Source organism: Alkalihalobacillus alcalophilus ATCC 27647 = CGMCC 1.3604, assembly GCF_000292245.2.
GTDB classification, from domain to species: Bacteria; Bacillota; Bacilli; order Bacillales; family Bacillaceae_D; genus Alkalihalobacillus; species Alkalihalobacillus alcalophilus.
The window spans coordinates 1-57,671 of record NZ_ALPT02000014.1; the positions used below are offsets into that span (position 1 = coordinate 1).

Below are 57,671 nucleotides of genomic sequence, written 5' to 3' on the forward strand. Positions count from 1 at the left end.
CAGGGTTTCTTGTTCTTTGCTTGGATAGAGACGGAATTTGTATGCTTTGTTGATGAGCATTGTTTTCACCTCAGATAGGAATGTATGTTCTTATTATATCCTAACAAGAATCTCTTTGGCTACCGCCAACCGCCATTCATCTCCCCCTTATCGTTGGGCTTCTCCCTTCACACGATTGAAGAGGGAGTCTTCTGTCGGGAAATGATAAAATAATTCGGAATACTCTATTGGCAGTCGATCCGCTGATCATTTATTCTTTTTCTTTTCGACAATTACGTACAACGAGTTGTAACCTCTCCTCAATTATTCATATGAGTTCTAACTTTAAAAAGTCTTTTTATCTACAGATCTCATCTAGCAAAGGCTTGGTCATCCTTATAATTATCACCAATCTCCCCGACAATTTCAGTTAAAATATCTTCCATTGTCACTAAGCCAATAATTGTTCCAACGTTATCGGTGACAAGTGCTATATGGGTTCGATTCTGCTGCATTTTTAAGAACACATCTTTTATAAAAGTACTTTCCTTAAAAGATGGAATTTCATGAATAAAGTCGTTTATCCTTCCCATTCTTCCAGCCGCAATACTCGTGAGCATTTCTTTTGTATTAATAAAACCAATAAAGTCTTCTTGATTCTGTTCACTTAATATAACAGGAAAACGAGTGTAATCATATTCATCAAGTACATTAATCATTTCTTCAAGACTCATATTTTTGTTAAGAGTGATCATTTCCACCCGTGGAATCATAATCTCTTGTAATATTCTTTCATCAAAGGCAAAAATGTTTTCTAAATAAGCAAGCTCTGTTCGGTTAATCTCGCCCCCTTGAAAACTTTGGGCAACTATCAGCTTTAATTCCTCCTCAGAGTGAACTGTTTCATGCCCTGCAGGCTCCACCCCAAATAAGCGTAGAAGCTTCTGAGCAGAACCATTTAATATACGAATAAATGGGCTCATTATTTTTCCGAACCAATAAAGCGGTGGGGCTAATAATAAGGTCATCTTTTCTGGAAACTGAATCGCTAAAGTCTTCGGTGCAAGCTCTCCAATTACAACATGTAAAAAAGATACAAGAGCAAGGGCAATTCCATAAGAAAGAAGAGTCGCTATAGCAGCTGGCACTTCAAACCTTTCAAATAGCGGTTGTAATATCCTCTGCACAGTCGGTTCACCTAACGCTCCTAAAACAAGAGCAGTGATAGTAATTCCTAGCTGACAGGCAGATAAATAATAATCAAGATCATGGGCAACTTTTTTTGCCATAATAGCTTTTTTATTACCTTCTAAAATCAATTGATCAATTCTTGACATCCTCACTTTTAAAATGGCAAACTCTCCACCAACAAAGAAGGCGGTAAGTAGTATAAAAACCACCACAAAAAATAAATTTATTAGTACAATTCCGTCCAATTAGTTCCCCCGTCTGAGGGATTCACCTCCAAGGTTATTACATGTGTTTATATGAAGATTAATTTTTTTTAACATGAGGATAAAAAGCAAGCTGTTTAATTTGATGGTTATCCATCTCAGTCACAACCCATAAATGTTCGCCCTGCTGAAATTCCTCACCTTGCTGAACGAGTTCAATCTTTTGCGATTGGATCCAACCACCAATTGTATCAATATCTTCACTATCACCAAACTCTAAAGCAAATCTGTCCTCAAGCTCTATTAAGAGCACACGCCCGTTTACTAAATACTTGCCGTCACTTTTCTCATAAATATCTGCGACTTCATCTTCATCAAACTCATCACGAATTTCACCAACAAGCTCCTCTAACACATCTTCCATTGTTAATATCCCTGATGTTCCACCATATTCATCCATGACAACAGCCATATGAACCTTTTCCTTCTGTAACCTTAAAAGTACGTCTTGAATTCTTGTTGTTTCTAAAATAAAAGGTAGATTTCGAACATATTCATTAAGATTACTCTCTCTACCTGTAACAATATGATTCAGCATTTTTTTAGCATTCACGCCACCAATAATTTTATCTTTGTCGCCATCTTCAATAACAGGATATCTCGTATAATTGTATTTATCTAATACCTCAATAACTTCTTCTTTCGTCATTTCTTTCTGAATAGCAATGAGGTCTGTTCTAGGCACCATAATATCCTTTGCCACACGCTCATCAAACGAGAACACGTTTTCCATATACTCTAATTCTATTTGGTTAATCGCTCCACCTTGAAAGCTTTGAACCATAATAATTTTCAGCTCTTCTTCTGTATACGCTTGATCATGTCCAATAGGTTTTACCCCAAAAGAACGTAACAAAACTCGCGATGCACCATTTAAAGCGAAAATAAATGGATACATTATTTTTCCAAACCAATAAAGTGGACCTGCAAGCAATAAAGTCATTCTTTCAGAAAACTGAATGGCCAATGTTTTAGGAGCCATCTCACCAACTACAACGTGTAGATACGTAACAAGAAAAAACGCAATCGCATAAGAGGCAATCGATGACGTGGTATCCGATACGTTCAAAAAGTTAAAGATTGGATACATTAAACTTTCCACAGCAGGCTTTCCTAATGCCCCTAAACCTAGGGCAGTAACCGTAATACCTAGCTGACACGCTGATAAATAATAATCAAGATCAGATGCTACGATTTTTGCTACTTGAGCTTTTTTATTCCCTTCATCAATTAACTGCTCAATTCTCGACATACGAATTTTCACAACCGCAAATTCTGAGCCAACAAAAAAAGCCGTTAATGCTAGTAACACAACAAGCATTATAAGGTTTATTAATGTAATGATGTCCAATTAGCTCCCTCTAATTGAGGGATTCACCTCCAAATATAATAAAAAGACATTTAAACAAGTGAGAATTTTCAAAAAAACATTTTTAAAAAATCACTTCCAAAGCATAACGTTTTAGTTTTCAAAAAAAACCTTTTTCCATCGAAAAACTAAAGAAATAATAGGGAAAATTCTTTAATTCTATCAAACTGTAACGTTATAGTTTTAAATATACAAAATTATAAATAGAAAAGCAAGCAACCTCTCAAGATTATTAAATTTTTACATAACAAAAAATCCTATTGATTTTTGTTCTCAATAGGTTTTGGTGTTATACACATATAAAAGAATATTCCGCTAATCTATCATCATGATAACCCTTACATTTTAAATTTTCTACTATTTTTAATTACACCCTCTATTATCGCAATATGTTTGAATATGGAAATAAAAACAACTAGTGGAATATAGAGGATTTAGATACTTTAAGTGAGCTCGCTGCCGCCACTTTTGGAGGGTTAGATATTTTCATCCAACATCTTAACCTAAAGAAACAGGCAAAGATGTTCGAAAGGTTTGCCACCTTATTTTTAAAAGGAGCTTCATAGATACGGATTTAAAATCAGGGAGCCGTAATAATGAATCAAAAAAAGACCAGTGTGCTCATATATAAGTGCACTGGTCCATTTTAACGGCAAACTACCTCAAATGAGTTTTCTCATATTAAAGGTAAGAAGATTTATTTCGTTTCTTTCTCTCCACCATCAAAGATTACGAGTAATAAAAAGAGGATAAAGGCAAAAACGAGGGCAATTCCGCCACCAATATAAAAGCCAAGAGTAAATCCTTGTGGGAGGTTAAATGGGTTTAACGTATATAGCCACATACCTGACGTTAAGCCGACGGAACCGATAATCGCCATAATCGTTTGCCAATTCGCTAAGCTTTTTCTTTTCGGTTGATAAACTTTGTAATAAATACTCCAAGAAAATAAAGTAAGCCAGCCTACTAATGAGACGTGTGCATGGATCGGTCTAAACGCATATGAGCCCGCACCTGACATATGGGCACCAAGGAATACCCCAATGATTCCAAAAATAGCTGAAAGTACTAATAAGATTTTTGCATGATTCATAAATTTGTTGCCTCCTTCAATTATTTAAGTGTCCGCGACAATCTTCTGCCTTCTTTTATCAAAACGCTTTAACACATAAAAGTAGATAGATTTAGTAAAAATGACAGGAGTAGTGACTTTTGAGCCCTCTTCATTCTTCTTACTAAGTATACTTTATAGAAGAAATATGAACGGAAGATGAATAAAGCGTTACAACTTTTTAAATTACAGCTGATTTTTTCAAATGATAGGCAGTATAACCGTAATGCTTGTCCCTTTTCCTTGTTTGGAATGAACCTTTAGTTCACCACTGTGTAAATCAACCACCTTTTTCACAATCGCTAATCCTAAACCGGCCCCTTCAATTTCCATCGTTCTTGAAGGATCAGCCCGATAAAAACGTTCAAACATTCTTTCCTTCTCGAGCTCAGTTAACCCGATCCCAGTGTCTTCAATGGTTAGCAATACATGATGCTCTTCCGCTTTTAACTCAATGCGAATTTCTCCTCCTTGATGGTTGTACTTAATCGCATTACTCATTAAATTATCCCAAACACTCATACACATCGCTCGGTCCCCAGTAAATTCAACTTCTGATAAATGATATTGAAGCAAAATCTCCTTCTCCGATAATTTCCATTGATACCCTTTTATAACCGATTTGACTTGCTCTGATAGTGAAAAATTTTCCTTATGTCGCGGTTGCTCCATTTGGTTTAACGATGATAATACGAGCAATTGACTGGTCAAACTTGATAATCTTTCCGTCTCAGAACGAATAACTTGCAAATGTTGACTCTTTTCTTCTGTCGAGAGTGCTTTATTTTCCAATAAGGAAGTATAGCCATTTATATTAGAAAGGGGAGATTGAATATCATGTGAAATAGAGGAGATAAACTCATTTCTCATATCCTCTGCCTCAGCTAATTGTTTGGTCATATCTTGAAAACTTGTGGCAAGCTCACCAATTTCATCCTGCCTTTTAAAATCTAACTTCACATCAAACTCACCTTTTTGTACTGCTTTAGTGGCCTGATTTAACTTTGAAAGCGGTCTAATTAAATAGTGAGCTAATGTCATTTCCAAAATCAAACTAAAGACAATCGTAAAACCTAATAGCCATGCAAATAAGTAATGCATTTCACTAAAATGTAATTTAATATCCGGTCTTAAAAATAAGGCATATTGCTCCCCTTCGTGTTCAACAGGCACCCCAATGCTATTTCTTAGTTCATTCGCAAAAAAACCAGTTACAAATGTTTCACTCGGAAAATGAGCAATCCCATGAAAAATCTCACCATTTAAAACAAGCTTTATTTTTGCTTCTTCCATTGTTTCATCACGAAATGGTTGCCCAAATTGCCAAGACTGCCCTTCAAGGTTAAATAAACGTAGCTGATAACCGGTCGCTGCCAAAAAATCTAGTGATTGGTGTAATTCGCTTTGCTCACTTAGATAATCGGCCACTTCTAAAGCAATTTCAGTGTATTTCTGATCATTTTGTTCCTTTAAAAAGTGCTGATAATAAACATTTGAAAGAAAAAATGCCAACAATCCACTAATAAGCATAATGACCAAAGTAAAAAAACAAAAGAAGAATATAAGGATCTCACTCTTCTATCACCTCAAGAGAATAGCCAACTCCACGGATCGTTTTTAAAGTTATTTCGGTAGTCATTTTTGTAAAACGCTCACGCAATCTTTTAATATGTACATCAATCGTCCGTTCGTTTCCACTGAAATCATGGCCCCATACTTTTTCAATCAGCTGATCACGTGTTAAGACACGATTTTTATTGGCAGCTAGAACATATAACAGTTCAAATTCTTTCAAAGGCAACATAAAAGTTTGACCATGAACCTCTACCTCATAGCTTACCTTATTGATTGTAACCGCACCGATTTGAATAATGAGTTCAGATTCCTGTCGGCTACGTCTAAGCAAGGCTTTTATTCTAAATAAGAGCTCCTTCAATTCAAATGGCTTTACCAAATAATCATCTGTACCTAGAGCAAAACCCTTTTCTTTATCATGAAGTTGGCTTTTGGCCGTTAGCATAATGACTGGTATGTTTTGATGATGTCGCAACTGTTTAACTAATTCATAACCATCCATTATCGGCATCATCACATCTATAACGACTAATTGATATGTTTTCTGTTCTAAAAGGTGCAAGGCAACTTCACCGTTTTCTGCCTGTCCAGTACGGTAACCATTCTCTTCTAAGTATTGGCTCACCATCTGGCGTAAATGCTTATCATCATCAACGATTAAAATTGATTGCATACAGTCACGTCCTTTCTATATTAGTTGTTATTGTAGCTGAAATTTTAATGAATAGACAGAGCACGCCGTTTGATTTTTTTGGGAGGCTTATGATTGCCGAAGATAACAATTCAGACCTGCTAAGGGAATCATTGACCTCCTATGATTCCCTTTGTCTTCACTTCACTCCCGCTAACGCAATCATTCAGCCCCTTTGATTCCAAAAGCCACCATTCCACTTCCACAAAAGCAATCATTCTAGCTTCCTGAAGACGATCCGCACCGAAAAACCCCCTCCAAACAATCTTAGAGGGGGCAAAATCTATTTTATTTTAATTTCCGCTAATTAAACAGCTGCAACTTTGCTTAATGCATCTTGTACTGTTACTAATTCGTAACCGAGGTCACGTGCTACGGCTGGGTATGTTACATCACCGTTTGCTACGTTGACACCTAATGCTAATGCTGGGTTTTCAGCAACCGCTTTTTCAACGCCTTTATTAGCAATTTGTAAAGCATAAGGAATTGTTACGTTTGTTAATCCTAATGTTGATGTACGTGGAACTGCTCCTGGCATGTTCGCAACTGCATAGTGAACAACGCCGTGCTTTTCATATGTTGGGTTATCGTGAGTTGTAATGCGATCAACTGTTTCGAAAATACCACCTTGGTCAATCGCAACGTCAACAACAACAGAACCAGCTGACATTGATTGAATCATTTCTTCTGTTACTAATTTAGGGGCTTTTGCTCCTGGAATTAATACCGCACCAATAACTAAATCAGATTCTTTGACAGCATCTGCAATGTTCATTGGGTTAGACATTAATGTTTTAATGCTATTACCGAATAGGTCATCTAATTGACGAAGACGATCCGCACTTAAGTCGATCATTGTTACATCTGCACCTAGACCTACTGCGATTTTCGCTGCGTTTGTACCTACTACACCGCCACCGATAACGGTTACTTTTCCGCGTTTTACTCCTGGGATTCCAGAAAGTAAGATTCCTTTTCCGCCTTCTGGTTTCTCAAGGAATTGAGCACCAATTTGAGCAGACATACGGCCAGCCACTTCACTCATTGGAGTTAATAATGGCAATGTACGGTTCAATTCAACTGTTTCATAAGCAATCGCAATTACGCCACTTTCAACTAAAGCTTTAGCTAGTTCTGGCTCAGCTGCAAGGTGTAAGTAAGTGAATAAAATAAGACCTTTACGGAAATATCCGTATTCAGAGCTTAATGGCTCTTTTACTTTCATAATCATTTCAGATTTTGTCCAAACATCTTTTGCTTCTGGGATGATTGTTGCTCCAGCTTCTAAATAAACGGCATCTTCAAAACCACTACCAAGTCCAGCGTTTTGTTCAACTAATACTTCGTGCCCAGCATTTTTCAGTGATACAACACCAGCTGGAGTAATTGCTACACGGTTTTCATTATTTTTAATCTCTTTTGGAATTCCAATAATCATATATGTCATCCTCCTAAAAAGGGCTTATTATTGTTACCCCCTCAGTATAGGATGATGATGTAAAAAATGCATTGTGTGAGATATTAAAAATGTAAGCGTTTATTTGTGAAATTTCACAAACGAATAATCGAACCCTTATTTTTGTTGAAGCATTTTTAAATCTAAATAAAGGCCATGTTTTTGCACGGAGTCTTTTAATGACACTTGCGTTATCTCTTGGATCCTTTTCAGTCGATAATTGAGGGTATTAACGTGGCAATGTAGCTCTTTTGCTGCCTCATTGACATTGCTGTCCTTATCCAAGGTCACTTCTAATGACTCTAATAAGTTGGTTTTATTTTCAGCATCATACTGTTTTAAACGTTCAATAATTGGATTAATAGGAATACGTTGAATCGCCTTTTGTTTTTTTAACAAATCGATGTACTTGAAAATGCCAAGCTCATGATAAAACTCAGCCTGCCCTAATTCTTCCTCATAAACTTGCTTTAATTGGACAACCTTTAATGCTTCTTCATAACTACTTTTGACAAATTGATAATCATCATAAGCGTATCCACAACCTGAAATGACATCACTAATTGCAAACCGTTCCTTCACCTGAGTCTTGAATGTTTGAATAAACTCCTTCACATCCTTTAAATCTTCATGACTGGAAGGAGAAATTAAGATAATAAGTTGGTTTTCATCAAAGGTTTGGATAAGTAAATTAATCTTTTGTGTTGTTTTGGCGACATAAATGAGCTTTTTGGTTAAATCTTGATTCATTTCTGTAAATGAAAAAACGAGTACAGTGAGAGGGTTGTTTGAATGAAAGCCAATTTTCATTAATTGTTCTTTAATCAACCGATGGTCATTCGCATCACCTGTAATCATTTGCCACAAAAGCTCTTGATGGTTTTTTTCCTTCTTTTTCTTTTGAATCTTAAGCTGAAGTAGTTGGCTCTTCGCTTTGCTTGCAGCTATTTTTAAATCAGATAAGTCTTCTTTTGTTAACGAGCGCCCCACCTCTAATACCCAAATATAACCTAAAACTTCCTTCTCTTTTCTAATCGATACAGCGACACGGTTGCCAAGGCCAATATCGTTAATTTGCGGAATAACAAGAGGCTCATCACTTTGATTTAGCTTAGGAATGACCCCCTCCTTCCAAAATTTATTAATCACTCTTTCAGGAACTCTACGTCCTATAATCGTTGAAATTCTTGCTTCATCTGTTCGATCATCGTGTGAACTATAGGCAAGAAGTTGATGGTTTGAATCCTCTAATGTAACAGGACATTTTAAACGTTCGCTAATGACATCGACAAAGTCTTCTAGTGAATCAAAAGGTCGGTTAAAAGGATGATGTTTATACTCACTCAATTTCGAATCCCCCTTTTTACGGAAATTTTTTGAATTATTTATTATAAATGTAAGTAAAAATCATTTTATTCTGATAATTAAATTATAAACGAAACACATGTTACCCTAATATAGCACAGTTGAAAAAACAGAGAACAGAAAACAGAATTAAAGATTCAAGGAGTGAGTATTGCATGAACATTTTAGATATACTGGATTCGATAAATGCAGTATTATGGGGTCCTCCGAGTTTAATTTTATTATTCGGAACTGGTCTATTTTTAACCTTCCTCTTGAAAGGAATTCAATTCAGCCGATTAAAATATGCGTTTAAATTAGCTTTTTCTAAAGAAGGAAATAATTCCGACTCTGGAGACGGAGACATTAGTAATTTCAAAGCCTTAATGACAACGCTTGCAGCAACGATCGGAATTGGTAATATTGCCGGCGTTGCAACCGCTGTCACACTAGGGGGACCAGGTGCGATCTTCTGGATGTGGGTCGTTGGTTTACTTGGAATGGCGACGAAATATGCCGAAGCCTTGCTGGCTATGAAGTATCGTGTCAAAAATAGTAATGGTGAATATTCTAGTGGTCCGATGTATTACATTGAAAAAGGTCTTGGACCAAAATTTAAGTTGCTTGCCATTGCCTTTGCTTTCTTTGGTGCCTTTGCTGCTCTTGGTATTGGGAATAGTGTTCAGTCCAATTCGGTAGCCGATGTAGCGAGTAGTAGTTTCGGAGTTCCACATTGGCTAACAGGTGTCATTTTAATTATCTTTGTATCTTATCTCATTTACGGTGGTATTCAACGTATTAGTACCGTATCAGGTGTATTTATTCCGATTATGGCAATCTTCTATATGCTCGGAGCGATTTTAATTATTGTTCTTAACTACAACTTAATCATTCCATCCTTCCAATTAATTTTCCATCATGCCTTTAATCCTGTTGCAGCAACAGGTGGATTTGCTGGAATAATTGTTGCTGAAGCGATTCGAAATGGTGTAGCTCGTGGTATATTCTCGAACGAAGCTGGTCTTGGTACCGCTGCTTTAATTGCAGGTAGTGCCAAAGCTGATCACCCTGTTAAACAAGCTCTTGTGGCGATGACAGGTACATTTATCGTAACGATTGTTGTATGTACATTAACTGGTTTGACTTTAATCATTACCGGCTATTGGGACCAAACAGGTGGTCTAATATCTGGAGTTATGCATGATCCGTCACTTGAAGCAGGTGCTTTAACAGCAGCAGCTTTCGGTTCTGCCTTAGGGGTTATTGGAGAATACATCGTCGCGCTCTCCATAATTTTGTTTGGCTCAACAACGATTGTTGGCTGGTATGTTTATGGTGAAAAATGTATCGAGTATTTAACAGGTCCAAAAGGGATCGCAGCGTATCGAATTATCTATATTGCAGCGTGTGGACTTGGTACTGTCGTCAGCCTACAAACCGTTTGGGCTTTTGCTGATATGGCCAATGCCCTAATGATGATTCCAAACCTGATTGCTCTTCTGTTATTATGGAAAGTCATTAGATCGGAAACGAATGATTTCTTTGACAACCATTATAAATCAGCGAAATCTTAAAAAAGAAACTATATTAAAATATTATCGACTGTGTCGTTTACACATCACTTCTCTTACGCAAAATAGATACACTAGCGTAAGAGAAGTGATTTTTTTTGTGATTAAATATCAACACTCCAAAATTTTCAGTCACTCTTTATATCTCCCCCTAGTTTTTGCTATCCCACCACTTTTTATGACCGTTAAAACGGCATTTGCTCCTAAATTCAAATAGCCCTTCCTCAGAGTTAAATCGATACCTAAAAAAAAGAAGCGATAAATATTATCGGCTGTTTCGCATAATCTTCAGTTCTCTTTCGCAAAATAGAACAAACAACGTCAGAGGAGTGATTTTTTGTTATTAGAGTTGTTAAACCGGATTAATTCCGTCTTATGGGGTCCACCGAGTTTAATTTTGTTATTTGGTACAGGGATATTTTTAACCTTTATCTTAAAAGGAATTCAATTTCGTCATCTCATCTACGCATTTAAGCTCGCTTTTAGTAAGGAAGGAAATAACGAAAATTCTGGTGAAGGTGATGTAAGTAATTTTAAAACCTTAATGACGACTTTATCAGCAACAATCGGAATCGGAAATATTGCCGGAGTTGCTACTGGGGTTACCCTTGGTGGTCCTGGTGCGATTTTTTGGATGTGGATCGTCGGTCTACTCGGGATGGCAACCAAATATGCGGAAGCCCTACTTGCGATGAAATACCGAATTAAAAACCGTAACGGTGAGTTTTCCAGTGGACCGATGTATTATATTGAAAAAGGGATTGGTCCAAAATGGAAATGGTTAGCCATAGCCTTTGCATTATTTGGAGCTTTCGCCGCCTTAGGGATTGGCAATAGCGTTCAATCAAACTCGGTCGCGGATGTCGCTAATAATAGCTTTAATGTTCCAAATTGGGTTACAGGGATTATCCTAATTATTTTTGTTAGTATGATCATTTATGGAGGAATCCAAAGGATCAGTGCTGTTTCAAGTTTTTTTGTTCCTCTAATGGCCGTTTTTTATATGCTTGGAGCCCTTTTAATTTTAATCTTAAACTATGACCAAATTATTCCGTCATTTGGATTAATATTCCATTATGCCTTTAATCCCGTTGCCGCAACAGGTGGTTTTATTGGGATAACGGTTGGACAAGCGATTCAAAATGGAGTAGCTCGCGGAATATTTTCTAATGAAGCAGGTCTTGGTACCGCCGCCTTGATTGCAGGTGTTGCAAAAGCCGATCACCCTGTTAAGCAAGCGTTAGTTTCCATGACCGGTACATTTATCGTTACCATTGTCGTTTGTACACTGACTGGCTTAACCTTAATCTTAACAGGGTTTTGGGATGCCTCAGGAGGATTAATATCTGGTATTACCCATGATCCCTCTTTAGAAGCAGGTGCCTTAACTAGTGCCGCCTTTGGTTCCGTACTTGGAATTGTTGGAGAATATATCGTCTCGATTTCAATTATACTCTTTGGGGCAACAACTATCGTCGGTTGGTATGTCTATGGGGAAAAGTGCTTTGAATATCTTGTAGGCACACGCGGAATTGAGGCCTATCGAATCGTCTATATCGCTGCTTGTGGGATCGGTACAATTGCTAATCTTGGAACCGTCTGGGCATTTGCTGATATGGCCAACGCCTTAATGATGATTCCAAACTTAATCGGTCTCCTCCTCCTGTGGAAAGTCATTCGCTCTGAAACGATTGATTTTTTTACAAACCACTTTAAATTAGCTGAAAAATAACGTTCAAAAGCAAGGGCAGATTTATTCACCCTTGTTTTTTTGTAAATGTAAGCGTCAAATAAGGAGCTGTCCCAAAGGTTATGAAAATGACCTTTGAGGGTTCAGCCCCTTTTTGAATATATAAAAGTGAGAGGGAAGACACCGCTCCCGAGATGGGAGGCACGTTTTCCGCAGGCGGGCGTCCTGTCTATCACCCTAAAATGATGACGAAGATTGTCCTATTTGGCTACACCCAAAAATGGTTTTCCTGTCGAGAGATCCCAAATATGAAAAGAAAAACCGCAAGTTTAACCAAAATAACGAACGAAACACAAAGATAAAAAAGGGTGCTGACTACTTGATTATGTAAAACACTCCTCATCTATTTCACCACTTTCCATACAAAAATCAGAAAAGCGGTCCAAGTTTAATTGACCTGAACCGTTTTTAATACTTTAATTAATTTAATTCTTTGACTGACTCAAAAAGCGTTTATAACCAGCCAACGCCACTGTCATCCCAATGATTGTATAAATAAATATCAACAGAAAGGTCATTCCTAAGCTCACTGAACTTGGCCCAACCGTAACCGCTGAGATCAACGACTGATGCGTCCAATATTGTGGGAGGAACTTTCCTACTGTTTGAACCGCTTCAGGTAGAATCTCAAACGGCATCCATAGACCACCAAGAATCGCTGCTGCAAATGCAATAATTTGCGTAATCACTAAACCCGTGTTTTCTGTTTTTGAAAAAACAGAAATGCCAATTCCCCACGAAGTCACCATAAAAGCGAGACAAAGAGCAATCAAAAAATATAGGAATGGCTGTGCAATCGTTAAACCGTATATAAAGATTCCTATAAGAGATAAGACAACCACTTGCAAAAAGACGATGACCACAAAAGGAAGCAACTTCCCTACAAAGTAACCTGGGACTGATAACGGTGTACTTGCAAGCCTTGCCACTAAGCCCTTTTCACGATCTTTTACAAAACTAATTACAATTGAAATAATGATAAAAATCGGAAAAAACACACTAAATCCCGTAATAATTTGATTTACGACCTGTTCTCGGTCTGGTGCATTATTTCCAAAAATAAACATAAATCCAACAATAAAAATAAACGGTAAAATCAACGTCCAAAATACCAATGACTTATCTTGGAATTGCTTTTTAGCCTCCATTTGTGCAACTGCCCACATAAAACCCTCTCCTTATGCCGATTTATCTCTTAATTCTGTCCCCGTTAATGAAAAAAAGACATCCTCTAGCCTTGGCTGCATTAATGATAATTGGTTTGGTTCTACACCTTCGATCTCACATTTTTTAGCTAAAAAAGCCAGCTTCTCTAACGGTTTCTCCGTCTTTATCACAAAGCCACCATCTTTTTGAAAGACCTCTTCGTTATCAAGGAAATCATCAGGCAGTTCTCCTTTTATAAAAACACCTGAGCCGGCATAACGAGTTAATAATTCTTCAATACTTCCTTGCTCCACAACCTTACCTCTATCAATAAAAGCAACATAATCACAAAGACCTTCGATTTCCTCCATATAATGACTTGCATAGATGATCGTTTTTCCTTCTTGTTTTAACTTTCTAATCAGCTCAAAAATATGACGACGTGACTGTGGGTCCACTCCAACCGTCGGTTCATCCATAATAACAATTTCTGGAGAATGAAGCAGGGCACACCCAATATTCAATCGCCTCTTCATTCCTCCCGAATAGGTCGTCACCTTTGATTTAGCCCGTTCCGAAAGCCCAATATCTTCAAAAATTAGCTGCTGACGTTCTTGCAACTCCTTCCCCTTTAAACCATAAACCCGACCAAAAAAGTTCATATTCGCTTGGGCCGATACGGTCTCTTCTAAACAAATATCTTGTGGTACATAACCAAGCGAGGGCTCTCCTTGATCATAAAGACTAACCTTTCCATCGAATTCTTTAAGAATCCCTGCTAAAATTTTCATCAAAGTCGATTTCCCTGCCCCATTCGGTCCTACTAACCCAAAGCAAATACCCGTTGGAATTGTTAAATCGACCTTATCCAAAGCGACTGTTTTATCATATTTTTTACTAAGTCCACTAATTTCGATCATTCTTTCACACCCCATCTTGATTGATTTTGTGAAGTTCATGATAGTCCTTTTCTTTTTCCAAAATCACCAATTTGATGATTTTGAGCAAATCTTTCAATTTCCAGCTCCATTCCTTGAGGCAAAAAGCGCATCAGACGCCAGGTGAAGCCATTTTCCCTTGTAATGAATACACCACTTTCTTTTATATGAATCATTTTTATTTCTTCTGGAGTTACCGCCGCACAATAAATCTTCAAACGATAAAGTCTAATCGTGAAAGTGATGGTGCCCTTTTTGATAAGTACTTCAAAACGTAAACATAAAAGGCTTAAGCAGAGTAAACTAAGAAACCCATATAACCAAATAAATGCAACATGTGTACTTGGCATTTCAATAAATTTGTAAAGTAAGCATTATAAGCGAAAGCAGTAATAACGCGTACCCTGGAATAGTTCGATAATGAGCTTTGTAAATCACAACCTTTCACCTCATTTTCATTTAATATCAAAACCGCCCCACCATCTCACCTTCACTCAGTACAAATTTCCAGCAAAGCAACCCTAAAACAATCACAATAACCATATTATATTACTTCGTCTATTTTAAACCCATTCCTTCCATTATTTTTCAAAATTAAAAAAGAGGCTGAGACAAAACCACTAAAAAAAGAGTTAGATGACTAGAAATGACGGTCATCTAACTTTTTTAATGGAAATTACTTATTTTATATTACAAAAGGAATGATAAGTTTTACCCTCTATCTTAGTGGACGAAAACATGCGGAGACTCCTGAGGGATCTAGTGGCAGAGCCGAAATCCACTAGTGAAACTAGTTAGTTCGGCGCCACCCACAGGACGCGGAGCATGATTTTCGGGAACGGTGAGTAGAACGCTTTTCAAATCAGTACAGAGTTTTGTCCCAGCCTCTTTCATTCAATATTCTTTTATTCCCTCAAAATGATTTAAAAAGTTCATCAATATCCAAAGACTCCCTACGATAAAAATCGTAAACATACTTACTGTATCAAATAACTGTGTACAGATAACTAACCCTATTATGACAATTAAAAATATCTTTTGCATTTTCCTTAACACATAAAAAGAACTCTTATAAGCAACATACCTTAATCCCTCATCATCCAAATCTGATTGATCATTCTCATTTGCTTCATTTAATCTTTTTTTGTTGTAATAGTACATAATATAAGAAATCACTATTAATAAAGCACCCAAGTTAAAATTATAAAATAATCGCTCATGAAGTTGTTCTAATAGATTTGCCCTAAATTGACTTATAGAAGCTGCACCATACATAACAGCTAAAACAAATTGAATAATCGTAATCGTATTTATTTGAAAAAGGATCCTCTCTCCCCTTAACCCTCTTTCATCTTCATTCAATATTTCTTTTTCATTTACCTTATGATACTGTTTCCACTTTTGAAAAAAAGTAATGAACAAATACGTATAAATAATAAGAGTAAGACCATACAAAATATCAAACGGAAATAAAATATACATTTGAAGCCCATCAATCCCGAGGTAAATCCAAGCTCCTCTTATAATTGAAGGAAGCATAGCAACTAAAATCCCCATAAAAAAATACTTTAATTTATTCTTTTTCATCCTCATCCTCCAATCGAAAAATACTTTCGACACTTTCCTCAAAAAAGTTTGCGAGTTTTAAAGCTAAAATAACAGATGGTGCATAATCGCCTCGTTCAATTAAACTGATCGTTTGTCTGGAGGCTCCGATTTTTTTGGCTAAATCCGTTTGATTTAAACCCTCTCTTGCTCGTAATTCCTTTAGACGATTTTTCAATTTCAATCATGATCACCCTTTATTTTCTAACTTTTCTAAATATACATGATATTAGTCACTTTGACAAATATTATTGTCAAAGTGACTAATATAACAGCATTTAAATATCAACAGAAGTTTTCAGTTCCTAACAAATCATTCATGAAAATGATACAAGCTTCGTATAGTTATAAAAAGAGAGCTTATCCGTCGAGAAAACATGATGATAAAAGGAGTTTTTACTAAATGGAAAATTGGATTATATCTGTCATGGAACAGTTAGGATATATCGGTATTATGGTTTTAATCGCTTTGGAAAATTTATTTCCACCAATACCATCTGAGGTTATTTTAACTTTTGGTGGATTTATGACCACACAATCAGATATGACATTAATCGCTGTGATCTTCTTTGCGACAGTTGGCTCAACGCTTGGGGCGATTATCCTTTATTCAATTGGCTCCTTGTTAGGTGTGCAAAGAATGGAAAAACTTGTCGATAAGTACGGTCACATTATTCGCCTCACCAAAATTGACCTTTACCGTTCTTATGATTGGTTTGAACGATATGGACCATGGGCCGTTTTTCTCTGCCGCCTTCTTCCTTTAATTAGAAGCTTAATTTCTATCCCCGCGGGTATGGCAAAAATGAACCTTAGCTTGTTTATTTTGTTGTCAGCATTTGGTTCGCTTATTTGGAATACAATCATTGTTAATATCGGAGCCCAAGTTGGAGAGTCTTGGGATTCTGTTCTCATATATATGAACGCATACTCCAAAATTGTCTACACCGTGCTCGCCTCACTCATTGTCTTCTCTCTTATTCTCTTTATCCGAAGAAGATTTCTCATCAGATAATTCATTTACGTTAAGCACTCTATAATTTATACAGTCCCGCTACCTCAAAAGCCCTTCTCAATGCTTTTGAGAGCCTTTTTTGTGATGATTAATTTTATTTCGACGACCAGTTATTGGTCACTTGATTTTCGTTTTTTGATTCCCTGTTATTCGTACCGTAATTTTGAATTCTACTAGTTTCATTACCTATTCTTCGTGATTCGCACGTTAATTTCTTAATCATACTAGTTTCATTACTTATTCCTTGTTATTCGCTCCCTAATTTCTCAACTCCATTAGTTTCATTACCTATTCACGGTTATTCGCTCCCTAATTTCTAAACTCCATTAGTTTCATTACCTATTCACGGTTATTCGCTCCCTAATTTCTAAATTCCACTAGTCTCATTACTTATCCAGCCTTATTCGCTCCCTAATTTCTAAACCACACTAGCTTCATTACCTATCCTCCGTTATTCGCACTCTAATTTCTCAACCCCACTAGTCTCATTACCTATTCACCTTTATTCACGCCATATCTCCTCAAAATAAAGCCTCTTCACGCAAGAGTTCACTAAGCTATTACAATATAAATATATGAAAGCGATTAAATATTTAATTGAAATACAGGTTAGTAGAAGCTATAATAAAAAAAGTGTTGTATAACTGATCATCTGATCACATGATGATCAGTCGGATGAGCGAAAGGGGATTATTTACATATGAGTTCTGGTTTATTAGCATTACTTGCTGTCATTCCAATTATTACTGTGTTTTTCTTTTTAGTTATTTTGCGTTGGCCTGCTAAACATGCTATGCCTATAGCGTTTTTTGTAACCGGCATCATTGCATTCTTTGTTTGGGAAACACCATTCAATGTGATTGCTGCTGCCAGTATGAAAGGGCTATCCACAGCGATTGAAGTCTTATTTATCGTTTTTGGTTCTGTGTTATTATTAAACACACTTAAACAAAGCGGTGCGATTAATACGATTCGTCAAGGATTTATTGATATTTCACCTGACCGCCGGATTCAAGCGGTTATTATCTGTTGGTTATTCGGTTCATTTTTAGAAGGAGCTGCTGGCTGGGGTGCACCTGCTGCAATCGTTGCTCCACTACTTGTTGCCATTGGTTTCCCTGCGCTTGCCGCTGTAATGGTTGCTCTTATTTTACAATCAACTCCTGTCTCTTATGGAGCAGTTGGAACACCGATTTTATCTGGTGTCCAAAGTGGTTTAGCAGGTGCTGAAAATGTGGCAGTTGAAGTCGCTTCATTAGGTATGACAATGGATGAATATGCTCGTATGATTGGTGGTCAAGTCGCCATTGTCCACGGAATTGTCGGAATATTAATTCCACTCTTTATGGTGACCATGTTAACTTTCTTTTTTGGAGAAAAGCGTAATTTGAGAGCTGGATTTGAGGTACTCCCATTTACACTATTTGCTGGTATCTCCTTTACAATCCCATCCATGCTCGTAGCCAATTTACTTGGACCTGAGTTCCCGTCTCTTTTAGGAGGATTAATCGGTCTTGCTATTGTCATTCCATTAGCGAAAAAAGGATTTTTAATGCCTAAATCAACTTGGAATTTTAAGAAGGAGTCTGAGTGGGATCCAGAATGGACAGGTACATTAAAAGCTGAGCCTTTGACAGCTCCTACTGTAAGCGGTTTTAAAGCTTGGTTACCTTATATTGTCATGGCTATTATCCTAGTGATAACCCGCATTAATGCCTTACCGTTTGGGAATTGGTTAAAAACATTAGAGATTTCCTTTACAGATGTATTCGGTTCAGAAATATCATTTGCAAGTACACCATTATTCTTACCAGGATTTATTATGGTGATCGCCTCATTATTCGCCTATGTTCTATATAGTATGAATAAAAATTCTTACGGCCGGGCTTTTAAAGAATCAAGTGGGATGATTGCTAAGGCAGCACCTGCACTATTGTTTGCTGTTCCTATGGTTCAAGTATTCATTAATTCAGGGGCTGGCAATGAGTTAGCCAGTATGCCAATTGTTCTAGCTGAATATGTTTCCAATTTAGCAGGTGGCACATGGCCATTATTTGCTCCTGTCGTAGGGGCGTTAGGTGCATTTGTAGCTGGGAGTAATACCGTTTCAAATATGATGTTCTCTCTATTCCAATTTAGTACAGCAGATAACATCGGTTTAAACCCAGCCTTTATTGTTGCCTTACAAGCAGTCGGTGGTGCAGCAGGTAACTTAATCTGTGTTCACAACGTTGTCTCCGCTTCAGCAACTGCCGGTATCGTCGGTAAAGAAGGTTTATTAATTAGAAGATTGTTAATTCCACTCGCTTATTATTTAGCATTTTCTGGGGCAATCGGATATGTTTACTTTTACGGATTTGGGTTTAACATCGGAACGATTATTATTGTCTTGATTATCGCCCTTCTCATCTTCTTAGCGGTAAAAAATCGTAAAGGGAAAGAATAACAACGAAACAGCCATGTTAACGTGGCTGTTTTTTGTTTCTGAGAATATAATTGACCTATTTAGGAATTTCTTTGTACTTGCTTCGTACTTCACCTTCCTGAAGTCTGAACCACCTTAACCGTGAGAGCCAAAAAACGTCTCAAAAGAGTAATGCTTTTTTGAGACGTTCCATTCTTTATACACTTTCTATCTGTTTAACTTTAAATCCTCTTATCCTATTTCTCCATCCAACCAGGCTTCCCAAAGCCTTTAAATTTCTCGTCAATAATTGCTTCAAACTCTTCGGATTCAATCACTTCTTTAATATCTTGAACAAATTGAGCATCTGCATCTGATGTGTTAACTGCAACGACATTACGGAATTGCTCAGGCATATCTTCTAGAATTAACGCTGCTGTTAAATCAAAATCGGCTGCCAAGGCAAAGTTTCCAGGTACGGCTGCTGCATCTTCATTTTCAACTAGGCGGGCTAATTGACCAGCTTCAACTTCTGGTAACTTGAGATTTTTTGGATTCGCTGTAATATCTTTAACAGATACACGTAATGGGTCAACATCACCATTCACTTCAATCAATCCTGCATCCGCTAAGACACCTAATGTACGAGCTAAGTTTGTTGGATCGTTGGCGATCGCAATCGTGCTTCCATCTTCAATGTCTTCAAGTGAGTCGAATTTATTTGAATATAGACCCATTGGTGCAGTTGGTACAGCAAGTAAATTAGTTAACTCTAAGTTATTCTCTTCTGCAAATGACTCTAAATAAACTGTATGTTGGAATAAATTCGCATCCAAATCGCCATTAGCAAGAGCATTATTTGGTTGGACATAATCGGTAAACTCACGATTTTCAACTTCATATCCTTTTTCCTCTAATAATGGTTTAATTGCTTCATTCACCATGTCACTATATGGACCTGTTGTTGCCCCAAACATGATTTTTGTTTTTTCACTGTCTCCATTTTCTGTATCTCCTGTAGTTGCTTCAGAGCTTCCACAAGCTACTAAAAAGGTGATACTCCCTATAATCAATGCTGATTTTAAATATCTTTTTAACATCGTTTTCTTCCCCTTCTCCACTCTATTTTTTATATTTAACGCTTATCTACTGATTTTGCGATAAAATCACCAAAATATTGAATAGCTTGAACCAAAACAATTAAAATAATAACAGTCGCAAACATGATGGTATCTTCATAACGGAAATAGCCATATCGAATCGCAAAGTCACCAATTCCCCCGCCACCAACCGTTCCAGCCATCGCTGAGTAACCAATTAAGCTAATCGCTGTAATCGTCAATCCACTAATTAAACCTGGTTTCGCTTCTGGCAAAATAATTTCTTTAATAATCAGCCACGGTGAAGCACCCACTGCAACAGCTGCTTCAATGACTCCTTTATCAATCTCACGTACAGACGCTTCCACAATCCGAGCGTAAAAAGGAATCGCGGCAACAGATAAGGCAACAGATGCAGCAAGTGGTCCAATCGTCGTTCCAACAATCATTCCAGTCACAGGCATTAAGAATACGATTAAAATTAAAAACGGCACCGATCGAACGAGGTTAATGATAATTCCCGAAGCCACCTTCACAAAGCGATTTTCTAAAAAGAGGCCTTTATCAGTTACATATAACAAAATTCCGAATGGCAATCCAACAATTAAACCAACTGAAAGTGAAATGCCGACCATAATCATCGTTTCAAGAAAGGCTTGATTAATCTCTGGCAATAATTCAATGATTCGATTAATGTCTAGCATCTTGAATCACCTCCACAAAAACACGCTCTTCTAAGTAAGCAATCGCTTTGTTTACTTCCTCTTCTTCCCCAACCAGTTCGAAAATAAAAATCCCTAGTGGTGCATCGCCAATGTATTCAACTTTTCCATGCAAAATATTCCCGCGAACAGAGAAAGCCTGGAGCATGTCCGAGACAACAGCGTCACTCGCAATCCCTCCACGGAACTGCAAGCGTAAAATCACACCTTCACATTCGGAAAGAAGCTTTTGTGGCAATTCAAAATCAAGGACCGTTTGGATAAATTTTTTCGTTAATTCATTTTCAGGTTCAGCAAACATGTCATATGTTTGTCCTTCTTCCACAATTTCTCCGTCCTGCATGACCGCGCAGCGATGGCAAATCTCTTTAACGACTTCCATCTCATGTGTAATTAAAACGATAGTAATGCCAAACTCACGGTTAATTCGTTTTAATAAAGCTAAAATCGACTTTGTTGTTGTCGGGTCAAGGGCAGATGTTGCTTCATCACATAATAAGACTTTTGGATTGTTGGCTAGTGCCCGAGCAATACTGACACGTTGACGTTGCCCACCACTTAACTGAGCCGGATATTCATTCGCTTTATCAGCTAATCCAACAAGGTCTAATAGTTCTGTGACACGTTCCTTCCTTTTATGCACACTTTTCACTCCAGCAGCCTTTAAAGCAAAAGCGACATTGTCAAAAACGGTCTTAGAAGCCACAAGATAAAACCCTTGAAAGATCATCCCAATTGATTGCCTCGCTTCTCTTAATTCCTTGCTTGAGAGGCTTAACAAATCCACATCATCAATATAGATGTGTCCAGATGTGGGACGTTCTAATATGTTTAAGCACCGAATCAATGTACTTTTCCCTGCACCACTATATCCAACAATTCCAAAAATTTCTCCTTTTTTTATATCAAGCGAAACTTCCTTCAGTCCGATAACTTCTTTTGTTTTTGTTTTAAAAACTTTATTTAAATTCTCAACTTTAATCATCTTCAACCTCTCCCATATGTAACAAAAACCTTATCAATACAAAAAACCACTTCCATTCAGAAAGAGGCTGATTTAACACTAAATCTTTATCTTCCAGAATGCACCCATTCTGCAGGAGGTAGCACCACTCCACTTGGAAGGTTGCTGTGACTTCACTAGGCCTGTTCCTTCAGTCACTCTTGATAAAAACTATTCAATTTAAATAATAGAATAATCCGAATAAAATCATTTGTCAATCAAATTTTATTATTTCGGTAAAGCGTTAATGAGTGAAGCGATAAACTCTTATAAAAAGAAGCTAATTTGAAAATTGACGATTCCACAAATTGATGTCATAATTATCCGAATATAAATTTCAGCTGTTCATTTATAGCAAAAAGGAGTTCGAAATGGAGACAATCCAAGTACAAGGTGCCCCTAATTTTTATCAATGTCATCAAGGTGTATTACAAAGTTTACCAGAGAAAATAAAAAACATGGTACAACAAAAGCCCTTATCTTGCATGGGGAACAATCATGGAACGCCGCTAAATCCTTTCTTCCTTTGTGGCCGATTCCTGTTACTCACCTTTCCCATCATAAAAAATGTACACACGAGGAAACAAAACGAATCTCTGAAGTGATCTTTGAAGAAAATATCAATTTGATCATTGCTGTCGGTGGGGGGACTTGTTGTGACTTAGCCAAAGCAGCAGGATATACCACTAATACAGACGTCATTTTAATCCCAACACTTGCATCCAACTGTGCCGCTTGGACACCCTTAAGTGTATTTTATGACCAAGCTGGAAATTTTGTTGAATATAAAGTTTTTCCAAAATCAACCTATATGGTTTTAGTTGAACCGACCATCATTTTGAATTCCCCAAAGGACTATTTAAGAGCCGGTATTGGCGATACACTAGCCAAATGGTATGAGGCAGATGTATTAATCCGACCTCTTCCTGAAAAATCAATTCCCATTCAAATCGCTCATTATGCCGCAAAACTTTGTAAAGATCAACTCATAACGGACGGTGCAGCCGCTCTTTTGGCACTAGAAAACAACCAGTTAACAGATGCTTTTGTTCGTGTCGTTGAGACGATTATTTTAGCAGGAGGAATGGTGGGGAGCTATGGCGATCAGTACGGTCGTATTGCTGCCGCTCATTCGATTCATAATGGCTTAACCAAAGTAACAGAAACCGCATCAACCCTGCATGGTGATAAAGTAGCCTATGGCATTCTCGTACAACTTGTATTAGAAAAACGATTCGATGAAATCACTAAATTATTGCCTTTTTATAAAAGTTTATCCCTGCCCATCTCTTTAGATGAACTAAACATCCAAAAAGAGCGACTTGAAGAAGCGACTCAAATCACTGCAACAGCTTCCACTCAAGCTGGTGAATCGATTCATTTAATCGGTGAAATCCATTCAAGTGACGTGGTTGAAGCGATGATAGAACTTGATCAATTTGTCACTCAATATTCCACCATTTAGTCAAAATAAATAACGAACAAAAAAAGCCTTGAACTTTAACATTCAAAGGCTCTTTTCTGATTTGGTAAAAAGGAGAGAAACGACTATCGCACTCATCCCTGCGGTTAACTTTCCGATAATCATCGCAGAAACCATTTCTTGATTCATACCGGCCACAAATCCTAAATGTCCACCAAAAACAAAAGCACCACTTACAGCAAAGGTTATATTGACCACTTTTCCACGCTCATTCATATCTTTAAGCAGAGCTAACATTGGAATAATGTGGGCAAGAGAAGCAATCAGACCAGCTGTCGACTGTTCGTTTAATTTCACGAGCGAACCGGCTTTGTTTAACGGCCTGGATAAAACCTTTGTCATGACCGCAACAAAAGGAAAGGCTCCCGCTAAAACGATGGCGATTAACCCCACTGTTTGAACACCTTCAGCTAATGGGGCTAGCCCTGGGATCACAATGAATCCGGTTAATGTTTCAATCGCAATCGCAACAAGACCAAATATGGCAACACATGTGATGACCGTCCCAAATATTTGAAACAGCTTAATCATTTGTTTCATAAAAAAGACGAGCCCACTCATAATGATGACAGAAAACAAAATAGGAATAATTAAATTTCGTAAAATCAGTTCCATGTCAAAACCCGCCACAAGTCCACCGACCAAACAGCCGATTGGAATCGTACAAAGGCCAATTAAAATCCCTTTTGCAAAATAAGGGTGGTCGTTTTTCTCAATCAAACCTAAAGCAACTGGAATCGTAAAAGCAACCGTTGGACCAAACATCGTACCGAGCATCACCCAAGCAAACAGTGCGGCCTCTTCTGATTGAGCCATTTCTTCTGCTAACGCATAGCCCCCCATATCGAGAGCCAAAATCGTATTCGCAAAAGTGGCTGGATCGGCTCCAACTATTAAATAGAGCGGGCTTATGATCGGAATCAAAATGCTAGCTATAACAGGAGCTAATGAAACGATCCCTACGATAACGAGGGCAAGTGGCCCCATCGCCACAAAACCTTCCTTAAATTTCTCACCTAGGCCAAACCGATTGCCAATACAATAATCGATCGCTCCTAAAACAAGAAAAATAGCTAAAATACTAATAATGAGTTCATTAATGCTCATTGTATGTTTCCTCTCTCGTTCCTACTATGTATAAATGAAAAAGGCTACGCATCGTTAGCCCTCAATCATTTGTTTCATATAAAATCATTCCAGTCTTTGCGGTATCATAATTTCCTAATGATGTAATTTCATCTTTAAAGCTTTGTTTCTTCATGATCGATTTTACATGACTAATAAGTTCTTTATTTTCAGGTGTTTTTAATAAAACTAAATCATATCTCTCTGTAATAAGGGGAATAAAGTCTAAGTCGACCATTTTCGCGACTTTTTCGATCCCTACTCCAACGTCTGCCCTTCCAGCTGCAATCGCTGAAGCCACTCCTAAATGACTCGATTCGACTTGTTGATAACCATTCACTAGGCTTTGCGAGATATCATTTAATCTTAGTTGTTCTTCTAATAAAATTCTTGCACCTGAACCAATTTCACGGTTGATAAAACGTAACTTCTCATTTTTTAAATCAAGCCAATTTTTGACGGAGAAAGGGTTGCCCTTCTGCACCATTAACCCAGCTTTTCGCGATAAAAGATTCAAAATGATATACGAATGACCGATTAAAACTCTGCGCACGTATGGAAGGTTATACTCGCCGCTATCCCCATCAAACATATGGAGACTGACGATGTCACAATCCTTTTTATACATATTCATTAACCCATTTAAACTACCTTCATTTGAACGTAGGGCCGTGTAATCCCCGTTCCCCTCCAACTGCTTACCAAGTATATCCAATACAACATCTTGACCACTAATTAAAATCTTCCTCTTAGCCGATTTCCCTTGATGGGTATACTCTTGCGTAGTTGTAGGCATACTGTCGATGTTTTTTGGTGCTTTCTTTCCATTTATAAAAAGTTGCAAATCCTTTGATTGAATTCGCATTTGTCTACCAACTTTAAAAGAGGATATTTTGCCTTTTTTTATTAAATCATAAACCGTTAGCTTCGAAACTTTTAATAAACCGGCCACTTCCTCAACTGTATATGAGATTTCTTGCTCCATCGTTATCCCTCCTAAATTCTATTGTAATCATAAATAGGTATGGAGAAAACATTTATTAAAATAAATCTAGCTTTTTATAAATATATCTAACTATAATAAGTTATAAATAAATATAATTAGTTATAAATTTAGTTAGTTTTAGGAGGACATTATGAAAAAGTTTTTATCTATTCCTTTGTTTTTATTATTTTCTTTCGTTTTATTTGCATGCTCAAATTCAACTAAAGATGTAGAAAAACCGACTGTCGAGCTAACTGTATCAGCTGCGGCAAGCTTAAATGAGGCTTTAAATGAGATTCAAGAAACCTTTGAAGAAGAGTATACCCACATCGATCTATTATTTAACTTCGGAAGCTCTGGTACGTTACAACAACAAATTCATCAAGGGGCACCTGCCGACCTTTTCTTCTCAGCAGCAGAAGATAAATTCGATGAATTAGTTGATGAAGGTTTAATTGATGAAGAAAACGGAATTGACTTAGTCGGAAATGAGATTGTTCTGGTCACTCCAAGTGAATTCCCTAATGACATTCAGACTTTTACCGACTTAGAAACGGCCGATACGATTTCAATTGGAACACCAGAATCGGTTCCAGCTGGTCAATATGCTAAAGAAATGCTTGAAAATCTCGGCGTTTGGAATAGTATAGAAGAAAAGATTATTCCCGCAAAGGACGTGAGACAAGTGTTAACATATGTGGAAACAGGCAATGTCGAAGCAGGAATTGTCTATCATACAGATGCTCTTATTTCAGATAAAGTTAATATCTTGGAAAAAGCAGAGAAAGGCACACACGAACCAATTATTTATCCTGTAGGTGTATTGAATAACAGTGCAAACCTAGAAGAAGCGTTGATTTTTTATGAATATTTACAATCAGAGAAAGCACTCGAAATCCTCGAAAGCTATGGATTTTCAAACTTAGTCCAATAAAATGACTGATTTTTGGACTCCTGTCAAGCTTTCACTAGGGGTGGCTTCCTTTTCATTACTCATTGTTTTCATTTTAGGGATTGCAGCGGCTAAATTTATGGCTAATCGCACCTTTAAAGGAAGATCAGTCATTGATACCGTCCTCTTATTGCCACTCGTATTACCTCCATCAGTCGTCGGATTTTTACTAATTGTCATCTTTGGTCGACATTCCTTTATCGGACAGATGGTTCAATTTATTACGGGACAACCGATCATTTTTACCGTGACAGCCGCTGTTATAGCAGCTACGGTTGTGGCTTTTCCACTTATGTACCAAGCCACACTCGCTGGCTTCGAAACGATTAATAAAGATATTGAAAATGCCGCCCGGGTTGATGGAGCTGGTGAACTAAAAGTCTTTGGTCTTATCACGATGCCTCTCGCTTCTAAAGCAATTATTTCTGGGGGCATTTTAAGCTTTGCGAGAGCTCTCGGGGAATTTGGGGCAACACTTATGTTTGCTGGAAACCTTCCTGGACGGACACAAACGATTCCAACGGCCATTTATATGGCGATGGACAGTGGGAACATGACCTTAGCGTGGCAGTGGGTCATCGTCATTCTCTTTATTTCGTTTGGAATGTTAATGATGGTTAACTTTTTGAAGAGTAAATATTAAATAATAGAAATGCGTCGTTTAGGATATAAGAGACTAGATGGCGTTTTTTTATTGTTTCTAAACGGCACTGCGGGCGAATAAGAAGGTCCTTCTGCGTTAGAAATAGCTGATTGAGAATGGCCATATCATCAAGCCTCTCCACGACACTTAGCGGACAAAACCATACGGAGACTCCCTCAGGAATAAACCGTGGAGCGAGACCCCGCAGGTGTACCGAGGAGGCTCGCCAGGTTCCTGTAGGACGCGGAGTATGGTTTTGGGAGCGACAGCCGAAGTGCTTCATTTTAGTGAACAATTTCCTTCAACAGTCTACTAAGAGATGTGTTCAGACTGTCAACGATTGAACCGTTCATGTAAAGTCAATTTAAGTATTGTATCGCCCTAAAATCAATCCCTATCAACGGTTAAGGGTCAATTATACGCTGCGAAAGTTGAGTAATTATTAATTGAAAAATTAGTAAATAATGATATGATTTAACTATCATACATAGAAAGTGAGTGGTTATATATGACAGTCTGCTCTTGTTATCACACGAATGAATTTATTAAAGGGGAGAATTCAAAATAATATTGTGATTCTTCCATAATCGATTGGAGGAATAAAATGTTTAGTCATTATGGTCCGCTTTGTACGGAGTTGTACAATTTAACAAAACCTGTGGGACACTCAATTTCAGGTGACATTGAATTTTATTTTGAGAGGCTGAGTGGAACGAAAGGACGGATTCTTGAAGCTGCTGTCGGTTCTGGCCGATTTTATATCCCTATGCTTGAGCAAGGCTTTTTAATCGAGGGCATCGATAACTCTCCAGATATGCTGAGCTCCTGCCAGAAGCAGTGTGAGGAAAGAGACCTTTCCCCTACTTTATTTAAAGGTGATTTAAGTAACTTTGTTTTACCCAATAACTATGAGGTGATTGTGGTTCCCTCAGGCTCCTTTTGTCTAATTGAAGATTACCAGGCTGCTGTGAACGCTTTAACTTGTTTTTACGACCATTTACAGCCAGACGGACGACTAATTATTGATTTGATCTTATTAGATGGTTGGAATCCTGACCAAAATGAGCTCAAAACTTTCCCTATTTCTGAGGATGAGGGGATACTATTAGAGTCACGTGCTAAAGAGATTGATTGGGTTCATCAATACCATGTTTCATATTTAAAATATGAAAAGTGGCTCAAAGGAAAGTTAGTAGCTTCCGAATTGCAGAGATTTGCATTGAGGTGGTATGGCGTGAAGGAATTTGAATTGCTTTTAGAAAGTATAGGCTTTACGAACATTACGTACTCAGCTGATTATCATTTTAAGAAAGAACCAACTACATCAAGTTCTATCGTTACATTTGAAGCGATACGTTAATAGACTAGTTTCCATAACTAATACTGACTCAAAATGAAAGAATGGGTATGAAACCTCAAGAGGATTTGTGACGTCTCACTTAAAGTAAAAAGCAAAACTCTTGGGGGCTAAAAATAATATGAAAAAAATGATGTTACTGGTTCTATCAATGGCCTTTATATTTGGACCTTTATTCGGTTGTCAATCAAACGAAAACAACAAATTAACCGCTAATGAAATAGTGAAAGTTAGCCTCTCTACATCAAACGGCTTCGGTCATGTCAATTCAGACTTTTTGGTTGAATTTAATGATGTTGAGACGATTGAGCTTTTCGCCAAAATCTTTTCAAATGCGGTTAAGGAGCCTGGCATCGTCAATATGTCAGAACCAGAGTTTGATGTGGAAGTCCTTTATACTAATGGGGATAAACAAGGATACCATTTATGGGTAGGAGAACCTGGACAACTCAGCTCCTTAATTAACATTACGGATACTCACACGATTTATACGATTTCAGAGGAAATGAGTCAGAAGTTAATGGAGTTCATAGAAGGATTATTTTAGTAGGAATTTAACAAACGGTCTTAACTCTTTTATTGTGAGTAAGACCGTTTGTTATTATTTATAACCGTTTATTGCCCCTCTCCAAGCTTAGCCATATTGGCATGAATCGCTTGATGGACCGCTGAGCGGAATCCGCTATCCTCAAGAGCTGCTACCGACTGAATTGTCGTGCCTCCTGGTGAACAAACATCATCTTTGAGTTTAGCTGGGTGCTCGCCTGTTTCTAAAACCATCTTCGCTGATCCAAGTACAGCTTGGGACGCAATTGTATAAGCTTTCTCTCTTGGCATTCCATATAGAACAGCGGCATCTGCCAAGGCTTCTATGTACATATAAATAAAGGCTGGCGATGAGCCGCCAACTGCACTCGCCGTATCCATCAACGATTCATCAATCACTTCTGCTTTTCCAAAACTTTCACATAAATTAATGATCGTTTGCTTATCTTCCTCTGTCATTACTGCATTAAAGCTCAGTGCTGTTAGTCCTTCTCCAACAAGAACAGGAGTATTTGGCATTGCTTTTGCCATCTTCACTTGACGCTCAAATCGCTCTTCATTTGCAGCAATCGATTGTCCACCTGCAATCAGGACAATAATTTGCTCCTCTTGAATCTCCTCTTTTATTTCATCAATTACTGATTCATATTGATCAGGAGTGATTGAAAGAATGATAATGTCACACTTTTTAGCCACTTCAACATTCGACTCGGCGATTTGTATACCGTATGTTTCATGAAGTTCTACTAATTTTGTAATGGTCCGGTTTGATACAAATATATTAGCCGGATTAATGATTTTTGATTCAACTAGGCCACCAATCATCGCCTTAGCCATATTGCCACTACCGATAAAACCAACTTTCCTATTCATAATAGCACCCCTTCCTTAAATCCCTAAGCGTGTTCATTGTAATATAGCCATGTGCGGAACACAAATGCTACGATTTATTTTGGTGTGTTGGGTGTTGAGCGGAGTTGCTCTGCGTTAATTACACAATTCCCTCGGCCAAATCCCCCCGTTCATATATGTTAAACACAAAAAAGCCGTCTCAAAAGGTCTATTACCTTTGAGACGACTCTTATTTGCACTATTTAAGCTTTAGCTTTCACTTTTTCTTTTTTAATTTGCTTACTGCGCAGTTGACCACAGGCAGCATCGATATCAGTACCGTGCTCCAGACGAACTCCACAGTTAATGCCTTTTTTCTTTAATGTATCAAAGAAAATGCGAATGTCTTCGTTGTCACTACGTTGATATTGACCATGCTCATCAACTGGATTATAAGGAATTAAGTTCACATAGGTTAACTTTCGACGTGAAGTTCCGATTAGATTAGCTAGCTCTAGGGCATGCTCTTTCTGATCGTTAACACCTTTTAATAAAATATATTCAAACGTAATCCGACGATTTGATTTTTCTAAATAATAATCGACCGAATCCATTAACTTCTCAATTGGGAAAGCTCTGTTTACTTTCATAATTTGCGTTCTTAGCTCGTTATTAGGAGCGTGTAAAGAAATCGCTAAGTTTACTTGTAATTTCAAATCAGCAAATTCATAAATTTTTGGAACGATTCCACTTGTCGAAACGGTAATATGACGAGCACCAATCGCCAACCCTTTTTGATCCTTCACAATTTCAAGAAAATCAACCATGTTTGTAAAGTTATCAAATGGTTCACCAATACCCATAACAACGATATGACTAACACGCTCATCATTATTACGTGTGTCTAAATGTAGTTGAACTTTCATAATCTGTTCCACAATTTCGCCACTCGTTAGGTCACGACTTTTTCTTAATAAACCACTCGCACAGAAGCTGCAACCGATATTACAACCGACTTGTGTCGTGACACAAACCGATAATCCATACTTATGCTTCATTAAGACAGTTTCAATTAAATTGCCATCTGAAAGCTTTAATAAAAACTTAATCGTGCCATCTTTTGATTCTTGCTGCAAGTGAACATTCATCGTTTCAAACGCAAAATTTTCTTCCAATAGTGCTAAACAATCTTTATTAACATTTGTCATTTCTGAAAAATCCGTAACACGCTTACGGTAGAGCCAATCCCACACTTGCTGTGCTCTAAATTTCTTATGTCCACGTTCTAGTAACCATTCTGTTAACTGTTCAATCGTTAACCCATAAATGGACTGTTTTACCATGATATTACCCTCCGATACCACCTCAAAATGGACCTCATTCTAATTATAGGCTCGCCAATCTTTTGCCCTTTCAAACTTAGAATTCAAAGGATTTACTTTTCTGCATTTCGATAATGGTCAAATTTTTTTGATCACAAAAGCCCCAACTACTGTTTTAACCAGATCAAGTTGGTGTCGATTGAGAAATTGGCATGATTATATAAAAACAAGACATCTGTGATATTTTGCTCTTTTACTACCTCATACATATTATCACGATAATAGCGTAAGTCAACCATATGAATTTCTTCAAAATGACTCGCAAGCAATGGAGCGATAACATGAGCATAGGAATCCTTTATTAAAAGGAGCTTCCTCCCATTATTTACATCCGATTTTATTTTCACATAACGGTGCTGTCCATTTAGAAAAAAACCGTACTGATCTCGTTTATTTAAATAATCCCATTCATAAAAGGAATGTTCTACTAAACCCGAGTCAGGATAATGAACTTGATATTGTGGACCATCAATTAATTGAAAAACTTCAATTTTATCGGCTTGAATCCAACCGAGAGGAGCTTTGGCATCATACGTTCCATAAAATTGAGAAGAAACCTCCTCGATTTTGTAATCCTGAATAGCATATGGTGTCAAATTCATTTCCTCGGCAATTTTTTGATAGGCATAAAAGGCCCCTCTCATCGTCCAATGGTGGTCCGTACGAAAATAAATTGATTCATCTTTATGTTTCGATAAGACCTCAAAGCCATTAATGACCTTCATTTCTCCTTCTAAAAAAGCTTCAACATCCTTTTGTGCAGCCATCTGTGAATCATTGCTAACAAAGCTTGGCAACAACTCTGGATACATTTCAATGGAAGTAGGAGCCAGAAACACATGCGATTGTATTCCTTCCCCTTCTACCTTTTGGGCAAAATAAGACAAATACTCAAGGTTTTTTTGAAATTGTTCAGAAGAATGAGCATACGCTTCCAATAAATACTGATTAGCTCCGAAATAAATCCCTTTGCTTTCCTGTTTGTTTGTCCAGTACTCTACATTTGCTTGTGTTGTCACCCACAAATCCTTCCAAACAAACTGATCAGTTACATATGTTTCGATATCACTCGTAAATTGGCCATCTACTAACCGAGTATAGGAAAATGACGGCTTTTGTGCTAAATAACGATTTTCTAATTCCGAAAAACTTCGACTTTCACTAAAAAGATTCCAAAGTAACAAACCTGATATAAACAATACGAATAAGGCAATTCGGGTCCTTTCCATCTTCCACCTCCTCGTTATAAAGCGGAGTCCGTTTGCTCAGAAGCGAGAAAAAATAAGAACAGCTGATGAAGACGTTTTTTGTCTTCATTCAGATTGGCGATTTTTCTCGAGCTTCTAACGGACGCAGCTAGATTAAAATCGGAAATAAAGGAACGGATTAAACAATTCACTAACTAAATAGGCCGTTGATAAAAATAAAAGGAAAAATAAATAAAAAAGCGCTGCCGATTCCATTAGCCATTTTACCGGCTGACGACTTTTAAAACGGCTCGTTTTCTTTGAGATAAATGTCCAAGTCGGTAAAGACGCCAATACCAGAATGACCAATAAAACGAAGTGCCGATAAAACTCATATACAAAGGCTTGATTCACAATTGCGTTTCCTAATAAGCCAAACATAGCCTGTAAATAAAGAAAACCAAGTGAAATATCCTCAAACACGAACAACACCCATCCTATTAATATGAAAAAAATAAAGTAAAAATGCTGCATCCATTTTGGAGCTTTTTCTAAAATCCTTAACCAGCCCGCTTTTTCAATGGCAATAAACAAACCAAAATACAGGCCCCATAAAGCAAAGTTCCAACTCGCTCCATGCCAAATTCCAGTTAAACCCCAGACAATAAATAAATTACGATAGAGCTTCCATTTTCCATGTTCACTACCTCCTAGTGGGATGTAGACGTAATCTCGAAACCAGGCCCCAAGTGTCATATGCCATCTTCGCCAAAATTCAGAAATACTCCGTGCCATATACGGATAATGAAAGTTTTTCGGAAAATCAAATCCAAACATTTTCCCAAGACCTATCGCCATATCTGAATACCCACTAAAATCAAAATAAATCTGAAAAGCAAAGGCGATAATTCCGAGCCACGCTAATAAAATCGATAGCTCTGAAGGGTCCTGTGCCGCCACCTCACGCCAAAGTAAACCAATATTATTAGCAAGTAAAACCTTTTTAGCGAGCCCAATGATAAACAGTTGAACCCCTTCCGAAAATTGAGATGCTTGAAATTTACGCTCAGTCAACTGCAAGGCAATCATTTTATAACGAACGATTGGACCCGCGATCAATTGTGGAAACAAACATACATATAAGGCAAGAGCAATTGGATTACGCTGTGCCGTCACCCGACCTCTATAGACGTCAATCGTATAAGACATCGTCTGAAACGTATAAAACGAAAGGCCGATCGGTAAAGGAAGTTCAAGCAAAGCGATTTGTATACCAATTAAGCCATTGACTGTCTCGATTAAAAAATCGGCATATTTAAAGAAGGATAAAATCAAGACACTAATCATAAGAGAAGAAATTAGTCCGAATTTAGCCTTCTTCTTATTGTTATCTCGGTGTCGTTCAATCCAAAGCCCATGCCAATAATCAACAAAGGCAGAGAAAAGCATTAAGAAAATATAGATTGGTTCACCCCAAGCATAAAAAAGCAAACTTACGACTAATAAAATTACATTTTTCCCTTTTCATGGGCACAAATAATAGAGTGCCAATGCGATAGGAAGAAAATAAAACAAAAAGGTTAAACTACTAAAAACCATTGGATCACCCCATATCATACCCGTGTATGTACAGTCTCCTGCACAATAAAACAAGCTCCTTTAAAACAGAAAAAGGCACATGCAAGATGCACCTTTCTCTTCTATTTTATAAATGTTCATCAAAAATCGCTTCTAATTTTTGTGCATCATCATATGTGGCATAAAGAATAAACAAGCCATCTACTTTAATAATATTGTTTTTCACCTTTTCGTATTGGTCTGGTAAATAAGACTCCCAAATACGATGTTGATTTTCGAGTTCTCGCTCTAAACCTTCTTGTAAAGCCGCAACTTCCGCTTCATCAGCTGCCTCTAATAAAATAATTTGATCTGAATTCACATTCATTGCCGCCTGGAGCACGTAACCATTCGCCAGTTGAGAAGAATCGATCTTCATATTTTCTAGTAACATTTCTACAAGCGGATCATCTGTTGCCGTTTCATCGGTTAAGTCTGTTTCAATATACATTTGCAGCTGACCATCTACATAAACATCTTCCCCTAAACCTGCCTCTTGTAAATCCTCGGCAATTTGGTCCTTAATACTCGAAAAGATTTCCTCTAATGAGATTTCTCCCGACTGGTTCTCTCCCTCATCATTATCTCCACTGTTACAACCAATTAAAGTAAAAACAACTAGAGCCATTGTTAATAAGCGTAAAAAATTTTTCATGATGTCCTCCCTTTGCTCTCTCATTCATTTATCTAACTATTTAACGCCTACAAAATGAAGAGGGTTTCAATTTTTTTGGCCTTTTCTACCCAACGATGTTTGGTTCAGCTAAATTACTCCGCCAGCTGCAAGCCATGCGTAAGTTGCCAGTAGAATATATGGGGGAAATTGCTGAAACATCATGACACACAAATAAGGTGAAGGAAGTTAGAGAGCAGGCTTATACCGCCTTCTTTTTGTGCTCCAATCATCTAACGACCTACACCTTCATAAGTATATCTAAACAAGTTGAAATTTGACTCCTTTTAACACTTACTCATCTCACCATTTATCCATTACCCAATTGATTCCTCAACAATGACAGACCAGCCTTTGCCCTTATAGGCGTTGTAACCTTCTGTCAGGCTATAAGCATAGATACAATTGTTTTCAATCGTATACCCCCGTGTTTCTTTTCCGGATAAAATATGTTGTACGGCTTGTAAATGAGTTAATTTCTTCTCTAAAATTTCTTCTTTGTTTTTTGAAGCAATAATGTAACCTTCGGAGTTAATGACCGCAATTTGGCTCTTTTGATCAAGCTTTACACGTTCAATAATATCAAAGATAAAATCCCAATTAAAACGAGTGGAAAAAACTCCAATCGTTTTCCCGTCTTCATTCCGAACCGGACAAGAGTAAGCAATCGTATGGCCCCCGATGGACGGTGAATAATAGAGATCAGATACATAAACATCGTCACTCTCGATTGTTTTCTCAAACCATTCACGCCCCGTCATATTTTGGCCAACTAACGATTCGTCCTTCGCTGTAGCCACGATATTTCCTTCTAAATCAAGAACCAAAAGCTCGAAATAAACTTCATAAATCGTATAAATATTCTCCATTAAAGCTTGAGCTGCTTGTTTTGTATCTTCTCCTGGATGTGTCAGACTCTTGATGAGTGCATCAAAAGTGGCCCATGCTTGAACATCACAATTACGCTCAAATAAGTTCCGATCGATCTTATCAATTGTATCAAAGGCAATATCCACCGTTCTCACAGCTATAATCTCATTTGCCTTCTGCTGAATTCTTTCGATTAACTCTTCACTCTCATTACTTGCATTTAAGCTATCTTCGGCAAATTTTTTTATTTCTGTTGCCACAACCGCAAACCCTCGCCCTGCAGTCCCTGCACGAGCAGCTTCAATCCCTGAATTCAACGCTAAAATATTAGATTTAATCGAAATATCCTTAATTTTTTTCATCGTACCTTGCATGTTCTTATTATCTTCTTTTAATTCATTCATGAGCTTGGACACATTTAAATTATTTACAATTACTTTCTCCACTCCTACCCACTCCTTTAAACAAAATCAAACATATAGTCCTATGACAAAACAACCATGATTTAACAGTGATTATATCATAACGATTAGTACAAATCTTCTGAACATAAAATTTTTTATAAGATAGCTTAAGTTTGAAGGTTCTGGCTATCGTTTGTTGCGAACTTGTTGAGCTCCACTTTCCCTCTTCTCCTTGAGATTTCGCCCTCACAATCAAAAAAGAACCGCTCAATGAGCCGTTCTTTTTCTCTCTTATAAATTATCGAAGAAAAGTCTCACAACATCTGCTCCACCGACAAATGTTCCGAGTGCACTCCCAATGTTGGCTAATACAACAATTAATAGGATTCGTGTGACATTATTTCGCCAAAAACCTTTCGCTGAATGGACGTCTTTTGATAAATTTTCAAAATCTCTGACACTCGGTCGTTTAAAGTAAGCTTGAACTAATCCAGCTATTAAACCAGCCGATATAAAGGGGTTCAGTGAGCTAAAAGGTGCGACGACAAAAGCCGAGACAATCGCTAGTGGATGACCTAATGCCACCGCTGCTCCAATTGCTGCAAAAGAACCATTCCATAAAATCCAGCTCATGGTTTGCTGCAGCCCTGCTTCAGGGTTAGAAAAGAAAGTAAAAGCAATAATACTAATAATAAATATCGGGATCATCCAGCCAACTACTTTTGGCCATTTTGCTTTTGGCGGTCGCTCATTCAACTTCTTTAAATTATGTTCCTTATGTATTTCCTGAGTAATTCCCGGTACGTGAGCGGCTCCAAGTACAGCCACAACCTTATCACCTGGTGCCTTTTTTATATGTTGGGCTAGATATTGATCACGCTCATCAATTAAAGGTTTTTTTAAACGTGGAAAAGATTCTGTTAAGTCTTTTAGCATCGCATTCAGCATATCCTGTGACTTCATCTTTTCCATCTCTTCTTCTGTGAGCGTCTCTTTACTAAAAATCGACCCAGTGATTTGATACATTAAATCCGCCTTGCCTTTAAAACCAATTTGATGCCAGATTCGAGCAAAAGTCGTTTGAATGTTACGGTCAGCTAAAACGAGCTCTGCCCCTGTTTCTTTTGCAGAATCAATCCCTTGAATCATTTCTTGACCAGGCTTTACACCAAACTGATCGGCCATTCTATTTTGGAAAGAGGAAATCGCTAAATTCATTAACAATAACGTCGCTTTTTTCTCTTTTATCACCTTGAAAATATCCATATCCTTCCATTTATTACCATCCATAATGGACTGATAACGCTGTTCATCTAATTCAATACAAACGGAATCTGGTCGTTCCGTTTCAATTACTTCCTTTACTTGTTCAGCACTTTGTTTAGATACATGGGCGGTCCCTATTAAAATAATTTCTTTGCCGTCCACATGTAGCCGCGTAATATTCTCTTCGGACATCGGTTCTCCTGCCTTTTCGAGTATTTTTTTCTATTATACATCTTTTCAACCCCGTTGTATCTTCCAGAACAGAAGATCAAATACCTATACGAAATAAAAACATCTTTTTACATAATAAGTGTCAATTAGATGAACCGGTAAAAGCATTTAAGCTTCTTCTTGATGAAAAGTTGGACGAAAAATAACTCCGGCACTGATTATGATAAGTAATAAACAGCCAATCGCATAGTATAAACTGCCTTCTCCTATCCAATCAATTAACACTCCTCCTATCAAAGGACCGAGCATACTGCCTATACTAAATGAAATCGCAATTAATACATTACCAGTTGGCAATAATTGTTTTGGCAATAAATCGGCCAAATACATCAGGCCAAGAGAATAAAAAGAGCCTAGTAATCCACCTGACACTAAAAAAGCGATTATTAGCAAAGGGATATGCTCCTCGTATTGTGGAAGTGTTAGAAAAATCCCCGCTCCAAGTATTGCGAGAATAAGTAACACTTTTTTACGACCTACTCGGTCACTTAATATACCGAGCGGAATTTGTGTAATAACTCCACCAATAACAAATGCCGGAAGTATAATAGAAAGCCATTCGACATCAATACCAATAAGCAGAGCATAGATTGGATAGCTACCATGTATCGTGGCCTCCATAAAACCAAAGGCAAGAGGAGGTAAAAAAGCAAACCAACCGTATTTGATGACTAACCAATAGCGTCCAAGTGTGCCTGACTGTTGAATCGTCTCAACTGTATTATCAGGCCACTCATTACGAATTTTCAACAAAATAAGCCAAATAATAGCACAAAATAAAGCGGCAATGACAAAAGGCAATCGTTCATCTATCGCTAGCAAATTGGTCATCAGAGGACCACCAGCAAAACCAGCACTAAAAGCCAAACCGTAAATGGCAATATTTCGTCCGCGAACTGCCTTTGAACTTGTTGATGTAATCCAGACTTGTGTTGAGAAGTGAACCATATTATCTGCCACACCGATAATTAAACGGAGTACGAACCAAAACCAAAAACTTTGCCATAATGGAAATAACAGCAATGTCGCAATAATCACTATCAACCCAATTGATATAACCGGTTTATAACCATATTTACGAACAGGGTGCTCGATAAAAGGTGAAGCAAGTAAAACTCCGATATAGAGAGCTACGGCATTCATCCCATTCATTGCGGAAGAATAGCCTGCTTGTTCAAGTACAATGGCAAGTAGAGGCAAGAGCATCCCCTGCACAAAACCAGCAACAAAAACCATTACAACTAGCATAATTAAACGGAGATTTGGTGAATTATTCTGTGCTATAGACAAGCAACCTCCTCCTTTCTGTCATAACCATCAAATACTTTCTTTAGATAGAATAAATTGATTTGTTAATGTATAAGACCCCCACACAATTATTGAATATGTACAACATAAACCTTGAAATAAACACTCACCCCTATATGATGCTAAAGAAACCCTCGGGAAGTAACCCTAAATAAGAACACACCCAATTATCTAACAATTCGCCTTCGTAATACAACAAAAAAAGGTGAAAAGTGTTTGATCACCTCTCACCTTTTTTAATTTCTTGAGTTGTCTGTAAAATATAGCATCCATATCGTTCTAATCATCCAAAAAACAAACGACCTTCTGCTCAGTCATTTCCTCTATTGCAAACGCGATCCCTTCTCGACCTAGACCAGAGCCTTTCACTCCTCCAAACGGCATTGCGTCAATACGATAATCACTACTATCATTGACCATTACAGCTCCAACCTCTAATTCAAAAATCGCTTTTTGTGCCGCTTTTAAATTATTAGTAAAAATGCCTGCTTGCAATCCATAATCAACCGCATTCGCTTCTGCAATAGCAGCATCTAAGCTACCAACAGGAAATAACATGACAACAGGACCGAAGATTTCTTCCTGAGCGATCGGGTCAAGTCGGTTCACATTCGTTAAGACAGTTGGTTCAACAAAATTCCCGCTTCTTTTGCCGCCTGCTTTTATCATAGCTCCTCTAGCTGTGGCATCTTTGATAAGCCGCTCAACACGAACCGCTTCTTTTTCATTAATAAGCGGCCCTATATCTGTTTGTTCCTTTAATTTATGACCAACCTTAACATGCCTTGTTTTCTCCACAAACTTTTCTTCAAATTGCTCATAAATTTCGGCTTCCACATAAATTCGTTGGACACTTAAGCAATTTTGACCCGCTGCCCAAAAGGCACCTGAGACAGTGGAATCAACCGCTTTATCTAAATCAGCGTCCTTTAATACAATTACTGGCGAATTTGAGCCAAGTTCCATGCTTATTTTTTTCAAACCGGCTTTACGAGTAATCGCTTCTCCTACTTCACGACCACCTGTAAAACTGATCATTCTAACACTTGGGTCTGTAATTAACATATCGCCAATTTCACGACCATACCCGGTCACTACAGAGAGAACTTTTTCAGGAAGACCAGCATATTCAAACGCTTCTGCTAAAAGCAATGCACTTAAAGGAGTCTCCGTTGCGGGCTTGACGATAATCGCATTTCCTGAAGCAATTGCTGGACCTATTTTATGTGCGACTAAGTTAAGCGGGTCGTTAAAGGGGGTAATCGCTCCAATAATGCCGATTGGAAAACGATAATAATATCCATGCCTCGTTTCACTTCCCGGCATTTGATCAAAATTTATCGTCTTTCCTTCAATTCTTCTCGCCTCTTCAGCACTAATTCGTAACGTCTCAATTGCTCTTGTTACTTCTTTCCTTGCCTCTTTAATTGTTTTACAGCCTTCATTGGCTATCGTGGTTGCAAATTTCGAAAAATTCTCTTCCACATAAAGAGCCGCTTTTCGAATGATATCCATCCGTTTATGAATTGGCAACTTAGCTGCAAGCTTAGCTCCTTCCTTGGCTTCCTCTATACACAAAATCATATCTTCTACCGATGCAGCCGGAACCGTTTCTATAATCGTATTATCCTCAGGATTTCGCACTTCAATTTGTTGCTCTCTCGTGACCCACTTTCCCGCTAAAAACATCTTTTGATTCATCAGTTTGAGTTTCATATCATACCCTCCCCTCTTATAGAATCCCTACCTTTTGACGCTGACGTTCGATATGAATAAGATCAATTAACAAGGAAAAACCGGTTTCTACTTTTCCCGCTCCTGCACCACTTAACGTTACGGTACCGAGCAAATCACATTGATAAGCTATTGCATTAACAGCTCCATTTATCCCTGCTAAAGGATCTGAGGACAATACTTTTTCTGGTCCTACTTTAGCAACAACCGCACCATCTTCCTTTTTTGCTGTTGCAATCAGCTTCCACCGCTTTCCTTCTTGTTTTGCTTCTTCAATCATCTCAGGCGTAATTTCTGTAATCCCCTTGCAGCTTACATCCGCTACAGTTAACGGAGTATTCATCACATGATTCGCTAATATCACAATCTTATAGCGGGCATCATAGCCTTCCACATCACTTGTCGGATCGGCCTCGGCATAACCTAATCGCTGCGCTTGGACAAGGGCATCTGCATAAGACACGCCCTTCTGATCCATTTGCGTTAAAATAAAATTAGTCGTTCCATTTAAAATGCCACGGATCTCGGTTATTTCGTTTCCAGCCAATGTCATCTCCGGCATCCGAAGGGCAGGCGTCCCACTCAAAACCGTCCCTTCAAATCCCCACTGCACACTATGTTTTTTCGCTAAAGCTGTTAGCTCTTGATAAGCTAAGGCAACAGGCCCTTTATTGGTCATCACCACATTTTTTCCACTTTCAAAAGCCGCTTCACAATGGGAGATAGCTGGTTGACCCGTTTCTACATTTGTATAAGAAACTTCAATAATCGTATCGGCATTCGATTCTTTAATTGTCTTCAAACTATCCCACCCACGTATTAATCCTGCTGTTTCAGGATAAGCATCAAGAGAGCCTGTTTGTTCGACTACTTCAAGAACCTTCTTTATATCTAGACCTTCTGGATGGTAGAGTGCTCCCTTTTTAAAATCAGAAATGGCTACTAGTCTCGCGTTGAACTGCTCTTGTTTTAATAACCTTTCTTTTTTATCTCGTAAGATTTCCGCTAAACCTTGCCCTACTACCCCAAATCCAATAAAGGCTAACTTATGCACCATCTAACTAGCACCTCCCACTAATTTTGATCAACCACCTCATAAAAACCGCTGAAATAATCTAATGTTGCCTGAGTCATAATCGCCGTTCCTACTACTAGTACTCTTTCATCGATATCAAAGATCGGCGTGTGTAAATCTCTTTGTATGCCATCAGCTGTCGCACATCCAAGGAAAAACATCGCTCCCGGTAATTTTTGAGTGACATAACCAAAATCCTCACCACCCATACCAAACTTCTCATCGACGACTTTTATCGTTGGCCTCATTTTTTTGGCCGCTGCAGTAACTAGTTGATTGAGAAAGGAACTATTATACAAAGCAGGCTCCCCTCGGGTAACCTTCAACTGATACTGCCCGCCCAACGGCTCTAGGATCGCAAAGGCTTTCTCAAGCTCCCTTTCTAATAAATCACGAATGTTTGGTTTATAGCTTCGAATTGTTCCTCTTAAAAATACTTCAGAGGGAATAATATTCGTTGCTGAGCCTGCTTTTATTTCTCCAATACTAATAACGGCTTCATCCAATGCTGATACTTTGCGCGCGACAATGCCATGCAGTGACTGCAATAATAACCCTAGCATCCATGTCGGGTCGGTCCCCTTTTCCGGATAACCACCATGACCACCTGAGGCAATTATTTTTGCTTCAAATTCATCGACATTAGCCATACTATAGCCATCATGTACTTGCATTTCTCCTACCTGCAGCCAGGGACACATATGCAAAGCTAATGCCGCCTCAACCCCCACGTAGGCTCCTGCTCTTATTAAATAAGGGGATCCAGATAACCCTTTCTGATCAGGTGTCTCTTCTGCTGGCTGAAAAATAAACTTAATCGTCCCGTTCCACTTGCCATCCCCTGCTAACTGAGCTAATAACTGAGCTGTTCCTAACAAAATCGCCGTGTGAGCATCGTGACCGCACGCATGCATCACGCCATCATGTTTTGAACAATAGTCGGCTGTTGTTTCTTCTTTAATAGGAAGGGCATCGATATCAGCACGTAAAGCAATAGTAGGACCATCCCCACAAGACAGCGTCCCAATCACACTCGTTTCAAGGCCAATCCCCTTCTCTACTTTGACTCCTGAAATGGAAGAGAGGGTCGTAGCGATAAATTCAGCTGTCTTAAATTCTTTAAAACTCAATTCAGGAAATTGATGAAAATAACGGCGCCACTGCACAAGCTTCTGCTCGATTCCACTTGCCTGCTCAAAAATGGTTCGCAACTATCTCCCCTCCCTTCATTTTAGCTCTCTTACACTTGTAATCCCGCTTCTACATGTTTAAAAGCTAGAGAGAAATCTTCTATAATATCTTCAATCGCTTCTATTCCACACGAGACGCGGATTAATCCTTCTGGAATACCTACCGCCGCTCGCTCCTCTGGTGTACATTCAACATGACTTGTCGTCCGTGCGGGACCAACGGTTGTTTCAACAGCGCCTAAGTTAGCTGCACGATGAGCATATTTTAGCTTTGGTAAAAGCTCACGAACCGTATCAACCCCTCCTTTAACCGAAAAACTTAACATACCGCCAAACCCTTTCATTTGCTCTTTCGCAATGTCATGATTTGGATGGGTTGGCAAACCAGGATAATAGACATCCTCTACTAAATCTTTCGTTTGTAAATACTTCGCGAGTTCCATTGCATTATGGCTTTGCTCTCTCACTCTTAAATGAAGAGTTTTCATTCCTCTTAACGTTAAATAGGCGGCCATCGGGTCCATTGTTGCTCCATTAATTTCACGATAGTGGTAGATTTTCTCAACTAATTCCTCGGCTCCACATACAACTCCACCTAAAGCATCCGCATGCCCTCCGAGAAACTTTGTCGCACTATGAATCACTAAATCTACTCCAAGAGCAAGTGGATTTTGATTAATCGGTGTGCCAAATGTATTATCAACAATCACAAGAGCCCCTGCCGCTTTCCCCGCTTTAGCCATCCTCTTAATATCGGTAATTTTAACGGTTGGATTTGTTGGTGTTTCCAAATATAAAATTTTACACCCATTTAAAAGCTCTTTTTCAATTTGTTCATGGTCGCCAGTCTCACATAAAACAACATCAATTTGCTGCCTCGGCAAAAACTCTGTGAAAATTTTATTCGTGCCACCGTACGTATCTTTTATCGAAACAATTCGATCACCAGGGAGCAAGAAGGTCGCTAATGTGTTACTAATCGCCGCCATGCCTGTAGAAAAACTCGTCGCTGCCTCTGCCCCTTCTAATATTTTGACTTTATCTTCAAACGATTGAACGGTTGGATTTGTGTTCCGACCATAAATATGGCCTTTTTTCTTACCAATGGCGACATCATACCATTCATCCATATCATCATAATTGTAGGCCACACTTAAAACGACCGGTACTTGCGTAGCTCCATGTACTAAATATTCCTTTTCTCCAGCCCATACCGCATTTGTCCCTGCTTGCACTTTCTTTTCCATCTAATCACTCCCACTACTCATATTTTTTATTGGTTTCCCATTAGAAAATTTATGTGAAATAAAAACCGGGCTGTCGATTACGCATCCCGGTTTGTTTTTGTTCATCTCATCCATTCAAAACTTTAAATCACAGGGTTCAACTTCTCGAAGGTCATGCCATCTTTAATGACAAGCTCTCTCGGTAAATCAACTAACGGCTCACAGCCAGTTGGTGTTACGCGAAATGATTCACTAATTTCAAAGCTGTCACCTTCTGACCAAATCGCGGGGATTAAATGAAACGTCATATTGGGCAGTAGTATCGTTTTGTCACCTTTACGAATACTCGCCGTATGCTCCCCCCAATCAGGTGGATAATTAAGCCCCATTGAATAACCGAGACGAAATTCCTTTGTCACCCCATATTTCTCAACAGTCTGACGCCAAATTGCTTCAACCTCCTCACATGTCACACCTGGTTTAATAAAATTCAAACAAGCATTTAATCCTTCTATGACAATATTTGAAAGGTTTTTCATATTCGCAGTCGGCTGCCCGATCTGTACCGTTCTCGCAATCGGTGCATGGTATCGTTTATAACAACCCGCTAATTCTAAAATCACGTTCTCCCCTTTTCGATAAGGCTCATCGGTCCACGTTAAATGTGGCGTTGATGTTCTTTCTCCCGCCGGTAAAAGCGGCACAATAGCCGGATAGTCACCACCATATTGAGAGGTCCCACTTAATTGAGTGTAACTAATCTTTGCGGCAACATCACAGCCACGCACACCTTCATCCACCATCTCAATTCCTTCTAACATCGAATGTTTAGCAATAACGGCTGCTCTTTGAATCAACTCAATCTCTTTAGGTGACTTAATTAATCTGACCCAATTAACGAGTAATGTAGCATCTATAAATGTGGCATTCGGTAAGCCTTTCACTAATTGTTGGAAACATTTAGCCGAGAAATAATAATTGTCCATCTCCACCCCAATTTTTCGTTTATCCTGTCCGATCTGCGTTAAAATCTCAGCGACAAAATCCATTGGGTGACGAATATCCGATTGAACATACGTATCTGGATACGGAATAATATTTTCGTGATATAACCAAGTTGTTACTTTTGCACCATTAGCATCAGCCGTTCTCCCAATCCAAATCGGTTGTTCTTCATCATCAAATATCGCGAGAATTTGATCGACATAAAAGGACCAACCATCATAACCAGTCAAGTAGTTCATATTCGCTGGATCCGTTACTAACAAGACTTCTATCCCTTTAGTCGCCATACGCTCTTTTGTCTTTTTCATCCGCTCTTGATACTCCGCTACTTCTATAACCACAGGAACACCCCTTTCCAGCAAATTCGTTATTAACTAAATATTCTGTTCTTAATTTCATTATATCGACAAAGCATCCGATTGGATATTCATCAAAGTGTATGAATTTTCTAATAATATTTCAGTCAATTTATCATACAGCCTTGTCTGATTATCTTTCACTCCCCAAAAAGGCCCTTCTGTTAAGTAGCTTCTTAACAAAAGGCCCTCTTTACTAATCCTTTAATTCTCCATGAAACACTCCGCCTACTCTCCATGTTTTAATACTTAAATCTAAGAGGAATAAATGGTCAGGATCATTAAGTGAAAGGTTTGTTAATGATTCAATTTTACGCAAACGATAAAGCAGTGATTGTCGATGTAAGTTAAGTGAGCGAGCTGTTTGACTCACATTTCCACGATACTGATTAAAGGCGACAAACGTTCCAATTAAATCCATTTGCCTTTCTTCATCATATTGCACTAGTGGTTCAATTGTATCCATAATAATTTCTCTCATCTCTACATTTTTCGTTAACTGCAACAGAACACGATCGACTCTCGTTTGTTCAAACCAAGTTCGATGATGGTGTTTATCTTTGACACGACCAATTTGCAAAGCGAACTTTGCTTGCCTGTAGCTTTCTTGAAAATCTTCAAACCGCTCTTTTCTTTTACCTATTCCCCAAGATATATAAACATCCGGCAATAAATTATTCAATCTTCTGTCAATAATATCTAAAAAATCGGTCGCATATTCATGTTCGGTTTGATGTTGAATTTCTAAATATAACGTTATCATCTCTTCATCTCTCGTTAGCATTATCTTTCGCCCGAGCGATTGAGCCGCATAAAGCATTTCCTCTTCCATATAATAAAGCATGCTTTTACGCCAACGTTCAAATGAGTCAATCGTCTGCTCTCTTTTTTCATACAAGGACTTTAAGTTTTCAGGCAATCCTACGATACAAACATAGGCAAGATTTAACTGATATTGTAGCAAGCTCGCCCTTGACTGAGCCTGTTCATACGTTTGAAACCCTCCCTTAGCAAGCTCCTCAACAAAATCACTCCTTAACCGGAGCTTCGTTTCTTCAATCGCATTTTTTCTTGAAAGCCAAAGAGCGATGGTCGTAGCTGCATGCTCTAAGATATGAGTACGGTTATGAGTTAAAAAGCTAGGAGCCTTTATATGTTCAGGTATAAAAACAAATAAATAGCCTTGTGCCTCACCAGAAATTTGCAAAACCGGAACTTGTAAAATATCTCTTTTTTCATAATGAATGAGATCAAATTTTTGCATAAAAGGATCTTGATTTGCTGGGGTTATATGCTTAGTTGGTAAAACCCCTTCAAGAACAAGCTGCTTCCACTGTTGTTCAAAATCGCGAGCGTACTGGTCACTCTCCATTAAATTGCCAAAGCGATCGGTCAAATAAATCTTCGCATAAATTTGTTCTTCGATATAAGCTAACAAGTCTTCCAAATCACGTTCCATTAATATAAGATTTAAAAGATCTTGCTGAATTTTCTCAGATTTCTCTCTCTCTTTGTTAGCTGTTATATTTAGTTCCTTCATCACCATCTCTACAATATTGGCAAAGCGGACTTCCCAAGGAACAATCATTAAAATAAAATGATTCTTTTCAGCAAGCTCAATCGCCTCACGTGGAATATCAAAAATAAACCTTCCTAGCGCAACCATCAAAGCGGCCGCTTCAGATTCGATTACATCTTCAACAAACTGAGTAAATAAATGAGGATCCTGCTCACAGCCAATCGCTGTCGTCAAAACGACTTCATTTTTCCTAACAAAATTTTCAACAGGTAACTCAATGACTGATATCCATTGGATTTTTTTCTTTGTGGCTAACTTTTCACCTGTCACAACCTCAACACCGTGTAATAAATCATCCTTTAACACATCCGCCACTGTCAGAATAAGCGTTACCTCCCTTTTTTGTTATAGAAGTTATTCCCTATTAAGATCGATCTTAAAGCCAAAACTAGGAAATGACAATGTTGAATTTTTCGTAATGAAATGGATAGGTTTTTCATTTTTTATTACTTTTCTTTGTCTATTCGCACTGTAATTGGCTAGTTTCTCTTTTCTCATTACTTATCACCGCTTATTCGAACCTTATTCAGCTCACTTTCCTTTTTCCATTACTTATCCTCAGCTTTTCGCACTCTAATCGGCTCCTTTTCCTTTTCCCATTACCTATCCTCCGTTTTTCGCCCCCTAATGAGCTCATTCCTTTTTTTCATTACCTATTTCACCTTTTTGCCTAAATATCCGAACCTGCTCGATTAAAAAAAGCCAATAAGCAGCTCTTACCAAGCCACTTATTAGCTTATTAAAATATTAATTAATCAAATCGACGTCTTTTATAAATCAGCACCGTAATCACGATCGTTACTAGTGCCCATATTCCTAGAATCACTAAATTTTCCCCAACTGGCAGTCCTTGATGCAGATTAAGGACGAGTGTCGCAAATTGTACATCCGGTAAGTAGGATAGAATGTTAAATAACCACTCAGACTCAAAGAAGTTGCGAAACAATGAGCTCATTCCAAAGATAATTAACACAGGCATTCCAACTACTGTTGTTTCCATAACCGTCCTTGACATCAACCCGAGTATCGTTCCAATCCCAATATAAATGACTAAGCTAATAAAAATAGCCACGATAAATAATAACGTATTTTCAGGAATCGGAAAGCCACTTATCAAAATCACACCAGCAATCATGATGGCCGTAAGAACGGCCGAAAGCAAACTTTTCCCAATGAATACTTCCGATGTACTTAACGGTGATAATAATAAACCTCGTAACGTATTCTTTTCTTTTTCTTCCGCAATCATTGCTGCCTGAACAAACGAACCGACAATAACCATTGCTAATGTAATCGGAACAATCGAAACGATAAGTTCTACCTCTTCTCCTCTGCCAAACAGAAAAGCAAATAGCAAAGGCATTATGGCCGTTGACAACATATATGAATTTTTCATTAGGTCTTTATAGTCTTTAATAAAAATCGTTTGAATTCTTTTAAGGGATAGCATTAAATTAGCTCCTTTCCTGTTACACGTACAAAAATTTCACCTAATGTAGGCTCATTTGAATGGATCGCCTTTAATTGGTTCGTTGTAATGGCTTGCTTGATCAATTCGGCTCCTTCACGATCTTTGTCTACCGTTTTTTCACTTCCATCTTTTAGCAACAATGTAATAGACGAATCCGTATAACCTAATCGTAAGTTGGAAGGAGTATCCATCAATCTAATTTCTCCCTTATTAAGGAAAGCGACACGATCACAGATTTTCTCAGCTTCATTCATATCATGAGTAGTTAAAAATATCGTTGTCCCTTGCTCATTCAGTTTTTTTAATGAACGGTGAATTCGTTCTGTACTAACAGGATCAAGAGCAGAAGTTGGTTCATCAAGAAATAACAATTCTGGTTGATGAAGAATCGTTCTCGCCAAAGTGACACGCTGTTTCATCCCTTTAGAAAGTTTACTTACTTGCATTGGGCGTTCTTTTAACAAGCCGACCTCTTCTAATACTTCATCAATTCGATCATATTTGACACTATATAAATCACAATACATTTTTAAATTATCTTCAATCGATAATCGCTCGTATAGTCCTGTATTATCCGTTAATACCCCAATTCGTTTCATTTGGGAACCCTTTTTTAATTTCTCCACAGGTGCACCAAATACTTCCACTTCCCCATTAAAAGCTGTTAATTGAGCGGTTAAAATTTTGATTGTTGTCGTTTTACCAGAACCACTCGGCCCAAGAAAGCCAAAAGTTTCCCCTTTCTTAATGGTAAAAGAAACGTTTTCTAAAGCCTTTTTCCCTTCAAAATCTTTTTGTAACTGTGAGACTTCAATAATATTCTCCATATAATTCTCCCTTTCCGTTTTCGTATTTGCTTGACTTCAGTTTACGCCCGAGAGCCAATTGCCGCCTTAAAATAACGGTAAAAGGAGTAAAAATGATGATGAATGGAGACATTTTATCGATAAACAAACAGGTATATCTTATGTTAAAAATCCAAACGAAGGCCGCGGAGTATGGCCTAACCTTAATAAAAAAGAAACCTTTAGGTCGGCCTCGTCTATAGGTCAAAGCAGGGGACATACAAACGACACTTGCCGACAATTTCCGGGGAAATAAAACTTAATTACATTCCTAAAACCTCTTTTAAATCATTAAGCTTCCCTTTTGATAACGGAATATTGCTTTTATTTCGATCATCCAAAATCAAACTATAGCTGTTTCTAGTCCAAGTCATGACTTCTCGTACCTTTTGTAAGTTGACAATATAAGAACGGTGACAGCGGAAAAAGCCAAATGGTTGGAGTCTTCCACTTAACTGATTTAATGTGATCGTACAAGGAAATGATTCTCCCTTTACATGTAAATGGACGGTTCCATCATTGCTTTCGATATAATCAATTTCAGTAGGATCAAATAAGATAACTTTCTCTTCGACCTTGGCTGGAATACGTTCGAGTTGCACTTGAAATGATTGGGCTTCACTCTTTTCTGCAGTAGTACTCTCATTTACAGCTTGTTCAGCTACTTGTGCTTGAAGCCGCGTTGTACTCGTTATTTCCTCACTTTGATCTAAAACCTCGATTTTTTTCATCCCATCTTCATTTAAGCGATAAACTTGATTCGTTAAAATGATGGCACTTTCCATATTACTAGTAAGGACCAACGAGGCTATCCCCTCTTCGGCTAGCTCGGTAATTAACCTTCTTAAAGTAATTTTGCTTTCCAAATCGATGTTTTGGTCTGGCTCTTCAAAAATTAGCAACTCGGGTTGATGAATCATCGCTTTTACAAACGATAAACGTCGTTTGGCTGAAGCATCAAGTAATTTAATTTTACGGTTCTTAACCGACAATAAGTTAGCTTTGCGAAGATATTCACCTACATCTGTATCCACTTCATACAAGTTTCTAAAAAATTGGAGGTACTCAAATGGTGATAACCGCTCGTAATACCCTTCTTCATGTATCACCACACCTATTTTCCGATTATACTCATTCCAATTTTTAGGGTGTTCAAGCCCAAAATAACGAATTTTACCTGTAGCCGATGACTCTTCTCCAATTAAGAGCTTCAATAACCTTTTGCCAAGGTCTCGTTCACAATGTATCGCTGCTACCTCCCCTTTTTTCACTTCAAAATCAAAAGGATGGAACCATATTTTATTGCCTTCTACGATGCTAATATTGACTAATTGGATAAGTGAGGTTGACATTGCTGTATCTTCCTTTCTGAACAGGCATAAATTTCCTTTATAACCATCATACCTATAATCAACGATAAAGAAAATAGATCTAATCCCTAACTAAAAACAATGACTAGCCTTCATTCCCTATAACTACTTACTTATTAAAAGAATCTTTTAAAAGTGTTCACTTGTTCAATTTCTGAAATGGGCGAAAGAGGTGTATAATAATAAAGTGTGTTTTTGACTGGACAGACCTTCCGATAGATGAGGGTTTTAATTGGAGTGAACAAAATGGAAACAAAAAAAGTGTTACCGATTTTATTTGCGATTATGTTTTTAGTCATGGTTGGATTTGGGATTATTATTCCCGTTATGCCTTTTTATGCGGAGGACCTTGGGGCTTCTCCAACTCAATTAGGCTTGTTAATGGCCGTCTATTCTTTGATGCAATTTATTTTTGCGCCGATGTGGGGCAGAATCTCCGATCGGATTGGGAGAAAACCGGTATTGTTAATTGGAATTGCAGGTCTTTCATTATCTTTCTTTTTAATGGCCTTTGCTTCCACTCTTTGGATGTTATTTGCCGCTCGTATAATCGGTGGTTTTTTGTCAGCAGCCAATATGCCAACTGTTATGGCTTATGTAGCAGACATTACAAGTGAAGAAAACCGAAGTAAGGGAATGGGAATCATCGGAGCAGCCGTCGGTTTAGGCTTTGTTTTTGGTCCTGGAATTGGTGGGATTTTCTCAGACACAAGCTTAACTATACCTTTTTATCTTGCAGGTGCTTCATCACTTATTACGTTTTTCCTCGTATTGATTGTCTTAAAAGAGTCATTAAGTGAAGAAAATAAGGGGGCTACTAACCGAAAACGCCTATCATTAAAATCAGCGTTTAACGGTCCCGCCTCAAACTTATTCCTCTTACAGCTTTTTGTAACGTTATCACTCGCTGGACTTGAAGCAACATTTGCCTATTATGCTTATGAAAAAGCTGGACTTGGCCCTGTTCAACTCGGATATATCTTTATGATTATGGGTTTTGCTGGAGCCATTGTGCAAGGTGGTTTAGTCGGACGCTTAACGAAAAAAATCGGCGAAGGAAAAGTGATTCAACTTGGAATTTTTATTTCCGCTTTAGGTTTTGCCCTTATTTTATTTATCGATAGCTTTGTGACTGCCGCTATCTTTTTATCCATATTCGGAATAGGAAATGGCTTTATTCGCCCAAGTGTTTCTTCCTTAGTAACCAAAAGAGCGAAATCTGCTTATGGTCAAGTAACTGGCCTATTATCATCGATGGATTCCCTTGGTCGGATTATCGGTCCACCACTTGGAGGATTATTATTCTCGATTGCGATTAACTTACCTTTTATTATTGGAATGATTTTATCGTTTATCGCGTATTTTATTTATCGCCTTTATGCTCATCAAGTAAACAAAGAGGAAAAATTGAGTCCATCAGGGGAATCAGTTTAGAAAAAAAGGGGCTGCCATTAGGTCATTGAAAACCTAACTTGGCAGCCTCCTTTATAATAAATAATCAAAAAACCTTGTGATATAAGATAAAGCTTTAATCTTCCTCACTTTCCAATCACTCACCTCAGCCAATTCAACATTAGGATCCGCTTCATACCTCGCGTCTCCCAAAACTCGTAAACTTTTCTCATCCATCGCATAGTCAATTTCCTCTTGTAAATGCCTAGCAAACGGTTCACTATCGATCAAAACCATAACCTCAGTATTTAAAAAAGTACTTCTGGCATCTAAGTTAAAGGAACCGACAAAACTAATTTTCTGATCAAAAATATACGTTTTTCCATGTAACGACTCTGTGTTTGATTGGAATTCATACAAGCCATTTGATTCCACCGCCAAGTGATGACGATTAGGATAATACCCTGAAAAAGCGACAGCATTAGGAGTCGACGCAAATGAATTCGTCATTAACTTGATCTTTTCTATCTCCACTTCGCTGTCTTCTAAATACGCAAGCATTTTTTTCGTTGGAATAATATACGGACTTTCCATATAAACAAAACCTGATGCGTTTTCTAATTGGTGAATGAGCTCTAACCAAATGATCGGCTCCTTATTCAGTCGCTCAATTGGACTATGCAGAAACTTAACCTGATTTGCGGGAAAGGATGTCGCTAACCAATCGACTTCCTCTAAAAAATATTGAGGATATTGCTCAACGGCTTGCTCATATGCTTTTTTTACCTCTTGTTCTCGAGCTTTCCCTTTATTACGTTGCCTTTTCGAAACATCGGTTACAACTGCTTTTGTATAATCGTGGTTCCAAACCATATCATAATATTGCCCTACATCAAATAAAACACTCTGCTCATATCGCTCTTCATCTGTATTCATCACAATGACATCGCGATCATTGGTCGCATCCTTTGCACCTTCTGGACCAAAATAGCGGTCGCCAATATTTCTCCCGCCGACCATGACCATCTCATTATCAATGACCAATAATTTATCATGATAACGATTATTCCATGTCCATGGTTTGAGTAAGTTCAAAGGTTCGTAAAACTGGTACTCTATATTTGGATGCTCAAACATCGCATAACTTAACTCACGAAGGTCCGAATTCCACTTATTAACGATTCCATCTAAAATAATTCGAACCTGAACGCCACGATCAGCGGCTTCAAAAAGAGCTCCAAAAAATAAATCAGCATACTTCCCCTCATGTACAGCATAGGAAGAAATTTCAATGGATTGTTCGGCTTGATCAATCAATTGAATCCGAGCCATTCCCGATTCAAAGCGATCCTGTACGAGCATAACCCGATCACCGGATTCATTCTCGCCACTCTCAAATGCTGGCTGCCAATCCGGGGCAGTTGGTGTGTGGATTTTAAAAACAAGAGTTGTAGAAATCAACACGTACCCAACGTATAAGAGCATTAATATCAAGATAATCTTTAACCATTTTTTTATCATAGAATCGAACCTTTTCTGCTTTTTTATAGCATATGAAAGAAGATGGAAAAGCATCCCTATTAAATGGGATAGCATTTTTCGACATTAATGTAACAGCCAATCACTGCCTTGGTTTTCGTACATTAATTTCGTCAAATCACGGCTTTCATTACTTATTTTTGCCTTTTCGCACTCTAATTGCTGAAACTCGAGATTTTCATTACTTACCTCGGCTTTTTCGCACTCTAATTTTTCAAACTCGTGATTTTCATTACTTATCTCGGCTTTTTCGCACTCTAATTTCTCAAACTCCTGATTTTCATTACTTATCTCAGCTTTTCTCCACACTAAATCATCCCACAAAGCCAACTAGTGACCTTATGGGACATCGAAAAACTAGATTCACATTACCCTTTCATTACCTTTTCCTCACAAAAACAACCTTCAAATAATCACCCTCACGATATTGTGGATGAATTTTAAAGTCTTCTGGTAAAGAGAATTCCTCTTCGATTTTGTATTTTGTATTCGTTTGCTTAAAGGCCTGATCAATAAAACCTTTAAATTTCTTCATATCAAAAGAAGCACTATTTGTTGAAGCGACAATAACTCCGCCTTTTTCGGTAATCTCAATCGCTTCCTTTAGAAGGTTCGTATAATCCTTCGCAGCACTAAAGGTAAGTTTTTTGGAACGAGCAAAACTAGGTGGATCAAGCACAACAAGATCAAATGACTTCTCCTTTTTCTTCGCATATTTAAAATATTTGAAGACATCATCAACTATAATATCTTGTGCTTCATAATCGACACCATTGACACTGAATTGCTCGATCGTTTTCGCTAAACTACGATTGGCTAAATCAACGCTCGTCGTTTTAAGTGCTCCTCCTAACGCGGCATAAACAGAAAAAGCCCCCGTATAAGAAAAAGTATTCAGCACCGTTTTACCCTCTGCATAATGGTCACGGATCGTTTTCCGAACCTCACGCTGGTCCAAAAAGACACCGACCATCGCTCCATCGTTTAAATAGATCGCAAATTGAACACCATTCTCCTTCACAATAAGCGGGAACTCACCGCGTGTGCCTGCGACAAAATCATCTTCTTCTATATACTGTCCACCCGTATTAAATCGTTTCTTTTGATAGATTCCTTTGTAATCAACCGAGCTTTCTAATGCAGCAATAACTTCCTTCTGAAAAGAAAACATTCCCTCACTGTACCAGCTAATTAAATAATAACCATCAAAAAAATCAATCGTTAAACCACCAACACCATCTCCTTCTGCGTTCAAAACTCGAAATGCATTTGTGTCCTCCGATTGAAACAATTCTCTTCGCTCTGCCACTGCTTTTCTAATTTTTTCTTCAAAAAATGATTGGTCGATTTTTTCTTTTTCTTTATTCGTTAAAATCCAGCCAAAGCCTTTGTTTTGCTTTCCATAATAACCTTTCCCTAAAAACTGATGCTTATCATCGACTAACTTAACAAGTGTCCCTTCGTCTGTCAGTTGATTACTATTTTCTAACGCCTCTTTAGAAATCAGAGGATAGCCTGCTCGATATTGTTTTAAAAATTTGGGCTTTACTTTAACCGTTACTTCTTTTCTCATGCTCTTCATCCTTTATGTATCCAACATATTGTATTTAGTTTAACGTTTTTACTTTTCGATAACCAGCTTTCCAATTCTAGCGACCATGACATTGGTATAAAGAGTGCTAAAACCTTGTAGCATTATCTCACATAAATGACCTGCTTAAAAATGTAGCCACTATAATAAATGATTAATCCCCTATTTATTCATCCGATGAATCGGATAAACAAAAGTTAACATAAGCACTTTAACACTTAAATTATTTATATAAACCAAATGTCAGATGTTCTTACACTCCCAATTATCTACCTTAACTAAATAATCCAAATAAATTTAGGCAATATGAACATCCCTATCCCACCTTGTCAATGCTACTCTTTTCTTAATCACATTTCAACGTAATGAACGGCGAGATTAACAACAAAGCAAATTCTCCAAGAAAGGATTGAAAATTTATGAGTTTAGACTTATTAAATAAACGAGTGCAACAAGATCTTTCTTATCTAAATTTTGGAGGGGCTGATTGGCTAACTCCTACCCTCCATTTTGATGAGCATGTTTATGATGTCGTGATTGTCGGTGGAGGTCAAAGTGGGCTTGCGATTGCCTTTGGTTTATTAAAAGAGCGAATCTCTAATATATTAGTGCTTGATGAGAATAAAGAAGGACAAGAAGGACCTTGGGTTACCTACGCCCGGATGGTTACACTGCGAACGCCAAAACAGCTGACATCGATTGACTTAGGTGTCCCCTCCCTTACGTATCGAGCTTGGTGGGAAGCCCAATATGGCGAGGAAAGTTGGGAAGCTATCGACAAAATTCCACGTCATGATTGGATGGACTATTTGCGTTGGTTTCGTCAAGTATTGCAACTGCCTGTTGTGAACGAGACAACGCTAGAGCTTATAGAACCAGTAGAAAAAGGACTTCATCGTTTACATTTAACAGGTCTAGGAGCCCCTTCTAAACAAGTCTTAGCCCGTAAAGTTGTCCTCGCAACAGGGATACAAGGTGGAGGACAATGGCATATTCCAGCGATGATTACAGAGAACCTTCCGCAACATTTATACGCTCACACCTCACAATCCATTGATTTTGAACATTTAAAAGGGAAAAAAATAGCGGTTTTAGGTGGAGGAGCTTCGGCTTTTGATAATGCCAACTACGCTTTAACAGAAGGAGTGACCGAAGCCCATGTCTTTGTGCGCCGAAAGGAAATGCCGAGAATAAATCAAATCCGACAAATGGAGCTTTCCGGAATGATTGAGCGTTTTGCCGCATTAGAGGATAAGGATAAATATGAAGCCATCGCTCATTTTTTCAACCATAATCAACCACCAACAAATGATACGTTTAACCGTGCTCTTGCTTGGTCTGGGTTCCAATTACACCTTGGCTCCCCATGGCTTTCAGTTGAAGAAACAACAGAGGGGGCAAAAGTGACAACCCCAAAAGGAACGTATACATTTGACTTTCTCATTATAAGTACAGGTCTCTTAACCGACCCTGCCTTGCGTCCAGAACTATCTTTAGTTGAAGAACATATTGCCCGCTGGGGAGATAAATTTCGAGCAAAAGACGAGGTGAAAAATGACATCCTCGACGCTCATCCCTATTTAAGTTCTGGTTTTGCCTTTTTGAGTCGAACGAAAGAAGGCACGCCAAAACTACACGGCCTTTTTTCCTTCAACTATTCAGCATTAATAAGCTGTGGGATTACCGCTTCTGCACTATCAGGAATGAAATTTGGAGTCCCTCGTATTGTTTCGGCCATTGCGGACCAACTATTCATCGATGATCGAAAAGAGATTTTAGCCAATTTTTATAGCTATGATGACGCCGAATTTGTGGGGGAATGGAAAGAGAGAGAATCACTGACTTAAGCCAAATTTAGTATGTGATAATATATAAAAAAACATCTCCTCCATTATTGGAGATGTTTTTATTAGTAAAATTAAGGTTGAAGAATGACTTTCACACACTCATCTTGATGATTATTAAAGATATGATAGGCTTTACTTGCTTCATCTAACCGCATTTTATGAGAGACAATTTCCGTGGGATCCAGCTCACCTGATGTAATCATTTTAAAAAGTAATGGCATATAGTGAACAACAGGTGCCTGTCCCATTCTAATTTCTATATTTCGCTCAAACAGATTCCCTAAAGGAAATTGGTTATATTTCGACCCATACACTCCTGTTAGCTGTATCGTTCCAAATTTTCTAACCGCATTCATTG

General features: G+C 38.1%; 50 protein-coding genes, 2 pseudogenes and 1 riboswitch (1 of these 53 running past the window's edge). Of the genes and pseudogenes, 13 read left to right on the top strand and 39 right to left on the bottom strand.

Features of this window, described 5'->3' with window-relative positions; genetic code table 11:
• From BALCAV_RS23400 to BALCAV_RS05415, 3 genes are all read right to left on the bottom strand, one after another.
• Positions 1-60 (bottom strand): helix-turn-helix domain-containing protein (locus BALCAV_RS23400; protein WP_152563033.1); only part of this gene is annotated, 60 nt, incomplete at its 3' end.
• 290 nt (positions 61-350) lie between these two features.
• The gene (locus tag BALCAV_RS05410) at positions 351-1,415 is read right to left on the bottom strand and encodes a hemolysin family protein (protein ID WP_003322972.1); all 1,065 of its coding nucleotides are present in this window, start codon (positions 1,413-1,415) and stop codon (positions 351-353) included.
• A 58-nt stretch (positions 1,416-1,473) separates the two neighbouring features.
• The gene (locus BALCAV_RS05415) at positions 1,474-2,784 is read right to left on the bottom strand and encodes a hemolysin family protein (RefSeq protein WP_003322971.1); all 1,311 of its coding nucleotides are present in this window, start codon (positions 2,782-2,784) and stop codon (positions 1,474-1,476) included.
• Positions 2,785-3,227: 443 nt separating this feature from the next.
• Here BALCAV_RS05415 and BALCAV_RS23405 point away from each other — a divergent pair, with 443 nt between their 5' ends.
• The gene (locus tag BALCAV_RS23405) at positions 3,228-3,368 is read left to right on the top strand and encodes a TetR family transcriptional regulator C-terminal domain-containing protein (RefSeq protein WP_081939217.1); all 141 of its coding nucleotides are present in this window, start codon (positions 3,228-3,230) and stop codon (positions 3,366-3,368) included.
• A gap of 131 nt (positions 3,369-3,499) precedes the next feature.
• Here the strand turns inward: BALCAV_RS23405 and BALCAV_RS05420 are convergent, their stop codons facing one another.
• The 5 genes from BALCAV_RS05420 to BALCAV_RS05440 form a co-directional block, all read right to left on the bottom strand.
• Positions 3,500-3,895: a hypothetical protein gene (locus BALCAV_RS05420; protein WP_003322970.1), complete on the bottom strand. Its 396-nt coding sequence runs from the start codon at positions 3,893-3,895 to the stop codon at positions 3,500-3,502.
• A 219-nt stretch (positions 3,896-4,114) separates the two neighbouring features.
• On the bottom strand, positions 4,115-5,425 hold the full coding sequence (locus tag BALCAV_RS05425; RefSeq protein ID WP_235213072.1) for a sensor histidine kinase: 1,311 nt from the start codon (positions 5,423-5,425) through the stop codon (positions 4,115-4,117).
• Positions 5,426-5,483: 58 nt separating this feature from the next.
• Positions 5,484-6,161, bottom strand: coding sequence for a response regulator transcription factor (locus BALCAV_RS05430; RefSeq protein WP_003323784.1), 678 nt, complete (start codon positions 6,159-6,161; stop codon positions 5,484-5,486).
• A gap of 325 nt (positions 6,162-6,486) precedes the next feature.
• Positions 6,487-7,617: an alanine dehydrogenase gene (ald, locus tag BALCAV_RS05435; RefSeq protein WP_003323785.1), complete on the bottom strand. Its 1,131-nt coding sequence runs from the start codon at positions 7,615-7,617 to the stop codon at positions 6,487-6,489.
• A 135-nt stretch (positions 7,618-7,752) separates the two neighbouring features.
• Positions 7,753-8,982, bottom strand: coding sequence for a PucR family transcriptional regulator (locus tag BALCAV_RS05440; protein ID WP_003323786.1), 1,230 nt, complete (start codon positions 8,980-8,982; stop codon positions 7,753-7,755).
• A 173-nt stretch (positions 8,983-9,155) separates the two neighbouring features.
• Between BALCAV_RS05440 and BALCAV_RS05445 the strand changes: the two genes are divergently transcribed.
• The 3 genes and pseudogenes from BALCAV_RS05445 to BALCAV_RS21985 form a co-directional block, all read left to right on the top strand.
• The gene (locus BALCAV_RS05445) at positions 9,156-10,553 is read left to right on the top strand and encodes an alanine/glycine:cation symporter family protein (RefSeq protein WP_003323787.1); all 1,398 of its coding nucleotides are present in this window, start codon (positions 9,156-9,158) and stop codon (positions 10,551-10,553) included.
• Between the two features lie 334 nt (positions 10,554-10,887).
• The gene (locus tag BALCAV_RS05450; RefSeq protein ID WP_003323788.1) at positions 10,888-12,282 is read left to right on the top strand and encodes an alanine/glycine:cation symporter family protein; all 1,395 of its coding nucleotides are present in this window, start codon (positions 10,888-10,890) and stop codon (positions 12,280-12,282) included.
• Between the two features lie 164 nt (positions 12,283-12,446).
• A pseudogene (locus BALCAV_RS21985) lies at positions 12,447-12,542 on the top strand (transposase); the annotation flags it as partial.
• A gap of 183 nt (positions 12,543-12,725) precedes the next feature.
• Here BALCAV_RS21985 and BALCAV_RS05455 read toward each other — a convergent pair.
• From BALCAV_RS05455 to BALCAV_RS05470, 5 genes are all read right to left on the bottom strand, one after another.
• Complete coding sequence (locus BALCAV_RS05455; protein ID WP_003324355.1) at positions 12,726-13,466, bottom strand: ABC transporter permease; 741 nt, start codon at positions 13,464-13,466, stop codon at positions 12,726-12,728.
• Between the two features lie 12 nt (positions 13,467-13,478).
• On the bottom strand, positions 13,479-14,366 hold the full coding sequence (locus tag BALCAV_RS05460; RefSeq protein ID WP_003324356.1) for an ABC transporter ATP-binding protein: 888 nt from the start codon (positions 14,364-14,366) through the stop codon (positions 13,479-13,481).
• Between the two features lie 35 nt (positions 14,367-14,401).
• Positions 14,402-14,560: a hypothetical protein gene (locus BALCAV_RS22230; protein WP_160173388.1), complete on the bottom strand. Its 159-nt coding sequence runs from the start codon at positions 14,558-14,560 to the stop codon at positions 14,402-14,404.
• Between the two features lie 718 nt (positions 14,561-15,278).
• The gene (locus tag BALCAV_RS05465; protein ID WP_003322567.1) at positions 15,279-15,971 is read right to left on the bottom strand and encodes a DUF3169 family protein; all 693 of its coding nucleotides are present in this window, start codon (positions 15,969-15,971) and stop codon (positions 15,279-15,281) included.
• Entirely contained in the window at positions 15,958-16,167 is a 210-nt protein-coding gene (locus tag BALCAV_RS05470) for a helix-turn-helix transcriptional regulator (RefSeq protein WP_200880879.1), read from the bottom strand. The genes BALCAV_RS05465 and BALCAV_RS05470 overlap by 14 nt, the downstream gene beginning before the upstream one ends.
• Before the next feature lie 225 nt (positions 16,168-16,392).
• On the opposite strand from BALCAV_RS05470, the gene BALCAV_RS05475 reads away from it, so the two are divergent.
• Entirely contained in the window at positions 16,393-17,004 is a 612-nt protein-coding gene (locus tag BALCAV_RS05475; RefSeq protein ID WP_003322565.1) for a DedA family protein, read from the top strand.
• 700 nt (positions 17,005-17,704) lie between these two features.
• Positions 17,705-19,450, top strand: a complete 1,746-nt coding sequence (locus BALCAV_RS05480) for an L-lactate permease (protein WP_003322564.1) — start codon at positions 17,705-17,707, stop codon at positions 19,448-19,450.
• A gap of 215 nt (positions 19,451-19,665) precedes the next feature.
• Here the strand turns inward: BALCAV_RS05480 and BALCAV_RS05485 are convergent, their stop codons facing one another.
• From BALCAV_RS05485 to BALCAV_RS05495, 3 genes are read right to left on the bottom strand one after another with little or no spacing between them, the layout of a single operon-like run.
• Complete coding sequence (locus BALCAV_RS05485) at positions 19,666-20,508, bottom strand: MetQ/NlpA family ABC transporter substrate-binding protein (RefSeq protein WP_003322563.1); 843 nt, start codon at positions 20,506-20,508, stop codon at positions 19,666-19,668.
• A 35-nt stretch (positions 20,509-20,543) separates the two neighbouring features.
• The gene (locus tag BALCAV_RS05490; RefSeq protein WP_003322562.1) at positions 20,544-21,212 is read right to left on the bottom strand and encodes a methionine ABC transporter permease; all 669 of its coding nucleotides are present in this window, start codon (positions 21,210-21,212) and stop codon (positions 20,544-20,546) included.
• Positions 21,199-22,215 (bottom strand): methionine ABC transporter ATP-binding protein, encoded by a 1,017-nt coding sequence (locus tag BALCAV_RS05495; protein ID WP_003322560.1) that lies wholly within the window; start codon positions 22,213-22,215, stop codon positions 21,199-21,201. The genes BALCAV_RS05490 and BALCAV_RS05495 overlap by 14 nt, the downstream gene beginning before the upstream one ends.
• Positions 22,216-22,298: 83 nt before the next feature.
• A riboswitch (SAM riboswitch) is annotated at positions 22,299-22,404 on the bottom strand.
• 310 nt (positions 22,405-22,714) lie between these two features.
• Here BALCAV_RS05495 and BALCAV_RS05500 point away from each other — a divergent pair.
• Positions 22,715-23,698 (top strand): iron-containing alcohol dehydrogenase family protein, encoded by a 984-nt coding sequence (locus BALCAV_RS05500; protein WP_235213073.1) that lies wholly within the window; start codon positions 22,715-22,717, stop codon positions 23,696-23,698.
• Positions 23,699-23,740: 42 nt separating this feature from the next.
• Here BALCAV_RS05500 and eutH read toward each other — a convergent pair whose 3' ends face one another.
• Together eutH and BALCAV_RS05510 are read right to left on the bottom strand one after the other, a co-directional pair.
• On the bottom strand, positions 23,741-24,823 hold the full coding sequence (gene eutH / locus BALCAV_RS05505) for an ethanolamine utilization protein EutH (protein ID WP_003322557.1): 1,083 nt from the start codon (positions 24,821-24,823) through the stop codon (positions 23,741-23,743).
• 61 nt (positions 24,824-24,884) lie between these two features.
• Entirely contained in the window at positions 24,885-25,826 is a 942-nt protein-coding gene (locus BALCAV_RS05510; protein ID WP_003322556.1) for a helix-turn-helix transcriptional regulator, read from the bottom strand.
• Positions 25,827-25,977: 151 nt separating this feature from the next.
• On the opposite strand from BALCAV_RS05510, the gene modA reads away from it, so the two are divergent.
• From modA to BALCAV_RS05530, 4 genes are all read left to right on the top strand, one after another.
• Positions 25,978-26,760 (top strand): molybdate ABC transporter substrate-binding protein, encoded by a 783-nt coding sequence (gene modA, locus BALCAV_RS05515; RefSeq protein WP_003324743.1) that lies wholly within the window; start codon positions 25,978-25,980, stop codon positions 26,758-26,760.
• A gap of 1 nt (position 26,761) precedes the next feature.
• Complete coding sequence (gene modB / locus BALCAV_RS05520) at positions 26,762-27,421, top strand: molybdate ABC transporter permease subunit (RefSeq protein ID WP_003324744.1); 660 nt, start codon at positions 26,762-26,764, stop codon at positions 27,419-27,421.
• 604 nt (positions 27,422-28,025) lie between these two features.
• A complete protein-coding gene (locus BALCAV_RS05525; protein ID WP_003322964.1) occupies positions 28,026-28,781 on the top strand; it encodes a class I SAM-dependent methyltransferase in 756 nt (251 codons plus the stop codon).
• Between the two features lie 118 nt (positions 28,782-28,899).
• Complete coding sequence (locus BALCAV_RS05530) at positions 28,900-29,325, top strand: hypothetical protein (protein WP_003322963.1); 426 nt, start codon at positions 28,900-28,902, stop codon at positions 29,323-29,325.
• A gap of 68 nt (positions 29,326-29,393) precedes the next feature.
• On the opposite strand, the gene proC is transcribed toward BALCAV_RS05530, so the two are convergent.
• The 17 genes and pseudogenes from proC to BALCAV_RS05615 form a co-directional block, all read right to left on the bottom strand.
• Positions 29,394-30,197 (bottom strand): pyrroline-5-carboxylate reductase, encoded by an 804-nt coding sequence (gene proC, locus BALCAV_RS05535; RefSeq protein ID WP_003322962.1) that lies wholly within the window; start codon positions 30,195-30,197, stop codon positions 29,394-29,396.
• A 221-nt stretch (positions 30,198-30,418) separates the two neighbouring features.
• The gene (gene rlmN, locus BALCAV_RS05540; protein WP_003322961.1) at positions 30,419-31,498 is read right to left on the bottom strand and encodes a dual-specificity RNA methyltransferase RlmN; all 1,080 of its coding nucleotides are present in this window, start codon (positions 31,496-31,498) and stop codon (positions 30,419-30,421) included.
• 146 nt (positions 31,499-31,644) lie between these two features.
• The gene (locus tag BALCAV_RS05545) at positions 31,645-32,766 is read right to left on the bottom strand and encodes a DHHW family protein (RefSeq protein ID WP_003322960.1); all 1,122 of its coding nucleotides are present in this window, start codon (positions 32,764-32,766) and stop codon (positions 31,645-31,647) included.
• A gap of 132 nt (positions 32,767-32,898) precedes the next feature.
• Positions 32,899-34,323 (bottom strand): annotated as a pseudogene (locus tag BALCAV_RS05550) (MBOAT family O-acyltransferase).
• Positions 34,324-34,429: 106 nt separating this feature from the next.
• A complete protein-coding gene (locus BALCAV_RS21070) occupies positions 34,430-34,996 on the bottom strand; it encodes a DUF4358 domain-containing protein (RefSeq protein ID WP_003321038.1) in 567 nt (188 codons plus the stop codon).
• A 335-nt stretch (positions 34,997-35,331) separates the two neighbouring features.
• The gene (locus BALCAV_RS05560; protein WP_003321039.1) at positions 35,332-36,330 is read right to left on the bottom strand and encodes a methyl-accepting chemotaxis protein; all 999 of its coding nucleotides are present in this window, start codon (positions 36,328-36,330) and stop codon (positions 35,332-35,334) included.
• A gap of 249 nt (positions 36,331-36,579) precedes the next feature.
• Complete coding sequence (locus BALCAV_RS05565; RefSeq protein ID WP_003321040.1) at positions 36,580-37,746, bottom strand: TraB/GumN family protein; 1,167 nt, start codon at positions 37,744-37,746, stop codon at positions 36,580-36,582.
• A gap of 147 nt (positions 37,747-37,893) precedes the next feature.
• On the bottom strand, positions 37,894-39,075 hold the full coding sequence (locus BALCAV_RS05570) for an MFS transporter (RefSeq protein ID WP_003321042.1): 1,182 nt from the start codon (positions 39,073-39,075) through the stop codon (positions 37,894-37,896).
• 297 nt (positions 39,076-39,372) lie between these two features.
• Positions 39,373-40,809, bottom strand: a complete 1,437-nt coding sequence (locus BALCAV_RS05575; RefSeq protein WP_003321044.1) for an aldehyde dehydrogenase family protein — start codon at positions 40,807-40,809, stop codon at positions 39,373-39,375.
• A 16-nt stretch (positions 40,810-40,825) separates the two neighbouring features.
• Positions 40,826-41,884 (bottom strand): homoserine dehydrogenase, encoded by a 1,059-nt coding sequence (locus BALCAV_RS05580; RefSeq protein WP_003321045.1) that lies wholly within the window; start codon positions 41,882-41,884, stop codon positions 40,826-40,828.
• A 17-nt stretch (positions 41,885-41,901) separates the two neighbouring features.
• Complete coding sequence (locus BALCAV_RS05585) at positions 41,902-43,113, bottom strand: M20 metallopeptidase family protein (RefSeq protein WP_003321046.1); 1,212 nt, start codon at positions 43,111-43,113, stop codon at positions 41,902-41,904.
• 29 nt (positions 43,114-43,142) lie between these two features.
• Positions 43,143-44,339, bottom strand: a complete 1,197-nt coding sequence (locus BALCAV_RS05590) for a cystathionine gamma-synthase family protein (protein WP_003321047.1) — start codon at positions 44,337-44,339, stop codon at positions 43,143-43,145.
• 122 nt (positions 44,340-44,461) lie between these two features.
• On the bottom strand, positions 44,462-45,664 hold the full coding sequence (locus tag BALCAV_RS05595) for a M24 family metallopeptidase (protein WP_003321048.1): 1,203 nt from the start codon (positions 45,662-45,664) through the stop codon (positions 44,462-44,464).
• A gap of 211 nt (positions 45,665-45,875) precedes the next feature.
• Positions 45,876-47,573, bottom strand: a complete 1,698-nt coding sequence (locus tag BALCAV_RS05600) for a PucR family transcriptional regulator (RefSeq protein WP_003321049.1) — start codon at positions 47,571-47,573, stop codon at positions 45,876-45,878.
• Between the two features lie 436 nt (positions 47,574-48,009).
• On the bottom strand, positions 48,010-48,708 hold the full coding sequence (locus BALCAV_RS05605) for an ABC transporter permease (protein WP_003321050.1): 699 nt from the start codon (positions 48,706-48,708) through the stop codon (positions 48,010-48,012).
• Positions 48,708-49,556, bottom strand: a complete 849-nt coding sequence (locus tag BALCAV_RS05610) for an ABC transporter ATP-binding protein (protein ID WP_003321051.1) — start codon at positions 49,554-49,556, stop codon at positions 48,708-48,710. Before BALCAV_RS05610 ends, BALCAV_RS05605 begins: the two co-directional genes overlap by 1 nt.
• A 281-nt stretch (positions 49,557-49,837) precedes the next feature.
• Positions 49,838-50,926 (bottom strand): LytTR family transcriptional regulator DNA-binding domain-containing protein, encoded by a 1,089-nt coding sequence (locus BALCAV_RS05615; RefSeq protein ID WP_003321053.1) that lies wholly within the window; start codon positions 50,924-50,926, stop codon positions 49,838-49,840.
• A gap of 264 nt (positions 50,927-51,190) precedes the next feature.
• On the opposite strand from BALCAV_RS05615, the gene BALCAV_RS05620 reads away from it, so the two are divergent.
• The gene (locus BALCAV_RS05620) at positions 51,191-52,378 is read left to right on the top strand and encodes a tetracycline resistance MFS efflux pump (RefSeq protein WP_003321054.1); all 1,188 of its coding nucleotides are present in this window, start codon (positions 51,191-51,193) and stop codon (positions 52,376-52,378) included.
• A 51-nt stretch (positions 52,379-52,429) separates the two neighbouring features.
• On the opposite strand, the gene BALCAV_RS05625 is transcribed toward BALCAV_RS05620, so the two are convergent.
• The 3 genes from BALCAV_RS05625 to BALCAV_RS05635 form a co-directional block, all read right to left on the bottom strand.
• Positions 52,430-53,857 (bottom strand): phospholipase D-like domain-containing protein, encoded by a 1,428-nt coding sequence (locus BALCAV_RS05625; RefSeq protein WP_003321055.1) that lies wholly within the window; start codon positions 53,855-53,857, stop codon positions 52,430-52,432.
• A gap of 84 nt (positions 53,858-53,941) precedes the next feature.
• Positions 53,942-54,205 (bottom strand): hypothetical protein, encoded by a 264-nt coding sequence (locus BALCAV_RS05630; protein WP_152563032.1) that lies wholly within the window; start codon positions 54,203-54,205, stop codon positions 53,942-53,944.
• Positions 54,206-54,254: 49 nt separating this feature from the next.
• Positions 54,255-55,448, bottom strand: a complete 1,194-nt coding sequence (locus BALCAV_RS05635) for a class I SAM-dependent rRNA methyltransferase (protein WP_003321057.1) — start codon at positions 55,446-55,448, stop codon at positions 54,255-54,257.
• Positions 55,449-55,885: 437 nt separating this feature from the next.
• Between BALCAV_RS05635 and BALCAV_RS05640 the strand changes: the two genes are divergently transcribed.
• Positions 55,886-57,313 carry an FAD/NAD(P)-binding protein gene (locus BALCAV_RS05640; protein WP_003321058.1) on the top strand — a complete coding sequence of 476 codons (1,428 nt, stop codon included), beginning with the start codon at positions 55,886-55,888 and terminating at the stop codon, positions 57,311-57,313.
• A gap of 71 nt (positions 57,314-57,384) precedes the next feature.
• Here BALCAV_RS05640 and BALCAV_RS05645 read toward each other — a convergent pair whose 3' ends face one another.
• Positions 57,385-57,671, bottom strand: partial view of a zinc-dependent alcohol dehydrogenase gene (locus BALCAV_RS05645; RefSeq protein WP_003321059.1) — the final stretch only. 853 nt of this gene lie beyond the right edge of the window; only the last 287 of its 1,140 coding nucleotides appear in the window; its start codon lies off the right edge, out of view; its stop codon occupies positions 57,385-57,387.

What these genes read in the sequence shown, in the direction of transcription:
- BALCAV_RS21070 (WP_003321038.1), bottom strand. Translation starts at nt 34,996, where the DNA reads ATGAAAAATTTTTTACGCTTATTAACAATGGCTCTAGTTGTTTTTACT.
- BALCAV_RS05475 (WP_003322565.1), top strand. Translation starts at nt 16,393, where the DNA reads ATGGAAAATTGGATTATATCTGTCATGGAACAGTTAGGATATATCGGT.
- BALCAV_RS05465 (WP_003322567.1), bottom strand. Translation starts at nt 15,971, where the DNA reads ATGAAAAAGAATAAATTAAAGTATTTTTTTATGGGGATTTTAGTTGCT.
- BALCAV_RS05480 (WP_003322564.1), top strand. Translation starts at nt 17,705, where the DNA reads ATGAGTTCTGGTTTATTAGCATTACTTGCTGTCATTCCAATTATTACT.
- BALCAV_RS05445 (WP_003323787.1), top strand. Translation starts at nt 9,156, where the DNA reads ATGAACATTTTAGATATACTGGATTCGATAAATGCAGTATTATGGGGT.
- BALCAV_RS05640 (WP_003321058.1), top strand. Translation starts at nt 55,886, where the DNA reads ATGAGTTTAGACTTATTAAATAAACGAGTGCAACAAGATCTTTCTTAT.
- BALCAV_RS05485 (WP_003322563.1), bottom strand. Translation starts at nt 20,508, where the DNA reads ATGTTAAAAAGATATTTAAAATCAGCATTGATTATAGGGAGTATCACC.
- BALCAV_RS05575 (WP_003321044.1), bottom strand. Translation starts at nt 40,809, where the DNA reads ATGAAACTCAAACTGATGAATCAAAAGATGTTTTTAGCGGGAAAGTGG.
- BALCAV_RS05495 (WP_003322560.1), bottom strand. Translation starts at nt 22,215, where the DNA reads ATGATTAAAGTTGAGAATTTAAATAAAGTTTTTAAAACAAAAACAAAA.
- modB (WP_003324744.1), top strand. Translation starts at nt 26,762, where the DNA reads ATGACTGATTTTTGGACTCCTGTCAAGCTTTCACTAGGGGTGGCTTCC.
- eutH (WP_003322557.1), bottom strand. Translation starts at nt 24,823, where the DNA reads ATGAGCATTAATGAACTCATTATTAGTATTTTAGCTATTTTTCTTGTT.
- proC (WP_003322962.1), bottom strand. Translation starts at nt 30,197, where the DNA reads ATGAATAGGAAAGTTGGTTTTATCGGTAGTGGCAATATGGCTAAGGCG.
- BALCAV_RS05615 (WP_003321053.1), bottom strand. Translation starts at nt 50,926, where the DNA reads ATGTCAACCTCACTTATCCAATTAGTCAATATTAGCATCGTAGAAGGC.
- BALCAV_RS05625 (WP_003321055.1), bottom strand. Translation starts at nt 53,857, where the DNA reads ATGATAAAAAAATGGTTAAAGATTATCTTGATATTAATGCTCTTATAC.
- BALCAV_RS05590 (WP_003321047.1), bottom strand. Translation starts at nt 44,339, where the DNA reads ATGGAAAAGAAAGTGCAAGCAGGGACAAATGCGGTATGGGCTGGAGAA.
- ald (WP_003323785.1), bottom strand. Translation starts at nt 7,617, where the DNA reads ATGATTATTGGAATTCCAAAAGAGATTAAAAATAATGAAAACCGTGTA.
- rlmN (WP_003322961.1), bottom strand. Translation starts at nt 31,498, where the DNA reads ATGGTAAAACAGTCCATTTATGGGTTAACGATTGAACAGTTAACAGAA.
- BALCAV_RS05490 (WP_003322562.1), bottom strand. Translation starts at nt 21,212, where the DNA reads ATGCTAGACATTAATCGAATCATTGAATTATTGCCAGAGATTAATCAA.
- BALCAV_RS05605 (WP_003321050.1), bottom strand. Translation starts at nt 48,708, where the DNA reads ATGCTATCCCTTAAAAGAATTCAAACGATTTTTATTAAAGACTATAAA.
- BALCAV_RS05525 (WP_003322964.1), top strand. Translation starts at nt 28,026, where the DNA reads ATGTTTAGTCATTATGGTCCGCTTTGTACGGAGTTGTACAATTTAACA.
- BALCAV_RS05565 (WP_003321040.1), bottom strand. Translation starts at nt 37,746, where the DNA reads ATGTCCGAAGAGAATATTACGCGGCTACATGTGGACGGCAAAGAAATT.
- BALCAV_RS05460 (WP_003324356.1), bottom strand. Translation starts at nt 14,366, where the DNA reads ATGATCGAAATTAGTGGACTTAGTAAAAAATATGATAAAACAGTCGCT.
- BALCAV_RS05420 (WP_003322970.1), bottom strand. Translation starts at nt 3,895, where the DNA reads ATGAATCATGCAAAAATCTTATTAGTACTTTCAGCTATTTTTGGAATC.
- BALCAV_RS05510 (WP_003322556.1), bottom strand. Translation starts at nt 25,826, where the DNA reads ATGGAGCAAGAAATCTCATATACAGTTGAGGAAGTGGCCGGTTTATTA.
- BALCAV_RS05545 (WP_003322960.1), bottom strand. Translation starts at nt 32,766, where the DNA reads ATGGAAAGGACCCGAATTGCCTTATTCGTATTGTTTATATCAGGTTTG.
- BALCAV_RS22230 (WP_160173388.1), bottom strand. Translation starts at nt 14,560, where the DNA reads ATGATTCATATAAAAGAAAGTGGTGTATTCATTACAAGGGAAAATGGC.
- BALCAV_RS05620 (WP_003321054.1), top strand. Translation starts at nt 51,191, where the DNA reads ATGGAAACAAAAAAAGTGTTACCGATTTTATTTGCGATTATGTTTTTA.
- modA (WP_003324743.1), top strand. Translation starts at nt 25,978, where the DNA reads ATGAAAAAGTTTTTATCTATTCCTTTGTTTTTATTATTTTCTTTCGTT.
- BALCAV_RS05610 (WP_003321051.1), bottom strand. Translation starts at nt 49,556, where the DNA reads ATGGAGAATATTATTGAAGTCTCACAGTTACAAAAAGATTTTGAAGGG.
- BALCAV_RS05580 (WP_003321045.1), bottom strand. Translation starts at nt 41,884, where the DNA reads ATGGTGCATAAGTTAGCCTTTATTGGATTTGGGGTAGTAGGGCAAGGT.
- BALCAV_RS05635 (WP_003321057.1), bottom strand. Translation starts at nt 55,448, where the DNA reads ATGAGAAAAGAAGTAACGGTTAAAGTAAAGCCCAAATTTTTAAAACAA.
- BALCAV_RS05430 (WP_003323784.1), bottom strand. Translation starts at nt 6,161, where the DNA reads ATGCAATCAATTTTAATCGTTGATGATGATAAGCATTTACGCCAGATG.
- BALCAV_RS05530 (WP_003322963.1), top strand. Translation starts at nt 28,900, where the DNA reads ATGAAAAAAATGATGTTACTGGTTCTATCAATGGCCTTTATATTTGGA.
- BALCAV_RS05455 (WP_003324355.1), bottom strand. Translation starts at nt 13,466, where the DNA reads ATGTGGGCAGTTGCACAAATGGAGGCTAAAAAGCAATTCCAAGATAAG.